Source organism: Streptomyces sp. NPDC056527, assembly GCF_042794475.1.
Lineage (GTDB): Bacteria > Actinomycetota > Actinomycetes > Streptomycetales > Streptomycetaceae > Streptomyces.
Genome location: NZ_JBHTTQ010000014.1, coordinates 67,631 through 116,182 on the forward strand (window position 1 = coordinate 67,631; position 48,552 = coordinate 116,182).

Here is a 48,552-nt window from a genome sequence, read left to right on the forward strand (position 1 = left end):
CGGCCCCCCGGCCCCGGCCCACCGCCTTACGACACAGGCATCCTGTAGCGCATCCGATAGCGGTGCGCTGCTTTCGTCATCAACGTGACTTCGATCGGGCGGCGGCCGTCCGAGTACACGACTCGGAAGGCCACCAGGACAGGCATGTCCTTGGGGAGCTCGAGAGCGACGACTTCTTCCTCCGTCGGAATCTCCGACGACAATTCGTCGACGAACTCCCGGGGCGGGAACCCGAGCGAGTTGAGAAGGGCGGGTGTTCCGCCGCGGATCCGCTTCTTGTCGAGCATCACCGTGCCTTCGGTCAGACCGAGCGGGTAGTACGACCTCGTCAACTCGGTCGGCTCCTCGTCCAGGAACAGGATCTGTTTGCGTAGGACCGCCTGTTCCCCTTCCTGGAGTTCAAGTGCCGCAGCAACCTCGGTGGGCGGGTGGACCACCTCGACATCGAGGAGCTGCGAGCGGCCTACCTGCTGGCGCTTCGTCGCTTCCGACATCCACGAGTACGGCTCACCCGGGGCCGCTGGCTTCATGAAGGTGACGGGCTCGAAGGAGTGCTGCGCGTGCTGGCGAACGTAGACGCCCTTGCCGGGCAAGCCCTCGAGCAAGCCCTCCGCCTTCAGCATCTGCAGGGCCTTCTGGATGGTCGTGTTCGCAACGCCGCCGTACCGGTCCATCAGCTCGGCTGTCGACCTCAGCTTGCTTCCGGGGGGAAGGTCCCCTCGCGTGATCAGGCGCCTGATCTCTGCGGCGATCTTCTGGTGTGGGGATCGGAGGTCCTTGAATTCCCTTGCCATCAGCAGGCTTTCCTCTCGAGTCGGTAGGTGAGGTGCCGCTGATTCGGCATGGTCATCACGGAGACTTCCATCGGCTCGCCCGACTTGGTCAGCGTGGTGCGCATCAGGTGTAGAACCGGACTTCCCTCTGGAAGGGCCAAGTGGTCGAGCTCATCCTGAGTTGCTAGATCCGCGCTCACGTCCTCCACCACCGTGGAACCGGTGTAGCCAAGGTCGGCTAGCAGGGTGACGGCACCGCCTGGAACCTTGCGGGGATCGGCCAAGCGGGTTCCCCGGGCGATCCCCGCCGGGTAGTACGAGTCAGCCAACTCCACCGGCTCCTCGTCGAGCAGGATCAGTCGCCTGCGAACCACTGCACGCTCGCCATCGGCAAGCTGGAGCGCCAGCCGCACCCCTTCGGGAGGGTCCACCTCCGCGACTTCCAGGAGCCGCTGGTTGCCGCGCCGGCCGCGGCGGCTCGCCTGATCGCTCCAAGCGTCAGACTGCCCGCGCTCGCGTGGGGCCAGGTAGGGGGTTGTTTCACTGATCCACGCGTCGCTCGACATGCTCATACCTCCAGCTCACTCGTTGCGACGACCCTACTTCCTTGATGCGCCTCCCAGTATGGACTACCTAGGGCGCTTGCCACTTAAAGTCGCTTGCGCTTATGGTGTGCTCATGGAAGCCACGGACACCACGGAAGCGACGGGACTAGCCGCCGTTGAAGTGCTCCCGGGATCACTGACCCACTACGTCCGGGTCAGATGGATTGCCGACTACTTCGATGTAGGCCTTTCGACCATCTACGAGGCCATCGAGGCAGGCGAGTTGCCCGCGATCGGCGTCGGGCGCGGGGCTAAGAAGGCAATCCGGGTTCGACTCGCAGATGTCCAGGCCTACGAGCAGAGCCGCCAGATCCAGCCCAAGGCTGCCGCTGCCTCGACCTGAAAAGGCCTCAGCCGGTGTGGTGTTGCCCTACCAGACCGCCGCGGAAGCGCCTGAGCGAGATGTTCGTACCACTGCAGGTAGCCGCCGTCCCTCATAGGGGTGGCCGGGGTTGATAGCACCACCAAATCCCCCGGGTCCCCGGCTCCTGCACTGCACGTCGCAGCGCAGATGCGTTGTCCGTCCATCAGGACGTCGGGACCTCCTGTGCGACCTGGCGGGCGGAGACAGCACCGCGACGCGACCCTCCTCCTCGAACCATAGGAGTCACCCATGACTACGACGCCAGCAGTGTCGACGGCCCAGAAGCGTCGCCGGAAGACCCGCACCTCTCGGGTCAGTAGCCGCCCGCCGATCGTCACTTCCAACCTCAAGGCGAACGAGATCGAGCTCTTCCCCGGTAAGGAGCACCTGATCTGCCCCGACTGCGGGTCCTGGTGCCCGATCACCGGCATGCAGGGCGCCCCGAAGCTTGTCCCGCACCACAGCGAGCGCGCCAGTACCCCGAACCCGCGCCGCTGCCCCGGCAGTGACCGCCGGGTCGTCGTCGACGTTGCGGTCGGCGCGTGGCGCACGGAGCTGGCCGAAGCGGTCCCCAGCACCAGGTCCCGTCGCGCCACCAGGGTGCTGCCCAAGCCGAAGACGCCACAGGCCCCGGCTGCCAGCCAGATCAAACCCGCTCCGTTCAGCGCAGAGAAGGTCCGGCAGGCGTTCCGGCACCACCAGACCCACTGCCTGGCGTGCAAGGGTGAAGTCGCGGGCCTCGACGCCCAACTGCTGCCCTGCAGCGATGGCGAGCGCCTAGCCGCCACCTTCCTCCGGCTGCTCCGCCAGGAGCCGAAGCGTCGGACCGTCCGCGACTTCTTTGCCCGGGAACGGGCGCGACTGGACCGCCGGTACGCCGCTGCGGCCCCGGCGAGGCGCATGTCTGAGTGGGCTCAGGTCCTCCCGGCCGTGGAGGCCGCAGACACCCGACGCCGTCAGATCCCCGTCGGCACGTCCCCGACCGAAAGCCTCAGCGTTCCGCTGGAGCCGATCCGCATTTCCGGATGGGCACCAAAGCCCCTGTGATCCGCGCAGGCGTCATCAGCAGGCGCGCGACCGTCTGGCCGCCGTGTGTCAGACGCCTCTTGGTCCCGACCTGTCCCGCGCCGAGCGGGCCCGGATTGCCGACCGGATCTGGTAGCTCACCGAGACGGAGGGCCGCCTCACCCAGCAACTTGGCATCCCGACGAACCCCCACGGCCGCCCCCACCTGTCCTTCACCGGGTGGGGGCGGCTGTGGGCGGCTCGTACGGTACAAACGACGAGCCCCCAGGGTCTGAGCAGGCGGGGGCGTCTTCGCAGGGAAGGCTCAGGCGCCGAGCGGCCCCGGATCACCAACCGGACCTGTGAGCTCACCGAGACCGAGCGCCGCCTCTAGGGGTAGCCCAGTTCAGCGACGAACGACCACGGCCCCGGCCGCCCCTGAACCGAATGGGGCGGCTGGGGCCGTGGCTGCTCGTACAGCGGCCGACTCCCCGCTGGGGGGTTATGCGACAGCCCCAGGGATTAGGACCTGTCTGGAGGACCTGATGAAGAAAAGCATGGCACGCGTCGCGATGCGGCCGGTGGCCGGGATCACCGACGACATTGAGCGCGAGGACGACTCCAAGGGCTATGAGGCTGAGGGCGCTGCCCGGGTCGATGTCGCCCTGCGAGTGGTGCTTCTGCCCCCGCGGCGGGCGACACCCCTGTGGGGTGCTCTTCGAGGCATGCTCGCGCCTGCGGGTATCGGCGGTCTGCAGTGTGACCGGTGCAGCGGTTGGTTCGGTGTGACGTGCTGGACTTGCGACGCGTGCCGAGCTCTTGGCGCGCTGGCCGGCCGCGACCGTGTGGCGGCGTCGGCGAGGCACGCACATGGCGTCTGACGATCTGTACGTCCGCTATCTGAAAGCGCACCGGGCCTCCGTTGAGCACACGAGCAGCTGTGGGGCCTGTCGGGCCGACCGTGCCTGCACGGTCGGAGCGCCGATCCATGAGCGGTTCTCCCAGCTTCAGGACGCTTACCTCGAACGTCAGTCGAAGCGGCGCTGATCCCCTGGCATTGCCCGTCCTCGCTTGCCCCGTGTGGGAGGGCGGCGTGCGTCGGGGCCCGTCTTCGGCGTTCGGTCGCTGACACGCACGGCCCTGGGGCTCGTATCCCTGGGGCCACTTCGTTTACGGACCTTCTGGGAGGACCTGATGAACCGCTCCGTCGTAAGCACTCACTCCTACGCGCCTGTTGCCGCTGCCGCGCCCGCCCGGCCCCGCCCGGCCTGCGTGGACGAAGATCCCAACCTCTTCTTCCCGGTCGGCAATAGCAGCCCTGCGGTGCTGCAGATTGCGGAGGCCAAGGCGGTGTGCCGCCGCTGCCCTGTGATGGAGAGCTGCCTCCAGGGTGCCTTGGAGCGCGGCGAGGCTGCCGGCGTGTGGGGTGGCACGGATGAGGACGACCGTCGTCGCATGAAGCGGCGGGCCGCCCGTCAGCGTTCCCGCAAGGTTGCCTGATCCGTCCTGGTGGCTGCCTGATCTGCCCGCACCGACCGTGAATGCTGGCGGTCGGGACGGGCGGTGAAGGGGAGCCGGACAGTCCGGACCGCTAGTCGAGGGAGGCCTGCATGGCCACGATGATGACCCCGCTCCAGCCCGGCACGGATGCCGCCGCCCAGGCGTGCGCCTTTGCGATCTTCGGCAGCGACATCCCGCCGATTGGGCCCGAGGACTGCAACGGCAGCTGGCGCTCCACCCTCCACGCCATTGCGGAGGGGTGGGAGGGCGCGCCGGTTCCCGAGAGCTGACTTCGCGCCCGCTGGGCGGGAGCCGCCCATGGTTTCTCGCCTGCCCCGTGACGCTTTGCGAGACCGGCTGCCCACTCCGTGGGCCGCCGGTCTCTTCGTGCGGGCGGAGCGGGTAGAGCCGGTGTCCGGTTCGCGATCGGCCTGACCGTGCAGCGCCTCACGAACCCCGACTCCAACCCGTCCCTCAACACGCTCGACGAGCAGACCGCGAAGGACGTCCGGCAGCTCGGGGAGCAGTTCGCGTACGACCTGACCGACCTCGACCTCGGCGACCGGCTGAACGAGGCCGCCGCCCTCATCTACGGCATCTGACCACCCCTCCCCGCGGGGTCCGGCCCGGGAGCCGACAACGGGCCGGACCCCCACCCCTCGAACCCGAAGGAGCCCCGCCATGGGCCTGTTCACTCCGAAGTACCCGCAGCCCGACACCCCCGGCGCCACCACCCCCGGCACCCCCGCCCCCGCGCCCGCCGCGAGACCCGAGCCGAGCGCCGCGCCAACGCCGACCGCCGGGACTCCGCCCGCCGCAAGGCCGGCACGGAACGCATGATCCAGGACGCCGAACGAGCCGGCAAAGAGCGCACCGCGCGCTTCTGGAACCGCTACGAGAACGACAACGGCAAGGGCTCCGTCGACCGGAGCTGACGCCCACAACCCACCCCCCTCTCGCCTGAAGGAGCACGCCATGGCCATCCCGACCCCGACCGAGTACCGCGCCGCTCACGGCGACCCCACCAACTGGTGCGGAGCGCAGATCGACGAGTGCCTCGACGACTGCCTCGCCCAGCTCCCCACCCCCACGCCCACGGTCGGCCAGCTGATCGCTGGCACGACCGGCTCCGGCAAGAACTCGCCCATCCCGCTGACCGGCACCGCCGCCTGACTCCGAAAGGACCCCGCCATAGGCCTGTTCAGCCCCAAGACCTTCGAGACCGCCGAACAGCAGTACGTCTGCCAGGCCGCCGCCCGCCAAGCCGACATCGCCCGCAAGCAGGCACACGCCGCCGACCAGCAGGCACAGATGCACCAGATGGACGCCGACGTCTACGGCCGGCCCGACCGGGACTACACCGACACGGCCAAGGCCGACCGAGCCGCCAAGGACCGAGACCGCGCCCTGTCCCGTCGCGACCGCTACCGCGCGGCCGCCGAGCGGCAGCAGCAGATCGCCGACCCCACCCCCTCGAAGCCCAAGCGCCGCTGGTTCGCCTGACCCCCTGAGGAGTTCCCCATGCCCAAGCAGGACGTCACCGCGGCCGCCGCCGTAGCCGTAGCCGCCGGCCAGTACCTCGTCACCGTCGCCCAGCAGCACGGCCCCAACGCCCCCGAGACCCAGCAGGCCGCCGCCACCGTCAGCCAGGTCCTCGACCTCGCCGAGGCCGCCGGCTGCACCCGCACCGACTACGACAACGCCCGCAACACCCGTTGACCACCAGCCACGTCACCAGGAAGGACCACCCGCGCGTGACCAGGACCCCACTGCCCACCACCGCCCGCAACAGGACCGAGGTCGTTCTCGAACGGTTCATCATCACCCTGGCCTGGGTCATGCAGGCGATCGCAGCGGCCACCTACGTAACCGTGATGGTGACCTCCCCGATGTGGCGCGAGCTCCCCACCCTCCCCGTCCTCACGCTCGGGCTGTTCACCATCAGCATGATCATCCTGTGGCCGCTGTGCCTCATCGAGGAGCAGCGCACGTTCTACGACCGCAGCAAGGCCAGCCTGTTCCGTAAGGCCACGCTCGTCTGCCACGCCAGCGTCCTCCTGATCGCTGCCCTCGCCGTGGCCGACATGCCCATCGAGGAGCAGGGCGTCACCTGGGGCGTCCTCGGCGCCTGCGGCCTCTGCGCCCTGGGGGTGTGGGCCGCACGGATGCACATGCTGTTCCTGCCGGCCGAGGACCAGGCCGTCATCGACGCCCTTGCCCAGCGTGAAGCCCACGACCGCGCGGCCGCGTTCGACGCCAGCGAGAAGGAGCGTCGCCACGCCCGACTCAGCGCCATCGTTGGCGCCCTCGGCTACGACCTCAGCGACCGCACCCCCACGGACACCGACCGCGAGCCCGAGGCGCCCCAGTACGCGTGGGACATCCCGGCACGCAAGCACGACCCGCTCGTCTACTTCATCCGCAACGGCAACCGAATCAAGATCGGCACTACGACCGAGCTGAAGCGCCGGATCCGAACCCTCGCCCTGCGCCCCGAGAACGTCGTCCTCCTCGTCTCCGGCGGCCAGCCCCTCGAGCGCGCCTTCCACAAGCAGTTCGCGGACCTTCGCATCGGTACCACCGAATGGTTCGCCCACGACGGAGCCCTCGCCGACTTCATCACCGACCAGAACCGACTTGCCCGAAAGGAAGAAGCCAAGTGACCACCGCCGCCCGCACCAAGCTGTCACCTCTCATCAAGCTCGCCGCCTTCCTGTCCCTCGGCTCCCTCATCTGGACGACCTGGAGCCTGTTCGACCTCCTCGGCGCCGGACCCGCCGGCATCACCGTCGCCGCCTGCGCCGACGCCGTATGGGGCTCCGTCATCTACGCCGAGTACCGCGGCGTCCGCCTCGCGGGCAAGCGGTGGCCGGTCGCCCTCTTCGGCTGGGCTGCCCTGATCGCCGTCGCCGTGTTCCTCGTCTGGCACGGCATCGCCGACGACAACCTCGCCATGGCGTTTGCCGGGCCGTTCCTGCCCCTCGGAGCGAAGGTCGTCTGGGCCCTCGCCCTCGCCGACATGCGCGACCCCGCCGCACTTACTGATGCGGAGAAGGCCACCCTCGCCGAGATGGAGCGCGGCCTCGTCTTCGAAGAGGCGCAGCACGCCAACGAGATGAGGCGCCGCACGATGCGCGCCGAGCTCCTCATGGCCGAGGTGTCCACGGACTTCGACATCGAGCTGATGCGCCAGGACCGCGCCAAGGAGCTTCACCGGATGCGCCCGCTGGAGCTGACAGCCGGCCCGCAGACTTCGCCGGACAGTGATGCGCTGGGTGAAGTCGCAGATCAGGCCGGTGATACGCCTCTGCCGCGCGCGGCACTCACCCAGGCCCCGGCGCCGCGTCGCAGCACTGATGCGGCCGCGCCCCACGCCGGTGGTGCCCTGATGCTCGAGGGCCTCTCCAAGGCTGATGCGGTGCGTACCATCCGCGATGCGGACCCGACCGCATCAGCGCCGCAGATCGTGGAGCGCCTCGCGCATCACGGCATCGAGACCGATGCGCCGTACGTACGCACCGTTCTGTCCCGCACCCGTCAGCAGCGCATCAAGGGCAACGGGGGGTACCTGTAATGGCCGCCCTCAGCACCGCGGCGCCGCGGACGGTCCCCTCGTCCGCGGCGCCGGCCCGCGCCACACAGGACACGGCGCGGCTCGTCGCCGAGGCCCTGCGAAGTCTTCGCCCCGACCATTCCGGTGCACCGCCCCCACCGCCCGACCTGCCGACGTGGGGACAGCGGATCGTGCCCCGCATCGCCCAGAACCTCCTGGCTGGCCTCGGCATGTGGCAGGCGCCCGCACCGCAGCCGCCGTCCCTGCACCTCCTGCACACCCTTGGCGTCCTCGAGCGGTACGGCTGGTGCAAGTTCGCTGGCACCGACCGCTCCGGCCGCATGTGTATCGGCGGGGCGCAGCGCCTGCTGATGGACGCCGGCCACGTCACCCCCGCCGCCCGGAACCGAGCGGTCGAGCACATGCACACGGTCCTCGCCCAGGCCGGAGTGCACATGCAGTTCTTCGCCTGGCAAGACCTCCCCGGGCGGACGTTTCCCCACGTCAGAGCCCTTCTCACCCGGACCGCCGACCACGCACGACAGATCGGAGAGTGACCCCGTGAACACCCCCTCGCCCGAGGACTTCGAGCGGATGATGCAGGAAAAGGGCTTCGGCCAGGAGCCCGCCCCGAGCCACCACAACGGCTACAACACCCCCACCACCGCCGGCATGTACGACCCGAACCCGTACGGCGCCCCCACCCACGCCCCGAAGCCGGGCCTCACCGTCCGCGGGAAGGCCGCCCTCGGAATCGGCGTCGCCGTCCTCGCCGGCACCGGCCTCCTCGGCTACCTGGCCTACTCCGCCGACGTCGCCAAAAAGGAAGCGATCGCCAAGGAACTGGACCTGAAAGCACAGGCCCTGCGCATCGAGGAAATGAAGGAATTCAATCGGGCGCAGGAAGTCGGTCGGAAGTCCCAGAATTCCGCCGATGCGACCCGTCAGGCGTCCATCGATTCCTGCGTGAACGGCAACAAGGGCCTCGTTGGAAAGGGCTACGGCTCCCCGACATACCGGCAGGTCATCGACGACTGCCAGGCCCAGTACGGCGGCACGAACGGCAGCGTCAACATGCAGACCGCCGGCTCCGCCACGACCACCACCACGGCCAGCGACAGCGGCGACGGAACCATCGGCGGCGGCGCCTTCCTCGGCCTCGGCGCGCTGGCCGTGATCGCCCTGTGGGGCGCCAGGAAGGGCACCAAGCCCACCCCCGCCTGATCACTTCCTACTCACTGCCCACCACACCGAGAATCCCCCTCCCACCCGCCCGTGAGGAGCCCTGAACAGGGTTCTTCCGGGCGGGGAGGAAGTGGGAAGTAACCAGAGAGCGAGGATCCCGATGGAGGCCGACACCGCCCCCGCAGCGGTACCCGACCCGAACGACCGGACCCAGCCGGCCCCTCAGCCCGGCCTGTTCGCCTCCGTGCTCGCCCCGGTCGAGCCCGCCCGCCCGGCCGCCTTCAGCATCGACCCCGCCCCCACCGGCACCCTCGCCGCGGACGACGTCGCGGGGGCCTCGTCCGCCGCCTTCCACGGCGACGAGAACGGCGACCCGAATTACCCCGGGAAGGGCGGTAATTCGACTGGCCAGACCCGGGGGAAGGAAAGCGTTGTTCGTGCCTGGCTTTTGGCCGGTGCGGAACGCTGGAAGAAGGGCGCGGGCGCCAACATCAAGCGTCTCGAGGTCCAGAAGGCCCGGGCAATGGCGCAGCAGGTCAAGGAATCCCGCACGGTCAACCGGTCGGAAAAGCACGAGGCCAAGGCTGGCCCCGCATCCGGCCCCGCGTCGACGAGCGGCAGCAAGTCCGCGGCAGGCGGGGGCGCGTCGAAGGGACCGGCGAAGAAGCAGGACTCCAGCGCCGGCCGCGCCCCGAAGAACACCCAGAACGGTCGCGGCACCAACGGCGCGGGAGACACCCGCGCAAAGGCGCCCGCACCGGCACCCGCCGGACCGAAGACCGCCCCCGCGTCGAAGCCTGCTCCCGCGCCGAAGACCCCGAAGAGGGCCAAGGACCCGGCGCCGAGCAAGACCGACGCGTCCGGCGGGTCGAAGCGCGACAGCTCCGGTACGGACGCGAAGCCGGCCGGCGGACGCACCAGCAAGGACGGCCGCACGGAAGGCGGCAGCTCGTCCGGGAAGGGCGGCGCCTCGAGCCCGCGCAAGGACTACGCGAAGGACTGGAAGACCCCCGCCGACGAGGACGACGACAAGACCCCGAAGCGCACCCAGGGCAAGACGTCCGGCCGCGGCAAGGTCAGCCTCCTCAAGAAGCGCCCCACGACCAGCACCGACCGGGACGCCTCGCAGAAGAAGGCCGACACCCCGGCCACCCCCGACGCCCCGGAAACGAGGCGGCCCGCCGAACCGGCCGCTAAGAAGCCCGAGAGCACCAAGCCAGCGGACGACCCGAAGAAGCCCGTCGACAAGAAGGGCACCAGCAAGGACACCCCCAAGGCGCCGACCGACGCCGAGAAGTACGCGTTCGTCATCCGCCAGCGCGAACCGCTCCACACCCGCTCAGCTCGCGAGACCGGCTACCGCGACGGCAACAGGGCCGGCCGCACCGCCGCCCAAGTCCGCGCCTACCGCGATGGCGTCAAGGACGGCTGGCACCAGGCCATCGACGCAGGCGAGCAGGAGAAGCAGGTCCTCGACCAGGCCCACGCCCAGCGCAAGCACCAGCAGCAGCGAGACAAGGACAAGGACTCCGCCGTGCCCCCCACCCCGGCCGCCCCGCCGAAGCCGACCCGCGCCCCGGCCATCCCCATTCCCGTCACCGGCATCGACGCCAGCAGCGTGCACCTCGGCGACGGCGCCAACCGCACCGCCCTCGCGCGCAGCGAGGTGCGCACCCTCAAGGGATTCGAGCGCCGCCTCAAGGCCAAGACGACCGTCATGCAGGACGTGGCCGAACGCAGCCGCGGCCTTGAGACCCACGCCATCCAGCAGGCCGCCGCCGTCACCCGGCTCATGGAGGACGCGAAGAGCGTCAAGGGAGGCGAGAAGCTCGTCGGCACCCTGGCCCGGCTCGAGGACGCAGCCAAAGCCCAAGCAGCCCAGGCCGCCGACGTCCACAAGCGGGCTGCCCGCGGCGCCGACGCCGCTGACACCGTCCACACCAACGCCCAGACCCGGTACGCAGCCATCTACCAGGCCGTCGTCGACTCGCCCGAGACCAAGGGCGCCGAGGGCCGCTTCTACAAGGAGGACGCAGCATCATGGCCGAACTGACCTACCGGCAGCTGTGCAAGGCGGTCGCCGAGCTCGAGCAGCGGGTCTCCCGCAGCGCCGAGGCGATCCACGCGAACGCGGCATGGATCGACAAGGAAGCCCAGGACACCGGCCGGGTCGCCGAGATGATCGCCACCATGAACGTCGACCGGCACACCGTCGGCGAGACCCACGCCCTCGCACGCATCATGCGCGGCGTGTCCGAGGCGGCCATCGCCTACGCCACGGCCGGTGACACCACCGCCAAGGCTGCCGCCGCCGTCGGCGCCCAGGCCCGCACCAGCCACGACGGGATCCAGGAAAGCTACTCCCGCTCCAACGTCGACGGCATCCACAACGTCCACCGCGACTGGTTCGAGCAGGAATAGCCCGCCGCCGCCCTGGCCCCGGGGGCACCCCCCGCCCCGGGCGGCACCCCCGCCCTGGCCCCGGGGGCACCCCCCGCCCCGGGCGGCACCACCCCATCCGCGCCCCGCACCGCAGCCTTCAGGAGCCCTCCATGTCCACGAACACCACCACCCCCGCCGCCACTGCATCCGGCACCGAGCGCGCCATCGCCGCGGTCACCACCGCTGCGCCGATCGCCACCGGCCTCCTGGCGCCGTTCCTCGACGGCGGAGCCGCGTTCACCGCCGCCATCGCATACGGCGGCGTCGGCGGATTCCTCGCCGCGAACTACATGCGCCGCCTGCCGCCCGGCGTCCTCGGAAACCTGCCAGCCGGCGACATCATCGCCGCGCACCGCTCCACCCTGCTCGCCTCCACCCTCACTAGCGGGATCGCCCTCAGCCTCGGGACACTCGCCGGCCCGGCAGGCGCCGACACCCTCATGGGAGGCATCCTCACCCTGCCGTCCATCCCCGGGATCGTGTCGCTCGGCTGGTGGGCCGCCGTCGCCCTCGTCCCGCTCAAGCTCCGCGGCATCCTGCGCCGCCCCCGCCACGCCCCCCAGCCGTCAGCAGGCCCCGCCGCCCGTGCAGTCCCCGCCATGCTGCAGAACCTCCCCGAAGGCCCCGCCGACATCCTCCAGCGCTGGGCCATCCACATCTCCCACCCGGTCAACGGCGCCAACCGGGGCCAGGAACTCACCCTGAACAGCTACGCCACCGACCGCTGGACCGGCACCATCACCGCCCCCATCGGCGCGTCCGTCACCGTCACCCCCGACACCATCTCCAGCGTCTTCCAGGTCGACAGCGCCTGGATCCACACGACCCCCGGCAACCACGCCGGAGAACGCCACCTCACCGTCCACCGCACCGCACCCGCCGAACTCGACCCCAGCACCCTCGCCGGCGCATGGAAGAAGTTCGTCGCCCGCAAGGGCGGCCTCATGGCCGGCACCCACCTCAAGGACATCCAGGAAGACCCCAACACCGGCGGCCAAGTCGCCATCGTCGAAGCCGGCGACACCCTCGACCGCCTCCAGCACCCCGACCGCGCCGACCTCGCCGGAGCCCTGCGGACCAAGCCCCACCTCATCTCCTACGAACCGCGCACCGACCCCCGCGAAGCCGTCATCCGCGTCATGGAACGCAACCCCCTCGAGGCCGGCGCCGAATTCCCCGGCGTCCACGTGCTGAAGGCCAACGACAGCGGCTACATCCAGCTCGGCGTCGGCGTCTCCGGGTTCCCCGCCCGCATCCAGCTCTACGACCCCAAGCTCGGCGCCCAGCACATCCTCGTCGCCGGCGTCACCGGATCCGGCAAGGGCGGCACGCTCCAGCTCATCGCCCTCGCCCACCACGTCAACGGCTCCGCGATCATCTACGCCGACCCCAAGGGCTCCTCGAACCCGGCCATCGAGAAGATGGCCGCCTACTCAGGCCTCGGCCCCGACGGCGCCATGGGCGCACTGCGCGGCTGGTTCAACCTGCTCATGTACCGAGTCGAGGAATCCGCCCGACTCGGCATGAAGAACTTCCAGCCCAGCCCCGAGCGTCCCTGGGTCCCCCTCATGCTCGACGAGGCCAGCAAGCTCCTCGGCGAAAATGCGGAGCACAAGAAGGAAGCCACGTTCATCATCAACGCCGGCGCCACCCTCGGCCGCTCCCTCGGAATGCCCGTCGTCCTCGCCAACCAGCTCATGCAGCTCGCCCAGTTCGGCGGCGACGCAGCCATCCGCGACAACATCTTCTACGGCGGCAGCCTGGTCCTGCTCCGCTCCGACTCCAGCCAGAAGCACCTGGTCGACCTGCCGGAGAACTTCGCCGGCTGCAACCCTGCCGACATCCCCGCGGCCTGGTCCGGCGAACGGGCCCTCATCTACGACCCCAACGTGCCCCTCGACGACCCGGTCCGCACCTTCGGTCTCGCGTTCGCCGCGAGTGCAGGCGCATACGCCGAGATGATGCGGAACTGGATCCTCGAGGACGCCACCCCGTACATCGACACCAGCAACATCGCCCACCCCGTCGACTGGCCCTCCTGGGATGCCCGCCACGACCTGGCCCGCATCTGCGTCCTGCCCGACGCCCAGGGCGACGAAGACGACGACGCCATCTTCGACATCAGCACCCTGCCCCCGGCTCCGAAGAAGCCCGCCAGCGCCGACGAGAAGATCCTCGCCGCGCTCGAGGCCCTCGCCGACCCCCTCGGCCTCGACATCAACTACGCCCACAAGGACCAGATCGCCGGCCTGACCGGCATCGAGGGCTCCACCCTCGACAACGCCCTCTCCCGCCTGTCCCGCACCGACAAGATCCACCGGCAGGTCGACAACGGCAAAGTCATCCGCGGCATGTACGGCTTCGGACCCACCCCCACCCCCGACCCCGCATCCGACGACCAGGCTGCCGAGTAGGAACCACCCCATGCCGCGCCCCGCACTCCCGGACCCGGACCCCGACACGCTCGTGGTCCGGCTCCCCGACGGGACCCTCGTCCTCGTCGCCCGCCTCGACCCCGACACTGCCGACCACAGCCCACTCCAACGCGCCCTGAAGGCCCTCAACGACCCGTCGGGCAGGGACTGAAGTTGACCCAACTCCCGAAGTCGGCCCGCGCCGGGGGATAGCCGCTCAGACAACCCGCCATTCGTACATCAGCATGATTCTTGTACGGCCGGTCCGGGAGCCCCGGTGTCCCCGCGCCCCTCCCGGACCCGGCCGTGCCACCCTCGAACTGCGAGGCCCTGCACTCCCCGTTGCACAGCCTCGCCCGGCCCCACCCAGCCACCCGGCCCGGTGGGGCCCTTCCACGCCCGGGCTACTTCACGATCCGCCACGACCCGCAGCCCCGCGTCGTGAACTGCCCGTCCGACGGCCGGATTGTCACCGTGATCTCCTGCGCCGACGTCGCGAACTTGTTGGCCAGCACCGTCCCGTCCCGGGCGGTCCGCTCCCAGTAGCAGTCCTCGAGATCGCCCTTCGTCCGGTACGTACCCGGCGCGATCTCCCCCTCGTCCGCACCCACCTCCGGCTTCACCGGCTTCGCCTTCACCGTCCACGTCCCGTCGTCGTACGATCACACGTGATCCCCGCCCAGCGCCTTCAGCGTTTTGCCCGACCAGCGCGGGCACAACGACGGCATCCCCGCCTTCAACACCGCGGCCTCATCGCCCTCGGTCCGCTCCGCGATCCACTCACCCGGATCCGTGCCGTAGCTGTTCTGGTCGTCCATCGACTCGCAGATCATCACCACATACGCCGAAGCGGCCGTCTCGCTGCCGTCCCCGACCAGCCAGCCTTTCTCCGCAGCCTGCTTGTCCAGCTGGCCCTCCGCCGTGTCCGGGAACGTAGGCGGCGTCTCCACCACCACCGGCGGACTCGTCACTGCCGACGGCGACGTGCTCGGCGCATCCCCGGCCTTCGCATCACCGTCACCGCCCCCGCACCCCGCGAGCAGCAGCACCCCGCGAGCAGCAGCACCGCGGCCACACCCGCCCCAACCGTCCCCAACCCGCGCACGCTTCTCATGACGCGCAGGATGCCACCCCATCCCGGGCAGAGGGACCGAAACCGGAACGCCGGGGGATCATCTACTCAGGCGCGGGGCCTGACATCGACACATGCGGGAGCCCCACCGCCATGCCAGAAGAGACCACCGCGAGGTACCTGCGGACCGCCGACATCCCCCTCGACGAGCTCACCCCGTTCCCCGGCAACGCCAAGCGTGGCGACGTCGAGCAGATCCGCGCCAGCCTCCGCCGAAACGGCCAGTACCGCAGCCTCATGGCCCCAGCCGACTGGCGATCAACCTACCTTCACCTGGATGGGTGGCGTCATGCGGCTCTGGGCAGGCCTGGTTGTGGTGGCTGAGGTGTGTATGGCGGGTGCCTGACCGCGCGGTCCGTCAGGTTGGATGGCACCGTGGCGAGACGACCCAAAACGAAGAAGAAGCGGCCCCCCTTCGGCATACCGAAGGAGATCATCCTGCTGACTGGGCAAGACGTGTGGCCTTACACGTTCATCGCCGACGACTCGGGCGGCGGATGCGGCAAGGTCCCGATGCCCGCCGACGCGGCCCCTGAGGAGGTACAGACGGCGATTTTCACACAGCTTGCGGACCTCACCCGCATACTCCACGGCGTTGAGATCGACGTTGGGTGGTCCTCCCTGACGCCGGACGCGTGGGTAGGCCACATCCGGCGTGTCACCGCGGAGGAGTCTGCTCTGCCTGGCGCGGTACCTGAAGTCGGCTGACCACGGATCGGCTCACCGGGCACCGGAAACGTCATGCACTTCGACACCGAATCAGTCGGTACCGAGCAGTACACAGCCGAGGATCCCGGCCGCCAGAGCCAAGTTCGTGGTGGAAGCGCCTCAGTGATCGCGAATTCAGGCGCTTTCACCAGCGGCTACATCGGCGACTCCACCCGCGCCGAGATCGCCTACGCCCACCAGCTTGGCCGGCCCGTCCGCTACACCGACCCTGGTCGGCCACGCCGTCATCCTCCACCGGCCCGGGCTGAACCCGGTACGGATCGGCTCGTACGAAAACGACAGCCGCGCCGAGGGGATCGCCGCCGGCCTGCGCAGGCAGCTGCACGTGGAGGGCAACGTCATCGTCACCGGCGATTTCCGCCCCGACCTCGACCACCTCGACCCGCGGGTGCCGACCGACCTGTACGCCCTGGCCGAAGCCATGGACAACGGCCCCGACGGCGACGGCACCGGCCGCAACTTCCCCGACCTCTCCGCCCGCTTGTGCGCCCAGGAGCCCGCCGAGTACGCGAGCGAGCAGAACCGCGGAGAACACTCTTGAACCACCGCGCCGCCACCTTCGCTGCCGCCTACGCCTTACTGCGCGCCGCGGCCGATCACGCGGACCATTGGGGCCAGTCGGACTTCGATTCCCAGGCCAAGGGCGCCACCGACGCCGCCCCGGTGACGTACAAGCACGAGGACGGCACGGTCACCACCGTCGGCACCGACGGCGGCCGCCGCGCCTGCCTCCACCACGTCTTCCAGTACACCGCGACCCAAGGACTGGTCCTGTTCGCGGGCACCCGCGCTCTTGGCATCCGCCTGCACCCGGCAGCCCTTGCCGCCGCCCTCGCGGTCTCGGGGGCCACCCACTTCGCCGCCGATCGTAGGGTTCCCCAGGGCCTCCTCCAGCGGCTCGCCGAGGCCACCGGCAAGAAGAGCTTCTTCAACCTGACCGACTTCGGAATGAACGGCCGGTACTGCCTCGACCAGAGCTGGCACCACTCCTGGGAGACGCTGGCGGCTCTACTTGCCACGGTGAAGGCGTCCCACCGATGAGCGCCGACGTTCTGGGCACACAGCGCCGTAGGGAGAACCCATGAAAGAGCAGCCCGCCATCCCCGCTGACATCAGCGCCGCCCTCGAAGCCCTCGCCAGCCGATACGAGGAGATCGCCGATCGCGCAACCACCACCCAGGGCCGGGAGCGAGCCCTCCAGATCCGGCGAGTGGCGAGCGACATACGGACGGTCGTCGCTACGGCCCAGCTCCCCAGCTACCTGAGGCCCTCCACCGAGCCCGAAGCCCCCGCAGGCTGACCAGAAGGCTCCCACGAGCCTTCAGCTCCGCACGCTCCTCAAGCGCATGGGCTTCGGGCGAGCCAGCCTCGCCTTGCTCCGCCGACGCGCCCTTCTCAGGACGTGATCGCCACGCCACGCCATATGCTGCTGGCCATCTGCGTGCTGATGGAGGGGCCGGGCACGGTGAGCGAATCGTTCTTGCTGGTCTGCGACGAGGTGCCGCAGACCGCAGTTCTTACTGACTCCGGCCCTCGGGCCATCGAGATCGTGAAGCTACTTCACAGGCGAACCGGGCTGAGTCTGTGGCACTGCAAGTCCCTCATCAGCCAGGCGAGTTCGTCGCGGATCGGGTCCGAAGTCGGGTCCGACCACACCTTCGGGGCCGTGGGCGTGTTCTCGGCCGGGACGCCGAAGTCGACCTCGGTGATGTAGTTGTTCTCGTTGACGGTCAGCTTTCCGTCGAGGAGGACGTCGGCGGCCGCCAGCTCGATGCGGCCCTTGGCCGCCTCGGCGTGCCGCTCGCTGTCGGAGTAGAGGTTGTTCACCAGCCGCTCGGCGTCCGCGCCGCGCTGCATCTCGTCGAGGATGATCTCCTGCTCGCTGACGGTGAGCTTCTGCGAGATGACCGGCAGGCCGCCCTTGCGGGTGGTCTCCCACGCCTCGCGGGTCGCGAGCGGCGCCGAGGCGTCGTACGCCCGGAACTTCGCAGCGTTGACGTAGCGCCCGCTGTCCTTGATCTCCCACATGGTGCTCTGGAGCTTGAGGGCCGGGAACACGGGCTGTCGCCCGTGGTCAGCGTCCACTCGTCCGGCGTCGGCACAGCTTGGGCGAAGACGGTCAGGTCGCGGGTGGTGACGTCCTTGATCAGGTCCTGGAGGGTCATGGCTCAGTGGCTCCTTACACGTACCGGATCAGGGCGTTGGTCGTGACGACCTCGGCGGGGGTGAAGCCGCCGGGGACCTTCGCGGCGCGCACGGTGCCGTGCCACAGCAGCGCGACGGGCACCTTGGTGGCGGCGGGCGCGAAGAGGGTCTCGGCGACAACGAGGCCGGCCAGGCCTGCGCGACCGTCGGCGGCGGCCTTGTCGAAGGGGCCGTAGAGACCCGAGGCGGTGATCTTGCCGACCGGCACACCGGACTTGAAGAGGTTGTACGGCTGGCTTGTGTCAGTCGACGGCACGTAGTGCGCGCCGCTGGTGAACTTCGTGATGTCGAGGGTGATCGTGTCGGTGTCGTCGGTGCCGTGTCGGCCGCCGAGCCACTCCGAATTCGCCGTGACGCTGCGCTGCGTCGTAATCGGCTGAAGCATGACGGTGCCCCTCCCAGGGACGACGCGATGGTCCCCTGGTCCGGCATTGTCCCGCCGGTGGGAGTGGGTCGGTCAGCTGGTGATGTATCCGCGTCGGCGGGCCATGTCGAGGCCCGCAGCGCCCGGCTTCGGCGGTGTGGCGTTGCGCGAGGGCGGGCCGCCGGCGGGCGAGCCACCCGGCGCGGGCGGGGCAGCCACCCGCCCAGCACCGAACAGCTCCGGACGCCGCTCCGCCAGCTGCTCGGCTGCCGCGGCGACTGTCTCCTCGTCGGCGTCATCCTGACCGTTCAAAGCGCGCGGTCGATCAGCAGGACGGCGTCGTCCAGATCCTCACTGGCGGCTCCAAGACCGGCGAGGGCGGCGCGGCGGATCGCGGCGCGCTCCCGAGCGACAGCCTGGGCCTCACGGGCTTCGGCCTCGCGCAGCTTGTCCTCGGCCGCCTGCTCACGGCGCTCGACCTCGGAGAGCGCGGCCCGCTCGGCGTCTCGCGTCGCGGTGACGAACTCCATCAGCTTCTCGGAGTCGCTGAAACCAGGCCGTCGAGGAGCTTCTTCACCGCGGCGCGACCGCCCTGGGTCTTCTCACGGGCCAGCAGCCGGGACAGGTTGTCCTGCGTGACGCCACCGGTTCCCGGGCCGTCGTCGGGCTTGTTCGGGTCGTGCTCGGGCGAGGCGTCCAGGATCGGGTAGATGGGCCGCCCGTCACGGCGGTACCCGACCGGGGCGAGCGGGTTGGGGAGCGAAGGGCGCGTCATGCGTGAACCATCCAGGTCTCCAGCGCCCCCACGCCGATGATCAGTCTAGCGACAACCTCCCCAACGACGGTCCGGCCCGGACCTAGCTCCCCTCCAGCGGCCCTCCCTCTGTCACCCACCTGCTGGCATCCTCCATTGCACGCTTAAGGGAGGCGTCGTGCCTACCATCTGCGCTCCACGGCGTTACCAAGACGTGTGAGGCAGTAGGAGTCGGCGGGAGAGAGGACTCGCGATCGTCCACGACTACGATCACGATGGGGACGTAGCGTGGCCCCGCCTCGTTCCTGGCTATCAGCAGCACCCCTTCGCGTATCGACGCCACGATCACGACTTCCACGACTATGCGAGGAAGTCGCTTGGAGTGCCCCCATAGAGAAACATGCAGGGTAATACCGTCGCGATCCCATTCGCGGCGAGATACCGCACACCCGGGGAACATCTGCAGCAATCTAGCGGAGAGCAGGAATTCGTGAAATTCCTCCCGCTGCCGTCGGTCGATGTCCGCCGTGATCCATTGACCGACCTCCGGCACGTCAGCCTGAGAACGAGCAAGCGGCCTTAGCAAGTGAGCTGACGCGCTGGTCAGATCCTGAGCCTTGGGCACATGGATTTTGGCGCCCTTACCTGTCGACACCACTGTGCGATCGCTGACGTGTTGCCAGTAAACACGCTTGTCCACAGGCTCGTACAGCATCACCAAGACAGGCAACGAATGGCCGAGCCAGTACGACACATGCCCTGCGTCGCAAAGAAACCACCAGCCATCTACAGATGGCACTCTGAAATGACTGGCTCCCGATTTAATCTGCACGCCCAGCAGCCTCCCGGTTGCCTCTGCCGGGTCCCCATCAACGACTTCCAGTTGTGCATCAATACCGAAGTCAGCGATGTCCTGAGGTCGGAACAACCAACCAAGATCGCTCGTCACCAGGTGCTCGATCCACGAAACGCCGGCTCGCTCAATGCCGTGGGTTCCCGGAACTCTCACGTCGCCCCCCCCATGCGCCGCCTTCGTGATCTGCGGCCATCCTAGGAGGTCGAACATGAAGCTCACAGTCACTCAGCCGGGCCTGCAAGCAGGGGAACCGCCGGGATCTCCGTCTCTGCCCGAGGAAGCCGGAGGTACTGACGTACTGCCGCATTGTCGCCGGTGGCGTCGGCAAGCAAGCCTCGCTGCGGCCTCGAAGGCCCGGGACTGGATGCGCTCGATCTCTGCCTGTGCGTTGTCGATGGGGTACCCGGCGTCGACGAGCATCTTCACGCCGGTCTCCACCGACAGCACGCCGGCGCCGACTCCCTTGACCACCTCGTCCAGCACGGCGGCGCGGTCGGCGGGGGTGCGGGGACCCCACATGAGGCGGGCGGGCAGCGACTCTCCGGCGGGCCAGCCCTCTGCTTGCCCGGCCTGGTGGAGCCTCTGCACCATTCGCAGCAGGACGGCGTACTTGTGGTTGCGGGCCAGGCGCATGGCCGCGATCAGCGAGTCCAGCGGGCCCAGGGCGAGCTGGAGGTCGTAGCCGGAGGGCAGGGCGGTGGGGTCGACGGTACCGAGGCCGGCCGCAGTGAGGCGGGAGTTCGCGGCGACGCGGTCGATGAGGTGGTCGACGCGGGCCCGGAGTTCTGCGAGCTGTGCGGAGGTGTCGAGGACGTCCATGCGGCCGCCCTCGTTGAGCTGCCACACGGTCCTGGCCCGGACCTTCACCGGCAGCGGCTGTCCGGTGGTCCGGTCGATGGGCAGGCGCGCCCCGGACAGGCCGACGATCGGGGAGCCGGTCGTCGCGGAGGCGCCGGAGCTGTCGGTGTCGGTGGCCGACAGCTCGTCGAGGCCCTGGAGGACGGTGGCGATGGTGGGCTTGCCCCAGTGCTCGCCGCTGGTGGGGATCGAGTTGGTGATGTGGACCAGGGGTATGAAGTCGCAGCGCAGGTCGAGGCGGCCGACGACTTCGCCGAGCGGACGCGGTAGGTGGAGCGGCGGGTCGTAGAGCAGGTCGGCGTGATGGAGGTCGTCCAGGTCCCATTCGGCGTCCGTGAGGTGGCACGTCCACGGGCTTTGCCTGTTCGGCGTCCACGGGTACGTGCGGGTGATGACCCCGCTGTCCGCGTTGAACTTGTCGCCCCGGCCGAGGACCGGCGTCCCGTCCTCGCCGTACAGGACCTCGCGGACCGCGCCTCCGCCCCTATCCGTCGTGGGTTGGCTGGCCGGACCGATCGGTGTGAGCTCGTAGGTGATGCGCCGCACCCGGGTCTTCAGGCCCCGCCGTTTGTCCTCGGGCAGCTCCCACGCCAGGTGGACGCGCTTCGGGAACTCGGCGCCGTCCTGCTCGCCGCCCTCCGGCCACTCCGGGAAGTACAGGCCCGGATCCCAGGTGCGCAGCAGTACGCGGCCCTTCCCCGGCTCCCACGCCAGGGTGAAGACGCCGTCGCCCAAGAGGATCGCGTTGCGCTCCGCCTGCTGAACACGCAGCGGCAGCAGCTCCTTCTCCGCCCACGAGCGAAGCAGCTCCTGCACGATGCGCGCGGCGTCGGCCTCCCGAGACGGCTCGTCGTCGGCGTGCTCGGCCCCGGCCACGCTGATGGTCTGCTCGGAGCCGAGGAGGTTAGCCGAGCGTCGTGTCCACGATCTTCGACGGGTCACCCAGCTCCCGGCGCTCGGGTCTGGTGTCGTCGTCGCCGCTCAGCGCGGCAAGCTGCCCGGCCTGGTTCGAGTCGTAGGCGGCCAGCAGCCGGTAGGCCGCGAGACGGCGCAGATCCTCATCGGGAATCCACGACGACGTCAGGTCCGCCCAGGCGTTCCGCCCCGGTCGGCGCGGGTCGGCCATGACCGGCTTGTAGTCCAGCCAGCTCCAGGCGTCGGTGATGAGATCGCGCAGGCCCAAAGTGCCCCTCCAGGCAGTCGGCCCCGCGCCGATGATCAGCGCACGCGGAAGCTCCTACACCTTGCCCCACCCTTCGCCCCACGCTTCGTCCAACCGGGCTTCGAACAGCAGGAGGGCATCCATTAGCTCGGCGATGAGCTCTCTGGCTTCATCCTTCTGGCCTGCGGCAATCATCTCGTTCAGCAAGTCTGTTGCCTCCCCGACGTCGCGGAAGAACCGATAGATCGGGCAAGCCGCCTTGCGCACGATGCGACCCGCCGCGCGCGCGATCACAATTAAGAGATCTCGGTCGAGATCCACGAGGGCAGCCCGGGCCACGGTCTCCGTGTATCCGCCCTGCGGCATCTTGTTCTGAGGCAGCAGGTCCGTCGCCCCGCACTCTCGCAGGAATCGGACAACGGCCCACTCGGCCTGCAGCGCCTGATGTCCAGATGTGAAGCCAAGCGTTAGCTCAGCAGTCCAGCCGCGCCGCTTATGAGCGCCCAGGCGCGCAGCGCAAGACCCCTGGGTGACGACCCCGACCTTAAGCGCATCTAGCTCCTCATTCCGCACCACGTACAGCAATGCAGGGTCATCAGCCCGGTCGTAGAAGTTGCCGCCGGCCACCGCAGTCCTCCTCCTATGTGGTGAGGGACTGTACTGAGGACCTATGACATCGCCCGATCCACGCTCGCTTCGCGTCAGCCAGCAGTGGCTTCGACTACCGCCTCGGCGTAGCCGGGCAGTCCCGGCGCCGGGAAGGAGGAGCAGGCGGCGAGGAAGCCCGCCAGGTCGCCCGGGGTCTGTTCCCGTTCCCCGAGCTGCGCCCACCGTGCCGCGCACTCCTCCTCGCTCGGGCTGGAGGTGGCAGGGGGCGCGCCGTCGGCGATCTTCTGCTGCTGCATCTCCAGACCTGCGCTGCGCCCGAGGCGGTAGGCGTCCCGTACGCGGTCCAGGTGCGCGGACCGCTGCTCCCGGTCGGTCGGCGGACGGGTGTCGGTCGCGCAGCCGGTGAGACACAGTGCAGCCAGCAGTACGCCGAACGCTGTGATGGACCAACTCCCCCCGGTTGTCATGATCGCGAGGCTACCAAGGCCTTTGCCATGCCGATGGTCCGTTTCCTCTGGAGCTGTTTTTCACTTTTGGCTCTAGCTCGCAGCGAAGCCGTCCTCCGACTTCAGCATCGTGCGCGCTGTTGTCACGAGTGCAGCCATGGAGGCCTCATAGAGGCCTTCCAGCTCCTGGTAGTCCAAAGGCAGCTCTCGATTCCCCGCATGTTCTAGCACCGCGTCTACGTGATGACGACGAATGCCGGGGACAGCGCCCAGAGCGGCGGACGCATCACGCTGTGCCCTGAGCACACTGTTCAGGGCATCTCTGTCGAGACCTTGTAGGCCCTCCTCGCTGATCTCTTGCACTCCGTAATTGCGATAGACGCCCTTGAGCTCAGTCAGCAAGCGTGCGGCTTCCACAACCTCCACAGTGCAAGATCCACTCGTCATGATCCTTTGAAGGACGAACTCTGCGTATGCAGCTGGCCCTCGTTTGAGAGCCAGCCTCGCGAAGTCCTCAACGCTCCGTACGACGTTGGCGGCGCCATCGATGACACAGCGGGATGCAATGAGTTCGACCTGAGCTTGCTTCTGCGTCAGCACCTGGAGAGCCTCGCGCACACTGCCCTCATCGTCTGTGGTGTAGGCACGATCAGCCGCCCGAACCACTTGGCGGGCCTGTTGGATGAACTCGGCCGTTTGCACGTGTCGTACCGTCCACAAGGCGGCTACGCGCTGGGCCTCGCTGCTGATCTGAGCGGCTTCTCGGGCCGCAGTTGCCTGGGCCCGGCCTCCGTTCGCTTGGATCTTCGCGCCGATCACGCTGCCCGCCAACCCCCCGACGACAGCGACGAGGGCCACCAGAGCGGCGAAAAGGTCAGGGTTTTCCTCAAAGTAGCTCCGGATCACGTCCACCGGCACATACTGCCTCGGCTGCGATCATGCCGCTGCGGAAGGCCGAGATCGAGGCCATCCTCATCTACGCTGGCGGACCCTGCCCCGAACAAGTCCTCCACTTCGTCGTCGCCCCGTAGCGCGGCACGGCGAAGAACTGAATGTGAGCGCGTGCGGCTCGATACCTCGGATGGCGTCACCTTCGACCGTTGAAGCGGTCGTCATCCGAGCCAGGCGGGAGAGTGTCGAGCTGGTCGGGGTCGGCCAGTTCGGTGAGGCCGTGGACGGCGGCGTCCATGCGGTCGGGGCTGTCCATGCCTTCGACCCAGGTGACCATCTGCTCCTCAAGCTCGGTGTACTCGCCAACATGGTGTACGAGTTGCTGTTCGTAGAGCTGGGCGACCGGGGCTGCGCGAAGGCGTTTGCCGACCTTGGCGGTGACCTCCAGGATCATCGGCATGAGCAGGCCCTTGGTGACGCCGTCGCGGCGTAGCTGCTCCCACGCCTGGGTGACCACTTGCTTCGCCATGTCGCCGCCGTAGTTCTTCTCCACCACGATGGCGTCGGCCTTGAGTTCGAGGGCGAGGCGGCAGGCGGCGAGGCCCCAGTCGTTGGCGCCCATCGAGCCGGACCGGTTGGCCAGGACGTAGAGCTGCCGGTCGAAGTCGCGGGCCACGCCGACGATTCTGGTCTCGTCTCCGACGGTGCTCTCTCCGCCGGCAGGGTCGACAGCGACGATGATGCGCGCCATGTCGAGGCCGGAGAACTGCACGGCGTTGATGCGGGCGTTGTCGATCCACTCGCGTTGCCATACGCCTCCCGCGGGCGGTCGAGGCTTCTGCATGTAAAGGGCGCCCCACACTCGTTCACCGACGCGCTTGCGGGTCTTGGCGTGGTGGGCGGCGCTGAACCGCTCGGGCCACAGGGCCTCTCCTGGCGCACGGCCCAGGAGATCGTCCGGGCTGTCGGCGAGGGCAGGGAGGTCGATGACTCGTCCGGCGAGGTCGTCTCCGTGCCAGCGGGTCTGGATGAGGCAGATCGCGCCGACGGGTTAGAGGCGGGTCTGCACCACGGAGGTCCACCAGTCCCAAGCGCGCTTCCGCATGGTCGGTGAGTCGGCGTCGGCCATGTCCTTGATCGGGTCGTCCACGATGGCGATGTGTGCGCCGCGTCCGGTCAGACCTCCGCCGATGACGGCTGCTAGGAGTCCGCCTTCGCCACCGACGATGTCGAAGCGGTTGGCGGCTTGGGAGCCGGGCTTGAGCTGGAGGCCGAGGTCGTCTCCCCAGGTGTGGATAGCGTCTCGGATCCACCGGCCGTGGTCGGCTGAGTAACTCGCAATCATCAGGCGGTGGCCGGGGTTGCGCCGCAGGTACCACAACGGGGCCCAGCGGGAGGCGCGTCGGCTCTTGCCGTGCCGCGGGGGCATGGTGAGCAATGACGCGCTCACACCGGCCCTCGGCCATGTCGATGAACGCCTGGTCGATCAGGTCGAGATGGGGCGCCTGCATCTCTCGGCCGCCGGTGAGCACCGCGGCGAGCGCCCCTGGGGAGCAGTCCATCGCGAGCTTCCGTTCGGTGCGTACGAGCTCGGCCCGCAGCTCCGGGGAGGCGGACCGCGCTACGGAGCGGCGCTGCGCCGGCGGCAGCTTCTACAGCGGGCGACGACGCTCGCGTTGTCCCGGGCCCTCACTCGGCGTCCGGGTCGGTGAGCGCGATCAGCTTCTCCAGCTCGTCCACCGTGGCGTTCTCGACCTGGACCGGTCCGCCGTCCGGGCCGGACAGCTCGGTGCGGACGGGCATGTCGAGGTCGAGGAGCCGTGCGCGGCGCGCTCCATGATCCGCAGCATGCGGTCGACGGCCGCGAGGTCATGGTCGCGGACGGCCTTCTTGTAGGCGACAAAGAACAGCCGGTCGAGGCGGTCGGCTTCCAGGGCACGCAGCTCGTCCACGTCGTCGTTCAGCTCCGCGCGTCTGTCTGCGAGCGCGGTGCGGACGTCGCGGCAGGCGGCGTGGATCAGGGCCTCGTCGCTCGGCGGGTCCTGCTTCTTCCGGTACCGCTCGATGACGTATCCCTGCGGGTAGGCGATGCCGTCGCTGTTGACGGCGGGATCGGCGGCGAGCTTGCGGGCGATCGTCAGCCAGTCCACGCCGGCGAGGCGGAGATCGATGGCGTCCGAACGGCGGCGCGCGATGGCCGCACGCGCGGCCTTGTCGGGGCGTCCCACGTCGGGGTCCTTCACGGCTCGGGTGCGCCCCCGCGCCCACTTCCATGATCGAACCACCATTCGACTCGGCCGATTCCAACCGAAGGCCGTTGCCAGCGACGCGAGTTGAGTAGCATGGATGCGTGATCAGGGGGCACCGCCCCCAATCTGACTCGCTTGGGGTCTGGGCCCGACGTCCCAGACAGAGGGAGAACTTTGTTCCCGCCCCTGTTGAGCTTTGACGAAGAAAGAGGGCCCGTCTCAGATTGCGTTAGCAGCGCACACCTGAGTTCTGGACGTCGGCAGGACCTCAGCCGACCTCACGTATTTACGTGGTGGTCGAGCTGGGGCCTGCTCTTCACCCCGGTTCGACCACCCTTCACAGAAGGACTTGAATCCGGTGGATGCCGCCATTCTTTCGATTCTTGGCGTAGCGACTGTGGCAGCGATCGCCTTGTTCTCCCTCAAAGGCCTGCTCGACCAGGTCCCTGACCTCGTGAAGTCGTGGCGGCGCGCCAAGCGCGCATTCAGCGACGACGTCGAGCAGGAGTCGACTGAGGACGAGGCGTGACACGTGCGCGGGCCACGACGTTCGGATCGGTGGCCCGCGATGTTAGATCAGCGACATCTGCTCGCCTTCACCCCGCTTCCTCGGCGGTACATACTCCGGCGGCGCGTCCCGCGCGTTGCGGTGGGTGCGCAGCCACCAGGCGAACTGGTAGTTGCGGCAGGTCCTGAACCGCTGAGAGTTCCGGCGCGGCTCGTTGGCAGGGATGTCGCGCTCGCCCCATCCGATGATGGGGCGAGCGTTCTCCAGCTGTACGTGCAGGCCGGGCACGAGGGCGGGGCCCTCCCAGTTCTCCCCCGGCGCTGCCTCGAAGGCGAGGTGCGCGTTGTCGCTCCACCGCCAGGGGTTCGGCAGTGCACACAGGCACCAGGCCAGCGGCTGGTTGGCCGCCGGCAGTTCAACGGCCTGGTGCTGGCGCTTCGGGTCGACCTGCGGGCGGTCCGGTTGCTCGAAGGCCCGCAGGCAGTGGCGATCGAGGGCCACGTGACGCACTCCGGCGAGCCACATGATGTGGTACCGAGAACGCGACTCGAACTCCCTGCGACCATCCTCAAGAACGTGCCGGAAGAAGTAGCCACCCCCGTGGTGGCCGAACTCCGCGCAGCCGGTGCCGTCGCTCACACCGCAGCGAATCAGTAGGCCTTCGGCACCCTCATCGTCAACAAGATCCTCGACAGAGCCGAATGCGTGATGGTCGCCAGCAGGCCGATCACGGCGCTGTGGGCAACCAGGCTTCGGTCTGGAACGTCTCAGCGGACATGACGACCGCTGGCGCACCGCCGTCCTTGCCTGCGCCGAGTTGGCCGCATTGCGCGCGCGATGCGGACCCGACAAGCGACCCGGTTGGCTGCCGGGGCCGTCAGGTAGAGCCGTACGGCTCGTGCCTGGCTCACCTGACGAGCGCCGACCGGTCTACCTACCTCAGCTCGCTGTCCTCCGGCGGGGCCCTCGACCATCGCGGCACCCTCATCTCGGAGGATCTGTTGCACCAGCTCCTAAACGCGCTCCGTGATCCTGCCACTGGCCGGCGATACATTGACGCCGCCTGGTTCGACGGGGCGACGTTTCACGGCGAAGCGAGGTTCCGTGGGGTGACCTTCTCCAGCTACGCCTCGTTCGTGGGGGCGACGTTCTCCGGCGAGGCCACCTTCGAAGAGGCGACCTTCTCCAACCAAGCGTGGTTCCAACAAGCCACGTTCTCCGGCCATGCCAGCTTCGACGAGGCGACATTCGCCGACTACGTCTCGTTCGATAGGGCAACGTTCTCCCAATACGCCATCTTCTCCAGGGTGACGTTCTCCGGCGACGCCGTGTTCGGCGAGGCCACGTTCTCTGACCACGCTTCCTTTACCCGGACGGACTTCTCCGGCCTCGCATGGTTCGACGATGTGACGTTCAGCGGCGAGGTTCAATCTCGGGGGGTGACGTTCTCCGGCGACGCCTGGTTCGACGGGGTGACGTTCGAGAACGCTTCGCAGTTGGGTCCGCTGATCTGCCAGGGAGCCCTCGTCCTGTCCGGAGCCCGGTTCGTGAACTCCGTCATCATCGCGGCAGCAGCAACCCGGCTCGAGTGCCAGCAAACGCGATGGAACTCTACGGCCGCCCTTTGGCTGAGGCGTGCCACTGTCAACTTGAGGGACGCGGTATTCGAGTATCCGGTGAGCATCACTGCTCGCACTGCTCCCTTCGAGGTGACTGGAGCAGCCTCGGCTGAGCGAGACGTGGTGGGCAGTGATCCAGCGGTATGCATTGAGTCTGTGAGGGGAGCAGACGCGGCCCACCTGGTGCTTCACAACGTGGACCTCCGCGGCTGCCTGCTTTCCGGCGCGGTGCACCTTGACCAGCTTCGTCTGGAAGGGGAGTTCCCGCTGGCGCCCACCCCGTCGGGGCTGCGTCTGCGTGGCCTGCTTCCTATGCGATGGACCGTGCGGCGGACGGTGGCCGAGGAGCAGCACTGGCGGGCGGCACAGGGATGGACCGGGTGGACCGCTGCGCCTGCCGGGGTGGAGGTGGTGGGGCCGGCACAGCTGGCGCCGGTGTACCGGCAGCTGCGGAAGTCCTTCGAGGACAGCAAGAACGAGCCGGACAGCGCCGACTTCTACTACGGCGAGATGGAAATGCGCCGACACGACCACAAGCGGCCCCGCGCCGAACGCACCCTCCTGGCTGTGTACTGGGCGGTGTCCGGGTACGGGCTGCGAGCATCCCGCGCACTGGGCTGGCTGCTTAGTGCCATGGCTGCCACGGTGCTGATCATGATGCTGTGGGGGCTGCCGCAGGCCGATCCGAAGCCCACCACCAGCGGACGGCTGAACGGGCAGGACATCTCACTGACCACCGACAAGCCGGCCCCGGGCAACCCCACCGGCTCACTTCACTCCCGGCTCACCTCTGAACGGTGGGAGAAGTCCCTGCGGATCGTGGTGAACTCGGTCGTCTTCCGCTCCTCAGGCCAGGACCTCACCACCACCGGCACCTACACCGAGATGGCATCCCGACTGGCCGAGCCGGTGCTGCTCGGCCTGGCCGCCCTCGCCATCCGCGGCCGGGTCAAGCGGTAGACCTCATCCCGGCATTTCGGCACCTTGAGCGTGAGAGACCGTTCGTCCGGGATTGGGCCGAACAGCAAAGCCCCGGACCTCTTGATCCGGGGCTTTGCGGTGGCCGACTGCGGGACGCGGCACTGGTGGGGGAGCGCGCGGGTCATTCCGCCTCGACGTAGGCGACCAGGACCAGGGTGCCCAGGGCCGTCGGCACGTACAGGATCCGGATGCCGTCCTCACGATGCTCCCGGATCGCACCGTGCTTCGACAGCACGCCGATCTCGGGATTCCTGGAGATGGCGACCAGCGCAGGGTCCAGCCGAAGGCGCTCGGCCTCCGTCATCTTCTCGATCTGCTCCTGCGCCACGTCGTAGAAGACGATGCGGGCGCGCTTCGGGGCGTGCCGCCCCATCAGGCGACGTTCGAGGTGGGAGCGGCGTCGTCGAGCGGGGGCTGTCCGAGGTTCTCGCGCAGGTCCTCCCAGGAGGTGACCCGGTCCAGATCCACGCCCTCGCCGGCCAGCCGCTCGAGGACGTAGGCGATCTGCGGGTCGCCGTCAGCCATCTCCCGCGCGTCGGCCCGCAGGGCCTCCTGCTCGGCCGGGTCGAAGACGATCCGCATCGCGGCCTCCAAGTCGTAGATGCTGCAACGAGGCTAGCGCAGGAGCGGTTCACCGGGACCCGGAAGGTGAAGAGAGTGCCCAGAGCACCTGGCATGCAGGCTCACCCAGTGGCCCGGCGGAGACGAAAGCGGCCGGCGCCCACTTCCGCCGAGGCGGGTGGCAAGGGCGCCGGCCAACCGAAAACACACACTCCGGGAGACCCGAGGGGCGTATCTCGTCTCCGAGTCTATCTTTGCGACGCGATAGTGCGGATCCGATCCACTTGCACGTGGTGATGTAAGGTGGGTAAGGTTTTTTTGTTGACGGGTGGTGGCAGCCCGTCGAACCCGAAAACACCAACCCCTTGAAGCCTCCATGCCTTTCGCCAACTCTCCGGCCAGCAGACCGCCCCAGGCCCCGGCCGCCGCATCGTCCTCGCGATGCCCGATCTCGCCTACGGCACGGGCGACACCACCAGCATCCGGGTGCGCACCACCAGCCACCCCCCCCCGCACGCCCTGTACGTCATCACCGCCGGCGAACTCACCCCGTACACCAGCGCGGACAACGCCTTCGCCCGCCTCCGCCCGATCCTCGAGGCCGCTGCCCGTTCCCGCGAAGGATGCGGCGCCGAGGCCGGCGTGCCGTGCAACCCGAACCGTCTGTCCGACCCCTCGAGCACCTGACACACCCCCCGGCGGGGCGCCGCAAGCGCCCCGCCACCCAGTAATGGAGAAGAAGATGATCCGCGCCGGACGCCTCAAGCACGTCCAGACCATGGCCGACCTGGCCGACATCCTCGGCAAGAAGCTCACCACCGTCCGCAATCAAAAGCCGTACGCCGCAGAAGGCCACCCGGCGTCGATCAGCTCGCCCACATCCCGGGCCCAGCTCTGGGACGCAGAGCAGACCAAGGCCTACTACGCCGGCCAGCCGATCCCCGAGCTGCCCCAGACAGACGACGACGAGGACCTCCTCGACCGCCACGAGGCCGCCGAGCTGCTCGGCATCGCCGCCGTGACCTGGAATGGGTACAAGAACGACCCGGACCTGGTTAATGGCGTGGTCCTCGTACCCGAAGGCCCCAAGGGCACCGAGCACTGGCCCCGCCGCCTGGTCCTCGCGTACAAGAACAAGCGCCCCGGCCGCGGCGCCGGCGGCGGCCGCCGCGAAGGCAGCGGCGACATGATCCCCCGCGACCAGATCCTGCCGCGGATCGCCGAGCTCCTGGACGCCGACCCTGCCATCACCGTGGACGCCGTCGCCGACACCCTGGGCATCACCAAGTTCCCCACCGCCCAGTCCGGCCTGGCCACCCTGCGCGGCCGGCGGATCGCCGACCTCGTCGAGGCCCAGCCCGACCTGGACCCGAAGGCCGCCGCCCTCCAGCTGGGCTACCCCACCAGCACCCACCGTGGCGCCATCGCGATCGCCCAGCGGGAGCTGCACGCCCGCAGCGCCAAGCCGTACCTGCAGCAGACCGCGGACTTCCTGGCCGCGGCCGGCATTGCCCAGCAGGCCCAGGTGGAGATGCGCCAGCCCGACGGAGAACACCTCGCCGCCGCCGTGCTCCTCGCCGCCGACCAGCCGGCGCCGGCCCTGGTGTGGGACGAGCGCTTCGGGTGGCGGACCGCGACCAGCCGCCGGCACCCGATCGGCAAGCCCACCGAGACCGCGCCCGAGGGTGAAGGGATCCGCTACCTGGGCAGCGGGCTCCGGCCCGAGCCCGAAGAGCTGCTCGCTGCCCTGCGCGACAGGCGCAAGGGCACCAAGCGCCCCCACAACGCGCCCTGAGCCCTGCCGGCCCTACCCGACCGCACGCCGCACCTCGTCATCCGTACCACCGAGCCAGCCAGAAGGAGACGCGGGCATGGACACGCTGTCGAGTTTCATCGCGGGGCGCCCGTCCACGGGCAGGACTTCGCTCCCGGCCGAGGCCACCACCGCTGAGTGGATGGAGCAGCTGCGCCGCACCAGGTGGGAGATCGAGAAGCGCGAACAGGACCCCGAGCTGGTCGCCCGCGCGCGGTACGCGTTCTACGCCGATCCGCAGACGCTTCGTCGCCGACACGCCGACAGCCCGGGCCTCCACCAGCTCCTCGAGATCGTGGAGAGCCGGGGGCCCGCGGTCGACGTGGTGCTGAGTCAGCCGCTCGGCGCCCGTTGAACACCGCTGTAACCCAGGCCAGAGGCGCCCGCCCGGTTCTGCGACATCGCGGCAAACGGCGTCCATGCCTTGATGCCGCGCTCCTCCGCACCCGGAAGGCTGTGCCATCGGGGGGCGGACGACCTCACGACGAAACGGATGCGGACCTGGAGGGGGATGGCAATGAGCAGGAGCTGGCAACGACCAATCGCCGAGTTGCGCGCACAGTGCCTCGGGGCTCGGACCTCAGCTCACCGAGTCAATGAGGGCGGGGCCGACCGCAGCGGCGGACCACCGCGGCCCCGCCCGGAGTGAGCTGGCCGTCACCCCGCTGATGGGGCTATTTGAATCTCCCCACCTGCTACTCAGCCATGGGGCAAACCTGCTCTGTTGATCTCCCCACCCTTCGTATGACCTTGTTTGGCTTTCCGCGCGATGTCCACCGGCGTGTCGGCCCTGCGTCAACCATGAGTTTCGGCCTGGTCGGGGAGCCTGAGGCTCACACGGGAGGAAGGCGCCGCGGGTGCCAGGCCCTTCATCTCCGGCATGGCGCGTTTTCAGGCAGCACCCGAACGGTGATCATCAAGGCATGGCGAGAGTCAGAGGGCGCAAATATCGGAGTCGACGGGTCTGGCTGCCGGTAGTGGGCGGGCTCTTTGTGGCAGCAAGCGTGCTGTATGCGGTGGTACAGCTGGCTCACGGAGGCCTGGGCCCGTCGGATACCGCAGGCCTGCTCGGGCTCCCGATCGGGGTAGCGTTCGGGCTGGCAGGCCTGTGGAAGTCTCCGGACCTGGCCGAGCTGACGCGCGACCTGGCCGACTTGGTGAAGGAGGATGAGCAGCGGCAGTGGCGCCAGTTGATCGGGGACGATACCCAGAGAATCAATCTCACCTTCACGCTTCATCCCGAGCCGGGGCGAGAGGCGGAGGTTCCCGCCCCCATGGGGCATCTGTTTGGCGGGGATCCACCCCTTCCGGATGTGGCGGCGTACTACCAACAGACGCGCCCGCGCCGCCTGGTGGTCACCGGCGGGCCAGGAGCAGGCAAGACGGTGCTCGCCGTGGAGTTGACGTTGGCCCTCCTGGAGGGGCGGCGTGAGGATGATCCGGTCCCGGTACGCCTGCCGCTGACCGAATGGGACACCACCACCCCCCTACCCGAGTGGATCGTCTCCTATTTGGTGAACGTCTACGACTGGCCAGCCAAGATGGCCCACAAGCTTGTCCGTCAGCGCCGCCTGCTGCCAGTACTGGACGGCCTGGACGAGATGGATCCCACCGCCCCCGATGGCACCCCTTCCCCCGATGCCCCACGCGCCCAGACGGCCTTGGAGGCGCTCAATGCTTACCAGGACGGGCGTGCAGCGGGCCCAGTGATCTTGACCTGCCGCACGCATCACTATGAGGCCCTCGGCAAGCAGGCACGACTGCTCGACTCGGCACGGGTCGACATCGACCCTGTTACTCCCTCCACCGCCCACACCTACCTGCGACTGCGTGCTCACGATCCCAGGCGCTGGCAGCCCGTGCTCGAAGCGCTGGAGCAGAACTCATCTGGCACGTTGAGCGCCACTTTGTCCACGCCATGGCGGCTGTCCCTGGCTGCCACCGTCTACGCCCATGACGGCGACCCCACCGATCTGCTCCAACACGCCACCCCGGCCGACCTCGACGAACACTTGCTTGCCCGCTTCGTCCCCGCGGCCACCACGCTCCACCCGCATCCGCAGCACCCGTACGCTGCAGGCGAGGTTCACCGCTGGCTCGCTCGCCTCGCCGCCTATTTGGACTTTCCCGCAGAGATAGGTGCTAGCCCCCGCACCGACCTGCTCCTGCACCAGCTGTGGCCAATGGCCGGACCCCGCAGAGTGCGCGCCACCGACGCGGTGCTCACCACGCTCGTTATCCTGCTGCCGCTTCTCGGCACATGGCTGGGTGGCTACCCACCTAGCATTGTCTTTCTTTCCGCCCTTGCGGCAGGCTCTTTTGCAGCACGGGCTTCCGTGGCTCCCCCTGCGCGCACACGGTGGAGAACCTTGCCGGCCAAAGCCAGACGCCTAGTCCTCACGTCCGCCAGCACAAGCGGGCTCGTCCTCGGGTTAGCGTTCGGGCTCGCGGCCGGGCTCAACTTTGGGCCCGCGATGGGGCTCACAATGGGGCTCGGGCTCGGTCTCGGGGGCTTCGTCACGACCGGGATCATGGCCCTCAGCACGGTTGGGCCGCCAACGAGTGCACAGCCTCGTGACCCCATCCGAAATGACCTTTCGCGGGCACTCAGGATCGGGCTTGCATCAGGGCTGGCACTCGGATTCACGGCCGGGCTTGCGGCCGGACTCAGGGCCAAAGACGGGTTTGGGTCCGGCCTCTTCGTCGGGACTGCTGCCGCGCTCACGTTCGGGGTCGGGTTCGGTGGCCCATCCGCGCGCCGGTACCTGGTCTTCTTGCTGTGCTCCCGAAGAAAGCTGCCGCTGAGGCTCGGGGTCTTCCTGGATTGGGCCTGTGCCGCCGGGCTGCTGCGCTATGCGGGCGCGGCCTACCAGTTCCGACACCGCGAACTGCAGCAATGGCTGGCACGTCATCCTGCTCCTCCGCCGGTGTAGGAACCGGCCACGAGGGCGCTGGTCCACTGCGAGCGAGCTGCCCGGCCGACAACGGACGTGGCGCTCACTGAAGCGCCCTTTCGTTGGACTCTGGACCAAGTGGGGCGACGAGCGGACATGGTGATTTTCAAGAATCGCCATCACCGCTAACCGAATGGCAACTGACCTCATCGGCAGAGGGTCGCGCATGCCCGTCCACACCGCAGACTGCCGCCTCGCCTCAGGACGTACGCGGCCCACAACCCGCGAGCGGGCACCCTCCGCCAGCCCCAGGTCGAAGTCTGCTCGATCTGCCCCGCCGCCCGAGAGCTCGGCATCACCGAGCCCTGAGCCCCGAAAATCCCGGCATCGGAAGTTTCGCCGACGACTGAGGGACGCGGGACTACGATCGCTGCGTCGAGGAGCGGAACGTGCGCGTCGGCATCCGGCGCCGAGGGGGTCAGCGTGGACGACAAGCAGCCAGTCCGGTTCCGGCAGCGCGTGAAGCAGGTGACAGCGCCGCCGACACCGGAGGCACTGTTCGGCGTACTTCCGCGCACAACCACCAGCCACGGCGCGCTGTGGTCCCACCAGGCCGACATGTTGCGCGCCTACGTCTCGGCCGAGGTCCTGAACAAGCCAGACGTCGCCCTGGAGCTCCCGACTGGCTCGGGCAAGACGCTGGTCGGGCTGCTCCTCGCGGACTGGAGGCGGCGCTACTTCAAGCACCGTTCGGTGTACGCCTGCCCGACCAAGCAGCTCGCCCACCAGGTCTGGACAGCCGCCCGGGCCCAGGGTGTACCCGCCGCCCTGTTCATCGGCAAGCGCTCCGACTTCTCCGACCAGGACCTCGCCCGCTACGAGGGCGCCGACGCCGTGGCGATCACGGTCTACAGCCACGTGTTCAACACCAACTCCGCCTTCCCGGATGCGCAGAGCCTGCTGTTCGACGACGCGCACGCCGCCGAGAGCTACGTCGCGGACGCCTGGGCGGTGGAGATCAAGGCCGCGGCCAGCCAGTTCACCTCACTACTGGACGTCTTCGGCGACGACCTCGACCCCCACCTGGTGACCCGGCTAACCGACCGGCACAGCGGCACGGAAGTCCGGCTGGTGCCAGCGTCCGCTGTGGCCAAGCACGCCCCCGACTTGGACAAGGTGCTGTCGACCCTGTCCGGCAACGCCTCGTTCCGGTTCACGATGATCCGCCCGCACCTGCGTGCCTGCCTGTTCTACGTCAGCCCGCAAGGCTGGTACATCCGGCCGATGATCCCCCCGACGTTCACCCACGACCCGTTCACCGGCCCCCAGCAGCGGATCTACCTCTCCGCGACCCTCGGCGAAGGCGGCGAACTGGAGCGGGCCTTCGGCCGACTGAAGATCAGCCGGATTCCGGCGCCGCCGGAGTGGGAGAACATCGGCAGCGGCCGGCGCTTCTTCGTCTTTCCCGACCTGGCCGAGTCGCCCCAGGACCCGTTCGGCCCCGCCGGGCTGCATGCCGCAGACCCCAACGAGCCAACCCCGCCCGACACGGCCGAGGCGCCTCCCGGTCCCGAGACCAAGGGCGGCTTGGTGGGCCGGCTGATCGCCCTGCGTGGCAAGAGCGTCGTGCTGACTCCCGACACAAGGTCGGCCACCAAAATCGCCGACACCCTGGACGTTCCTCATATTGAGCGATTCCAGCCCGGCGACACCCTAGACGGACTCCAGCCGTTCAAGGACGCCGAACGAGGAATGCTGCTCGCCCCGAGCCGATTCGACGGCATGGACCTGCCAGACGAGTCCTGCAGCGTCATCCTCATGCACGACCTCCCCAACACCCTCCACCTCCAAGACCAGTTCCTCCAGACCCGGCTGCGCGCTGGCCGCGTCGCGCTGGAGCGGGTCCGCACCCGCGTCATCCAGGGCGCCGGCCGCTGCACCCGCGGCCCCCGCGACTTCGCCCTGGTCATCGTGACCGGGCGCGAACTCCAGCGATTCCTCTCCCGCCTCGACGTTCGGGAAGGCCTGCCCCCCGAGCTCCAGGCCGAGATCGCATTCGGCCGCGACAACAGCCAGGTCCTCCCGTCGGACCTCGTCGCCCTGGCGCGAAGCGCCCTGAACCGCGACGAGATCTGGCAAGAGGACGCCGAGCCCGACATCGTCGAGCGCCGCTCCGAGTGCACCAAACAGGAACCCGTCTACGTGGCCAAGCTGGCCGACAGCGCCGAGCACGAGGTCATGGCATGGCAAGCCGCCTGGCTGGAGGACTGGGATGCCGCCTCCCAGCGCGCGGTACAAGCCCTTAATCTCCTGACCGGCGAAGAACTGCGCCCGTACCAAGCGATGTGGGCCTACCTCGGCTCCGCGTGGGCCCGGCTGGCCACCGGGGCGCCTGCGGCTCCGGCGCGCGCCGAGCAACTGCTGGAACGAGCCCGGAAGGCAGCTATCGGCACCACGTGGCTGCGGGAGATCGAAGGTCAGGCGGACGCCGAGCCCGAGCTCGGGCTCGTGGACTGCGAGGCCGTGGCCGCTGTCGCCGAGGCCTACCGGTCGTCCAAGAAGCTCAAGACCGCCGCCAAGTACGAAGCCTTCGCCACCGAGATGCTGGCCAACCTCGGAAACCAGAACTCCACCAAGTACGAACAGGGCCTCGCCTCCCTCGGCGAACTGCTGGGAGCCAGCTCGTCCAAGCCGTCGGCACAGGGCCGCGAGGACGCGGCCTGGCTGTGGCCCTCCTGGTGGCTGACCGTCGAGGCCAAGAGCGAGCAGAAGTCCGAGGGCGGAATCAGCCTGAACGACATCCGACAGACCAACACACACCTCCAGCAGCTCGCTGGGGACCAGCAAGTCGACGAGCCGCCAGCCGGCAGCATCAGCGTCCTTGCCTCACCCAAGGGCATCGTCTCCGACACGGGGGTAACCGCCGCGGTGCCGCATCTCTACCTCGTCTCTCCGGAAACGATTCTTGCGCTTGCCGTACGGGCGACACAGGCCTGGACTCGGATCCGCGGTGCCGCACCGGCCGGGGTCGAGGGGGACGACCTACGCGCTGTGGTCGCGCAGGCCCTGCGCAGCAGCCGGGTGCTGCCCTCCTACGTGAAGGAGACGATGACCGCCGACCCCGTCCGCTCCTAGCTCCCGGACTCGCTCGCTCCGGTGCGCTTGCTGCGCCATGACGGAACGCCCGGCCCTTCACAGGGTCAGGCGTTCTCGTTCTCCACCGGAGAGAGCCTGCTGCGCCCCGCACCGACCAGATTGCCAAGCCCGCAGAAACGGCGTGCCGACGGTGCACCCAGGCTTGCCAGGTTGGTGCGCCCAGGGCTTGCCCATGGGATGGCGAGGCTTGCCCGGGTCGCAACGCCGCGAAGGCGGTCGCCGCGACCGGTGGGGGTCGACGCTCGGTGTCGACTCCGTCGTGGACGTGCAGACCCCGTACGACAAGGGCGTACGGCTTTGTCCACGAGATGGCCAAGTCGATGTTCACGAGTTCGAGTTCGGGAGGCGCCCGCGGTGCCGCCCTGTTGGGCACGGGACGGCCAGGGCACGTGACAGCGCTAGTGGAGGGTGCCGGCAGCACCCTCCACCGGTTTCGCTATGCCATGAGCTTGTGCAGGGCGAGCACTGTCGCGCCTGCGGCACCGAGCCCGAGCAGCGGGCCTTCCAGGCTCAGGACGAGGGCGCCCGCCAGGACGCCGGCGAGCAGGATGATCGCCCAGCGCTGAGGCAGGGGCTGAGGGTTATTGGCATCTGCCACGTACTGTTCTCCTTGAAGAGATCCTCGAGCAGGCGGCCCCGGATGGACCCCGGGGCCGTTCGCGTCTGTGCGAACGACGTGGCCGCCGAGCCCACGTTGAGCGGGCCTGTAGTCCATGGTGAGGGGCCTGGAAGAGCCTTCGTCAGGACGTGATCAACGTTTTGATCCGGGTTAAGGCCTTCTAGCAAGGCCTTAACCCGGATCAAAACTGCGGGATCAAAACGCTAACCTTCCTTCGTGGCTGATGCACAGGAGACGAACGAGCGCAGACTGCGCCGACTGCAGCAAATGCGCAGGACCGGCTCAGTCACGAAAGCGTCTGAGGCCCTGGGCGGAATCTGGAAGGCCGGCAAAAGCCGCACTCGATCGTCCTGCGCAGCGCTCTGCTGCGGGCCGACGGGCAACGATCGAGACTCACCAAGCTGGTCCTTCCACGGGGCATAGCGCTGCGCTTCTACCTGCTGGCCCTCTTTGAGGCGCAGTGCAGGCTGCACACAGGACACCTCCGGCGCAACGTTCGCCCGCTGAAGGGCGTCGAATCGTGGTCCACCCTCGTTGCCATCGACGGTGCGTACGACACCGCATCGGGCGCGTACGACGCCGCGTTGAAGAACATGCCTCCCGAGCTCCGCGGTAGTGCGCGCGCGGAGGAACGGTGGCGCACGAGGAAGCTGGAGGACCTGCGGCTTCGGCAAGTCAAGGGAGCCCTGACAACTCTGGAAGAACTCGGCCATGAAGACGCCTTGGTCTCCATGCCCAGGGGCGTGCGCGGACAGCGGTTGTACGAGGACTTCTCGCTCATGAAGGAAGGCGGGCGGGGCGACATGCCGACCCCGGACCTCTATACCGTCCCCGTCCGTAGCTGGACAGCCGCCAGGACGATCACGCTCCCCAAGGACTTCTTCCTGAAGGGCTGGATCCAGGTGCTCAATCCTTCCGAGGTCGCCACCTGGCTCATCCTGAGAAGGATGAGCCAGTGGGCGCCCAGGAAGCACCGCACGTCGGGTGTCTTCCTCACCACGCGGCCCCGCATGCAGGCCTTCGGCCTGCGTCACGATGCCTGGGAGGACGGCTGTCGGCGCCTTCTCGAATTCGGACTCATCCGCCACGCCGAACCGCCCGAAGGGCTAAAAGCTGCCGCGGACGCGATCGCCGACCCCTTGATAAAGGCGCTCTTCTCCCAGCCGACTCGCGTCCGCCAGGCTTACGAGCCGCACTATTGGCAGATGACCGACGATGGGCTCGCCGAGAACGCCGTGCAGACGCTCGACCGGGAACTCACCCATCGGCGAGAAGCACTCGCCGATGCCGCCCTCAAGCGCGTGCAGCACGATCCCGAGCGCCTCGCCGGCCATGCGCCGACCGACGAGTAAGGCGCGCGCCGCACGCTCTTGCCTTGGGCTCGACCCGCCTTGCCGCGGGGACCTTGGCGGGCGGGTCCGGTTCCACGTGCTCACGGAACAGGGGAACGCTCTTGGTGCACGCGTAGAACGTCCAGTCCGGCGCGGACCTCATGATGCGAAGCCAGGCCTGCACGTACTCCGGGCCTTTTCCGAACGCTGGAGTCCGCGATGGGGCTGGCCTGCCTAGATATGTTGCAGGACCTTCGACCCGCGGTCATGTCAGATACGCGGCCCGTGCGAATGATGAGGTTTCGCCGACGTGCGGATGCCCCTGGACAGGTGTTGTGGTTGCGGCCGGCCGGGAGGGCTCTGGCCGGGAGAGTCCACTTCAAGGTGTGGGCGTAGCCGCCGTTCTTGCAGGTGGTCAGGAGCCACCGTCTGGTTGAGGTTATGCCCGCAACCGCGAAGGTCTGAGTGCTCTTGAGTCGCGTCGCTCCGCGGCGACCTACGAGCCGTACGCGACCTCGCAGTCCTGGCGCACGTACTCGGCTACGGCCGCTGTCTGCGCGAGGATCGCATCATCCTTCGACTTCCCCACAAGAGCGATCTCGCGTGCCACCACAGGCATACCCTCATGGAGACGCTGCAGGTAGCTGTTGTACTCAGGGGAGCCGAGCCGGTACCTCTCGTCAAACTCACGTGCGGCTGCGCGGCCGTCGGGTGCCAGCTCGGAGCCCACGCTCTCCCGCCACATCTGGGCGATTCGTGCGGTGACCAGAGTCGTGCACACCTGGGCCCGGCTCGTGTCCCTCGTCTCGCTCGGACTGGTGGAAGCCGCGTCGCCCTCACACCCGCTCGTAAGGATGCAGCTGAGCATCACCCCAGCGGCAAGAAATGTCCTGCGCATCTCGGCTTGCCCCCCTGGTTCTCCCCTGAAGGGTCATCATCTCCAGACTGCGGCCTCCGGGTAAGGGCTTTAGAGGCCATCTCAATTGGTCCGGCCGCGCGCTTGAATGCGGGTGGCATCGAGGGAGGTCTCTGCCGCATGATCACGCCATGACGAGTCCTGCCGCCTTCCGGGACCAGACCAACTGGTCCAACGGCTACTACGAGCTGGCCATAGAGGTTGGATCGACTGATGATGCGCAGATTCAAGCCGTACTGAGTGCTCTGTGGTCCGCCGCAGACGTTCAAGGGTGCTTCGGGCGGAGAGATCGTGAGCCTGAGGAGCAGGATCCCGTGCCGTGCACCGTTGGATCACTGACCGAGTTCGGCCACCTCCACGGCCAGGTCCGCCTGCCGACGGGCCAACTGGCCGTCTGCGGTTGTGTGGCGATCCGGGGCGGTGATGAAAGCAGCGACTGGCTGGACTTTTACGTCCCCGTCGGTGCGCTGGATCAGGCGGGACTCGCCTATTGGGACGGTCGACCGTTCTTCAGGTCAGACGTGCTAGACGGTTGGCTGGCTGCCATCGGGACCGAAACCTTCAAGATCGCCTCCTTCCGGCTGGGGGTCATCGGTTTCGAGGTCTCCGGCTGCACCGACGCATCGACGCTGGCCGGAAGGCTGCCGCAGACACGTGACATCGGATACCTGCTTCCACAAGGCAACGTCCTGCACTACGGCGCCGCCAACACCTGAGCCTTGTCGCCCCGGGTGGGCATGAGCCTGCGGTAGCAGATGAGGGTGCAGGCGATGGCGGTGAAGGCGAGGAAGTGGTCGGCTTTGCGTTCGTAGCGTCGGTGGAGCCGGCGGCAGCCGGCGAGCCAGGCCATGGTGCGTTCGATAGTCCAGCGATGACGGCCCAGCCGCTGCGAGGACTCGACCCCCTTGCGAGCGATGCGGTGGGTGATGCCGCGCTCGCGTAATCATCTCCGCAAGTGAGAGTAGTCATAGCCCTTGTCGCCGTGGAGCTTGCCCGGCTTGCGCCGCCGGGGCCCGCGGCGGGACCGGATCGGCGGTATGCCCTTCACCAGCGGGATCAGGGCCTGGCTGTCGTGCAAGTTCGCCGCCGAGATCCCGACAGAGATGGGCAGACCGGTCCGCTCAGTGATCAAGTGAATCTTCGAGCCGTACTTGCCCCGGTCCACAGGATTCGGACCTGTCAGGTCCCCCTTTTCAAGGCCCGCATGTTCACCGAGTCGATCGCGCAGCGGGACCACTCCAGCTCGCCTCGGGCCCCGAGCTCGTCGAGGACCAGGCGGTAGAGCTTGGCCCACACTCTGGCCTTCGTCCACTCAGAGAAGCGCCGGTGGGCTGTCGCTCCCGACGGCCCGAACGACGCGGATGGCAGCTGCTGCCACGTGCAGCCCGATGTGGCCACGAACACGATCGCAGCCAGCACCTCTCGGTCACCATGCCGGCGCCGGCCACCACCCTGGGGCCGCGAAGGAGCGTCCGGCACCACTCGCTGGAACAGCTCCCACAGCTCGTTCGGCACCAGCCGCTCGACAATCCTCACCACGGCCCGCAGCCTACCGAACCGACCAAATGAGATGACGTCTTAGAGAATCCGCAGGTCATCCCACCCTTGGGGGTTCGACGCTGAAGACGAGTAGGCCAGATGTCGAGACCTCGCCGGAGCGGAGGATGAGTCTGGGTGGAGGATCCATCGCCGCGGCACGGTTTGGACTGCCTTTCAGGCATGCTGAAATCCTTCAGGACAGATCGTCGATGAGCCCGAAGCCCTCCGGGAACTCCTCCAGGAACTCACGGCGAGCGGGGTTGGTCTCGGCGGCTGCCATCTCCCCGAGCAGGGCGGTCAGCTCCTGCTGCTGATCATTCGACAGCGTGCTGACCACGTGGGCGACGCCCTCCATCACCTTGACCGCGTCGTCCTGATCCATCTGCTCGTCTTCGCTGCCGTCGATGAACCACAGGACATCGACCAAAGCGTCGGCCAAGGCACGAGTCAGGGACGGATACGAAGACGTCACGACGGTCTCCCAACAGATCAGTCAGAACCTGGCCATCCCACCACACACCACTGACATCATGATCCGTGAGCCTCCACGGACGGTGGACCAGAGCCGGTTTCGGCTCTGTTCACTTTCCGTGAAGCGTGCACCGCGGGTGACGGTCGGAGGCAATCCCGGCTGTCGGGCCACGGGTGTCGAAGGACGAGCCTCAGGTCGCCACGTACCGGGTGAGCTCGCGTGACTTCTGCTGTAGTGCGGCTGTCCACTCCTTCGCATGGGGATCCGAAGCTGTCTGGAGATAGTCGCTCTCGGCGCGCTCGGCAGCCTGCCAGTTCACCTCGATGCTCGCTTTCTCAGCCAAGGCCAGCACCGTGGCAACGAACCCTTCGGACAGAGCGGCCATGACGGCATGCCTGGTTTCGCTATGCCAGGCGAGCAGCGCGTCGACGAACACTGCGAATGCGATGGGGTCGATCTGACACTCGTCCGCCTCCATGGGGCCGATGCCGGACGGCAGACCCACTTCGGCTTGATAGACGGTGACCTGGTTCATGAACAGCCGGGACGCCCCGTTGGACGGGTTCCACAGAGCTTGGTCGCCCACTTTGTAGTACTGGCTCACGTCAGCCTCTCACCGCTGGTTATAGGGCTCGACATTACGGTCAGTCAGTCCTCAACGGAAAGTGAGCCAGACCTCGTTCTCGTGTACAGAGCCAGGCGTACGCGGTTCCGGGCCGGCCGCCACCGCAAGCGGACCGTGGATCGGGCTCCAACCCTCGGCGACGGGCAGGCGACCACCGCATGGGACATCGAGGTGCACGGCCCACAGGCCGACGCGATCCCGGACGCCCCCGGCCACTTCTGCCTCCTGGAGGACGCCCACGCCGAGTACCAGCGGCACAGCTGGACCGCGGCCCGCCCGGCCTTCCCCAGCACCAGGACCACCGCGCCGCTCCCGGCAACCTGTCCCACCCCCGACGTCGACCACTACGGGAAGTGCGGGACGACCGTCGCGACCGGAGGCTGGATGATCGCCTCGCTCGGACTGTCCTGCCCCGACTGCTACGACGTGATGTCCGGCGAGCCCGGCCGCCACGACTTTCGGTACTACCGGCAGGGTAGCCAGGAGCCGGCCATCCGGTGCGCTTCGGAGGTGGGCAAGCCCATATGGACGGGGCGCCGCGACAGTTGCACCGGAAGGGGGCTGGAGGGTTGCACGTAGAGGTGCACTAGGAGTTGCACCGGAAGTGTGACCGGGAGGGGGACCCCCACTTTTGCGATCTTGAGCATCGTGCCTGGTCAGCCCCCGTGGGCAAGCCCCCTCGCCACGACGACACCTCTTTCTCCGCGATAGCCGGAGGAAGAGGCCTGCTTCCTGTCGGGGCCGGGCCGGCCTTCACCACCACGGTCCAGCCCCGCTCAGCTCAGGCCAGCACGGACCGGCCCCGACAGCCTGGTCCGCAGCCCGGCCCGCTCCCCGTCACCGCCCCGAGCCCGGAGCCGCCCTGCCATGCGGCCTGACCGGACACACCGCGTGCGCCCGCGCGTGAAGACGTCCCCGGACATGCCGAAGCGGCCCCACCGAAAGGCGAGGCCGCTTCGGGTGAAGCTGACTCAGTGCATGTCCCAGTCGACGCGACGGCGCTGGGGGAGCGGCGGCTCGACGCCGAGTCGCAGTGCCAGCCGGACCGCCACGTGGTCCCGCTGGGGTCACGGCACAGGGCCTGGCCCCGGGGTCCGGCCCCGCCCTAGTCCACTCGACCCGCATGGTCTGCGGGGCCGGCTGGGCGGCTGCCTTCCTCGGCTTGGAAGGAGGCGAGTTGGCGATACAGGCTGAACCATGGGGTGTGGGGCGGAAGTAGACGTGAGTGATAAATGCAATGTATAGTTGTCTTGTCGTTCGGGGTGGCAACCAGCCGACCGCGGTGTGCGTGGACTTGATCCACAAGATCGAGGTCCAGAAGGAAGAAGGCGAGGTAGACGTCCGAGCCCTGTTGCAGGACACCCCGCGTGCGGTCGTCCGTCCTCGGGGATCGACCCGAACTTCTGCCGCGATCGAGGGGGCCTGTGCTGTGTTCGCACCTCCGAGACCTCGGGCGCTGTGGGATGTCGGGTGTCTTGGAGGGGTTGGCCGGGGGCGGGGCCTGAACGGGGTCTGTTGCTGGGCGGGTGCCGCTAACTCCGCATTGTCGGTAGGCGTTGACCAGTGATCGTCAGCGAGATGTCGTGGGCGAGTCCGAACCACTCGGTCACGCGATTTACGTCTCGATGGAGTTCAGCGTTGGCCCGATTCCATGTGCTGGGGCGCTCGCCCTGCAAGCCGGCGGTGTACATGGACGTGATCGCCCTGAAGCGACTTGCGTCCGGTGGTCCTTGTGGAGCGGTAGATACGAGATCGTCAATGATCTTGTTGAGGGCCAGAGCGTCTCGCGAATCAATCCAGGGCAGCCCAGCAGCCTCGGCGAGCGGTCGGCATTCTTGGTCGATCACCTGCCATTGCCTTGCAAGGTGTTCAGCCCACTGGCTGAGTAGAGGAGTCAATCGGTTCCGGAGGGCCATCAGATTGGCGGCCGCGGTCTCCACCTCGGCAGGATCCGCTGCCATGCCCTGCATCAGGAGGTCACCCAGCCGGGCGTTTTGCCATATCAGCCTCTCCAGCCACAGATGTGTATGCCTCCGTTCTGTGGAAGTGAAGAGGTCCTGAAACGCGTCGACGAACGCCTTCACAGACGCTGCCGTGCGTCGGTGTGCGGCCCGACGCTCCGCGACCTCTGCCTGCATGCCGCTTAGGTGGGTGAGGACGACGAGAGCGAGCGGAACGCCGAACAGCAGGCTAGCGAAGCTTGAGGCAAGGTTCGTCAGGAAGCTGCGATCATCCCACCAGCCGTGTCCGTCGCCGTAGACGCCCAGTCCGATGGCGAGAGAACCGAGTGGGATGCTGACGTAAACGACACATCTGATCGCGCGCGGGGTGTCTAGCCACCATATCCGTGCCGACCTCAACCGTCCCGACAAGGTCCCCCCTTGATCGTGCCTCCTGGGCGCGACACTAGCGGTTGAGACGGTTCAGGGTGTCGGCCATGGCTACGCCCGCCTCCGTGCCCTTGGCGCTCTGCGCTGCCGGGGCGCGGTCTGGTCCGTGCCGAGCTCCGGCGCAGTACCGGAAAGCCGTTGTAGGGCGCACCTTTTCACACCCTGACTGACTGACTGACTGGTTGCGGCAGTCGGCCGACACCGAGAGCACACCTCTGTGAGAGATGGAGTCACCATGGTCCGCATGCCCGACGCCCTGCTGATCACCGCCGAGGCGGACATCGTCCCGGTCGACCTGCCCGCGGACTCCCAGTCCCGACTGACCGTCATGGCGCCCGGGCGCATCGGCCCGTGGTCGCCTCACTGGTCGTCGCTCTGCTCGTCCTCCGGCTGCTCTACTTCGGGCAGGCCGGTACCCAGCGGCGGGTAGTGCTTGACCTGGAGAGGCTGGTACGGGGGGTACTGCGACAGGTCCACATCTGAGCTCTGTTGCATCAGATTCGGGAACGAGATCAGCGCCCCTAGAAGTACCTCGACCCAGGTGGGCTTGCGGCCTTCCTCCGCAGCGATTTGGATGGCGCGCTGGACGTACTCTGCGCTCGTCATCATGGGTGGCCAGTTGATGACCGAGGCATCCTCGACGGGTACTGCCCTGGACGACTTGATGATCCGCGGCTTGTGGTCGTCCCCGGTGCGGGCGGGGAACAGGATTCGGGTCTCCCAATTGCACGCAGCTTGCACCGGCGTCTTGCTGATGGCTAGGCCGACGAACTGCCAGCGGGCGGTGGCCACGATCCAGCTTTTTGAGCCGAGTTGGTAGGCCTCAACGTCGCTGACGTCGACGAGTTGCACGCGGACTTCCGTTGGGAAGGCCCACGTCTGGGCCGTGATGGCCTCCCCCTCGCGAGTTCGGACGTGGATGGGCGAGGTGCCGCGGCTCCAGAGCTTTTGTGCACGGAGGGCGACATACTCCGTGTGGAACTCAAGGAGGCCACGCGCGTCGGCCTCGTCGACCGGGGCCTTCGGAGCGATTGTCTCCAGAAGCTCGTCAAGGTTCGTGAGGTGAACGAAGCGGGCGCCCAGGTCGGCTACGTCGTCGTCCATGGGCGGGGGGTAGCTGCTGCCCTTGGTGAAGTCCTTGTGGTTGTTGCTGACGAAGTAGACCTTCTGGTCGGGGTGGTCCCGTGCATACTCCACGGCCGTCAGCCAGATCGCGACGTCCCGTGCGCCGACCTTCACCTTCTTGTCACCTTCGCCCTTCGTGGTGGCGGGCGGCAGCACGTTGGCCTCCCGGTACAGGCCCTCCAGGGCCGCGTCACCGCTCGTCGTAAGTACGTCCAGGAAGCTGTACTTCTTCCGCCACATCTGCCGCACACCCTCGGCGTCGGGCTCCTCGAGCTTCGGCTCCGTGCGGTGGCTCCGGTGTGTGAGCTTTCGGAGTGAGCTGGCCGCGGCCCGGTGCGCCTCGACGTACTCCAGGGCCTTCTGGGCCGCGAGTTCCTCTACCGCCACTGAGGGTGCTCCGACGCGCTCTGTCCCGGTTGCCACGATGGCGCGGAGAACTTCCACTTCGCTGCCGTCGAGGCGCATACCCCGTATGACGCACGTGTCCAGAATAATCATGCCGTTGCCCTAGCTCTAATGATGTGTCCGGCAACGACTAGCACCTGGAGAGGGTCGCTCGCAGTTGAGTTGACAGATCAGCCACGCCCCCGGGTGCGGCCCCAGGCTCGCCCCGGCCCCCAGACCGTCCAGACAGCCGAAGGGCCACACCTGTCCAGTCGAGTGGTGCGTTGCTTCCGTGGTGGGCCTCTAGGGCGTGTATCGGAAGCGGATCATGCGCATAGGGTGTCGGCATGTCGCTGAGCCACATATCCCTCTCGTCCGGTCGTTCGATCGAGCTCACCGAGCTGCGGATGTCTACGACCTATGGGGGGATGCTGGAGGGCTATCCGTGCCAGCGCATCAACGACATGAAGGTCAGCGGCCTCCTGCGACAGGCCGAGTATGCGTTCTCCTTCGCGCCAGTTCATCTCGTTCCGCCCTCCCGCGAGTACCCGGACCAGACCGCCGGCGCCTTCGGCCCCGTTGAGGTGCTGCCTTCAGTGGCTTGCATCGGTGTTTTCGGCTCTACAGCGGTCGATCCTGAAATCGACGCAGTGCTGCACCGCTCCGCTCTCATCGTGGCCTGGTTCCAGGCCACCCCGGATGTCCCGTCGGGCGAAAATGCTGATCTTGCTCTTCGCGGCATTCGCTGGGAAGAGCTGGCCCAGGACTACGAGCTCTAGGGACACGTGCTGATCACAGCCACTCGTTGATGGCCGCTACGAGGACAGCGGCTGGCTTTGTTCACGTTCAGCAGCAGCGTTTGTCTGCCGGTTTGGGCGTCAGTTGGTGATCACTGGGCCATGGAATGTTCACGAGAGATAGCGTCAGCGCATGGACCAGCGCGGCCTGGACCGCCGGCTCGGGTGTCAGGGGACATGCTGGCGCCCCGGAAGGACGTTCGCCGCCTGCCGTCTAACCTCTCCTCTTGAGGGGTGGGATTATGGAAAAGTCGATCTTGGTTGAGTCCATCAGGTACTCCGCTGTGTGCCAGGGATGCGGTGCCGAGGCGGAGTGGTGCGGTGTTCAGGCACTGGTGGGCGAGGCACTGCGGTGGGATGTTGAGACGACGTGTCCGGCCTGCGGGTTTGCCCTGGCTGTGTGTGGCGGTGACCTGCCGGAGGAACTGCGGGGCCAACTGCTCTCCGAGCACGGGCGGGCAAGGTTGCGGGTAGCCCCGTCGACGAGGAACGCCGCCATCATGCGGGTGCTGCGGGCGGAACTCGGCATCGGCCTGGACGGCGTCCGAGCCGTGCTGGAGCAGGTCTTGACCGGGCAGTACTCAGGGACCCTGCCCGAGATGGAGCTCCTGGCGCGGAAGCTGCGGGCATCAGGCATCGAAGCGGCCGCTTCGCGGACGGTGGATTGAGTGAGCCTGCCAGGCGGAACGGCTGGGTTCGGCGAGGACGGCCCGCCGCCCGGAGGGC

60 protein-coding genes and 1 pseudogene are annotated in these 48,552 nt (G+C 68.1%); 32 read left to right on the forward strand and 29 right to left on the reverse strand.

Annotation, left to right across the window (positions count from 1 at the left end; translation table 11 throughout):
• Positions 1–26: 26 nt before the first annotated feature.
• Both ACFQ7Q_RS10760 and ACFQ7Q_RS10765 read right to left on the reverse strand, forming a co-directional pair.
• The gene (locus ACFQ7Q_RS10760) at positions 27–794 is read right to left on the reverse strand and encodes a GntR family transcriptional regulator (RefSeq protein WP_383552186.1); all 768 of its coding nucleotides are present in this window, start codon (positions 792–794) and stop codon (positions 27–29) included.
• On the reverse strand, positions 794–1,339 hold the full coding sequence (locus tag ACFQ7Q_RS10765) for a GntR family transcriptional regulator (protein WP_383552188.1): 546 nt from the start codon (positions 1,337–1,339) through the stop codon (positions 794–796). The genes ACFQ7Q_RS10760 and ACFQ7Q_RS10765 overlap by 1 nt, the downstream gene beginning before the upstream one ends.
• A 112-nt stretch (positions 1,340–1,451) precedes the next feature.
• Here ACFQ7Q_RS10765 and ACFQ7Q_RS10770 point away from each other — a divergent pair, with 112 nt between their 5' ends.
• From ACFQ7Q_RS10770 to ACFQ7Q_RS10845, 16 genes are all read left to right on the forward strand, one after another.
• Entirely contained in the window at positions 1,452–1,721 is a 270-nt protein-coding gene (locus ACFQ7Q_RS10770; RefSeq protein WP_383552190.1) for a helix-turn-helix domain-containing protein, read from the forward strand.
• A 288-nt stretch (positions 1,722–2,009) separates the two neighbouring features.
• Entirely contained in the window at positions 2,010–2,789 is a 780-nt protein-coding gene (locus ACFQ7Q_RS10775; protein WP_383552192.1) for a hypothetical protein, read from the forward strand.
• A gap of 1,152 nt (positions 2,790–3,941) precedes the next feature.
• Entirely contained in the window at positions 3,942–4,247 is a 306-nt protein-coding gene (locus ACFQ7Q_RS10780) for a WhiB family transcriptional regulator (RefSeq protein WP_383552195.1), read from the forward strand.
• A gap of 110 nt (positions 4,248–4,357) precedes the next feature.
• Complete coding sequence (locus ACFQ7Q_RS10785) at positions 4,358–4,537, forward strand: hypothetical protein (RefSeq protein ID WP_383552198.1); 180 nt, start codon at positions 4,358–4,360, stop codon at positions 4,535–4,537.
• 147 nt (positions 4,538–4,684) lie between these two features.
• Positions 4,685–4,849, forward strand: a complete 165-nt coding sequence (locus tag ACFQ7Q_RS10790; protein WP_383552201.1) for a hypothetical protein — start codon at positions 4,685–4,687, stop codon at positions 4,847–4,849.
• Positions 4,850–5,222: 373 nt separating this feature from the next.
• Entirely contained in the window at positions 5,223–5,420 is a 198-nt protein-coding gene (locus ACFQ7Q_RS10795) for a hypothetical protein (protein WP_383552204.1), read from the forward strand.
• A gap of 138 nt (positions 5,421–5,558) precedes the next feature.
• Positions 5,559–5,750 (forward strand): hypothetical protein, encoded by a 192-nt coding sequence (locus ACFQ7Q_RS10800; RefSeq protein WP_383552207.1) that lies wholly within the window; start codon positions 5,559–5,561, stop codon positions 5,748–5,750.
• 18 nt (positions 5,751–5,768) lie between these two features.
• A complete protein-coding gene (locus ACFQ7Q_RS10805) occupies positions 5,769–5,966 on the forward strand; it encodes a hypothetical protein (RefSeq protein WP_383552210.1) in 198 nt (65 codons plus the stop codon).
• Between the two features lie 35 nt (positions 5,967–6,001).
• Entirely contained in the window at positions 6,002–6,910 is a 909-nt protein-coding gene (locus ACFQ7Q_RS10810; RefSeq protein WP_383552213.1) for a GIY-YIG nuclease family protein, read from the forward strand.
• Positions 6,907–7,821 carry a hypothetical protein gene (locus tag ACFQ7Q_RS10815; RefSeq protein ID WP_383552216.1) on the forward strand — a complete coding sequence of 305 codons (915 nt, stop codon included), beginning with the start codon at positions 6,907–6,909 and terminating at the stop codon, positions 7,819–7,821. The genes ACFQ7Q_RS10810 and ACFQ7Q_RS10815 overlap by 4 nt, the downstream gene beginning before the upstream one ends.
• Positions 7,821–8,357: a hypothetical protein gene (locus ACFQ7Q_RS10820; RefSeq protein WP_383552219.1), complete on the forward strand. Its 537-nt coding sequence runs from the start codon at positions 7,821–7,823 to the stop codon at positions 8,355–8,357. Before ACFQ7Q_RS10815 ends, ACFQ7Q_RS10820 begins: the two co-directional genes overlap by 1 nt.
• Before the next feature lie 4 nt (positions 8,358–8,361).
• A complete protein-coding gene (locus ACFQ7Q_RS10825; RefSeq protein WP_383552222.1) occupies positions 8,362–9,024 on the forward strand; it encodes a hypothetical protein in 663 nt (220 codons plus the stop codon).
• A gap of 121 nt (positions 9,025–9,145) precedes the next feature.
• The gene (locus ACFQ7Q_RS10830; protein WP_383552224.1) at positions 9,146–11,038 is read left to right on the forward strand and encodes a hypothetical protein; all 1,893 of its coding nucleotides are present in this window, start codon (positions 9,146–9,148) and stop codon (positions 11,036–11,038) included.
• Complete coding sequence (locus tag ACFQ7Q_RS10835) at positions 11,026–11,406, forward strand: hypothetical protein (RefSeq protein WP_383552226.1); 381 nt, start codon at positions 11,026–11,028, stop codon at positions 11,404–11,406. Before ACFQ7Q_RS10830 ends, ACFQ7Q_RS10835 begins: the two co-directional genes overlap by 13 nt.
• 131 nt (positions 11,407–11,537) lie before the next feature.
• Positions 11,538–13,841 carry a type IV secretory system conjugative DNA transfer family protein gene (locus tag ACFQ7Q_RS10840; protein ID WP_383552228.1) on the forward strand — a complete coding sequence of 768 codons (2,304 nt, stop codon included), beginning with the start codon at positions 11,538–11,540 and terminating at the stop codon, positions 13,839–13,841.
• 10 nt (positions 13,842–13,851) lie between these two features.
• Entirely contained in the window at positions 13,852–14,013 is a 162-nt protein-coding gene (locus tag ACFQ7Q_RS10845; RefSeq protein WP_383552231.1) for a hypothetical protein, read from the forward strand.
• 232 nt (positions 14,014–14,245) lie between these two features.
• Here ACFQ7Q_RS10845 and ACFQ7Q_RS10850 read toward each other — a convergent pair whose 3' ends face one another.
• A complete protein-coding gene (locus tag ACFQ7Q_RS10850) occupies positions 14,246–14,479 on the reverse strand; it encodes a hypothetical protein (RefSeq protein ID WP_383552233.1) in 234 nt (77 codons plus the stop codon).
• A 24-nt stretch (positions 14,480–14,503) separates the two neighbouring features.
• Positions 14,504–14,890, reverse strand: a complete 387-nt coding sequence (locus tag ACFQ7Q_RS10855) for a hypothetical protein (RefSeq protein WP_383552235.1) — start codon at positions 14,888–14,890, stop codon at positions 14,504–14,506.
• A 458-nt stretch (positions 14,891–15,348) separates the two neighbouring features.
• On the opposite strand from ACFQ7Q_RS10855, the gene ACFQ7Q_RS10860 reads away from it, so the two are divergent.
• From ACFQ7Q_RS10860 to ACFQ7Q_RS10875, 4 genes are all read left to right on the forward strand, one after another.
• Positions 15,349–15,681 carry a hypothetical protein gene (locus ACFQ7Q_RS10860; RefSeq protein ID WP_383552238.1) on the forward strand — a complete coding sequence of 111 codons (333 nt, stop codon included), beginning with the start codon at positions 15,349–15,351 and terminating at the stop codon, positions 15,679–15,681.
• Between the two features lie 202 nt (positions 15,682–15,883).
• On the forward strand, positions 15,884–16,243 hold the full coding sequence (locus ACFQ7Q_RS10865; protein WP_383552241.1) for a hypothetical protein: 360 nt from the start codon (positions 15,884–15,886) through the stop codon (positions 16,241–16,243).
• Positions 16,240–16,743 carry a hypothetical protein gene (locus ACFQ7Q_RS10870; RefSeq protein WP_383552244.1) on the forward strand — a complete coding sequence of 168 codons (504 nt, stop codon included), beginning with the start codon at positions 16,240–16,242 and terminating at the stop codon, positions 16,741–16,743. The genes ACFQ7Q_RS10865 and ACFQ7Q_RS10870 overlap by 4 nt, the downstream gene beginning before the upstream one ends.
• 40 nt (positions 16,744–16,783) lie before the next feature.
• Entirely contained in the window at positions 16,784–17,002 is a 219-nt protein-coding gene (locus tag ACFQ7Q_RS10875) for a hypothetical protein (RefSeq protein WP_383552246.1), read from the forward strand.
• Positions 17,003–17,262: 260 nt separating this feature from the next.
• Here the strand turns inward: ACFQ7Q_RS10875 and ACFQ7Q_RS10880 are convergent, their stop codons facing one another.
• From ACFQ7Q_RS10880 to ACFQ7Q_RS10945, 14 genes are all read right to left on the reverse strand, one after another.
• Entirely contained in the window at positions 17,263–17,787 is a 525-nt protein-coding gene (locus tag ACFQ7Q_RS10880; protein ID WP_383552248.1) for a major capsid protein, read from the reverse strand.
• A 94-nt stretch (positions 17,788–17,881) separates the two neighbouring features.
• Positions 17,882–18,292, reverse strand: a complete 411-nt coding sequence (locus ACFQ7Q_RS10885) for a head decoration protein (RefSeq protein ID WP_383552250.1) — start codon at positions 18,290–18,292, stop codon at positions 17,882–17,884.
• A 72-nt stretch (positions 18,293–18,364) separates the two neighbouring features.
• Positions 18,365–18,583 (reverse strand): hypothetical protein, encoded by a 219-nt coding sequence (locus ACFQ7Q_RS10890; RefSeq protein WP_383552253.1) that lies wholly within the window; start codon positions 18,581–18,583, stop codon positions 18,365–18,367.
• Positions 18,580–18,801, reverse strand: a complete 222-nt coding sequence (locus ACFQ7Q_RS10895; RefSeq protein ID WP_383552256.1) for a hypothetical protein — start codon at positions 18,799–18,801, stop codon at positions 18,580–18,582. The genes ACFQ7Q_RS10890 and ACFQ7Q_RS10895 overlap by 4 nt, the downstream gene beginning before the upstream one ends.
• Positions 18,801–19,046 (reverse strand): hypothetical protein, encoded by a 246-nt coding sequence (locus tag ACFQ7Q_RS10900; protein WP_383552259.1) that lies wholly within the window; start codon positions 19,044–19,046, stop codon positions 18,801–18,803. The genes ACFQ7Q_RS10895 and ACFQ7Q_RS10900 overlap by 1 nt, the downstream gene beginning before the upstream one ends.
• A gap of 82 nt (positions 19,047–19,128) precedes the next feature.
• Positions 19,129–20,091, reverse strand: coding sequence for a DUF4365 domain-containing protein (locus ACFQ7Q_RS10905; protein ID WP_383552262.1), 963 nt, complete (start codon positions 20,089–20,091; stop codon positions 19,129–19,131).
• 15 nt (positions 20,092–20,106) lie between these two features.
• The gene (locus ACFQ7Q_RS10910; RefSeq protein WP_383552264.1) at positions 20,107–21,615 is read right to left on the reverse strand and encodes a hypothetical protein; all 1,509 of its coding nucleotides are present in this window, start codon (positions 21,613–21,615) and stop codon (positions 20,107–20,109) included.
• Between the two features lie 28 nt (positions 21,616–21,643).
• Positions 21,644–21,922: a hypothetical protein gene (locus tag ACFQ7Q_RS10915; protein WP_383552267.1), complete on the reverse strand. Its 279-nt coding sequence runs from the start codon at positions 21,920–21,922 to the stop codon at positions 21,644–21,646.
• A 54-nt stretch (positions 21,923–21,976) separates the two neighbouring features.
• Positions 21,977–22,528: a hypothetical protein gene (locus tag ACFQ7Q_RS10920; RefSeq protein WP_383552270.1), complete on the reverse strand. Its 552-nt coding sequence runs from the start codon at positions 22,526–22,528 to the stop codon at positions 21,977–21,979.
• 74 nt (positions 22,529–22,602) lie between these two features.
• Positions 22,603–22,977 carry a hypothetical protein gene (locus ACFQ7Q_RS10925; protein WP_383552272.1) on the reverse strand — a complete coding sequence of 125 codons (375 nt, stop codon included), beginning with the start codon at positions 22,975–22,977 and terminating at the stop codon, positions 22,603–22,605.
• A gap of 72 nt (positions 22,978–23,049) precedes the next feature.
• Positions 23,050–23,868: a hypothetical protein gene (locus ACFQ7Q_RS10930; protein ID WP_383552275.1), complete on the reverse strand. Its 819-nt coding sequence runs from the start codon at positions 23,866–23,868 to the stop codon at positions 23,050–23,052.
• A 175-nt stretch (positions 23,869–24,043) separates the two neighbouring features.
• Positions 24,044–24,691 carry a hypothetical protein gene (locus ACFQ7Q_RS10935; RefSeq protein ID WP_383552278.1) on the reverse strand — a complete coding sequence of 216 codons (648 nt, stop codon included), beginning with the start codon at positions 24,689–24,691 and terminating at the stop codon, positions 24,044–24,046.
• Between the two features lie 207 nt (positions 24,692–24,898).
• On the reverse strand, positions 24,899–25,297 hold the full coding sequence (locus ACFQ7Q_RS10940) for a terminase large subunit domain-containing protein (protein WP_383552281.1): 399 nt from the start codon (positions 25,295–25,297) through the stop codon (positions 24,899–24,901).
• A gap of 268 nt (positions 25,298–25,565) precedes the next feature.
• On the reverse strand, positions 25,566–26,075 hold the full coding sequence (locus ACFQ7Q_RS10945) for a hypothetical protein (protein ID WP_383552284.1): 510 nt from the start codon (positions 26,073–26,075) through the stop codon (positions 25,566–25,568).
• Positions 26,076–26,454: 379 nt separating this feature from the next.
• On the opposite strand from ACFQ7Q_RS10945, the gene ACFQ7Q_RS10950 reads away from it, so the two are divergent.
• A complete protein-coding gene (locus ACFQ7Q_RS10950) occupies positions 26,455–26,625 on the forward strand; it encodes a hypothetical protein (protein WP_383552287.1) in 171 nt (56 codons plus the stop codon).
• Between the two features lie 42 nt (positions 26,626–26,667).
• On the opposite strand, the gene ACFQ7Q_RS10955 is transcribed toward ACFQ7Q_RS10950, so the two are convergent.
• Positions 26,668–27,243 (reverse strand): hypothetical protein, encoded by a 576-nt coding sequence (locus tag ACFQ7Q_RS10955; RefSeq protein WP_383552290.1) that lies wholly within the window; start codon positions 27,241–27,243, stop codon positions 26,668–26,670.
• A gap of 137 nt (positions 27,244–27,380) precedes the next feature.
• On the opposite strand from ACFQ7Q_RS10955, the gene ACFQ7Q_RS10960 reads away from it, so the two are divergent.
• Positions 27,381–29,183: a pentapeptide repeat-containing protein gene (locus ACFQ7Q_RS10960; protein ID WP_383552355.1), complete on the forward strand. Its 1,803-nt coding sequence runs from the start codon at positions 27,381–27,383 to the stop codon at positions 29,181–29,183.
• A gap of 142 nt (positions 29,184–29,325) precedes the next feature.
• Here the strand turns inward: ACFQ7Q_RS10960 and ACFQ7Q_RS10965 are convergent, their stop codons facing one another.
• Together ACFQ7Q_RS10965 and ACFQ7Q_RS10970 are read right to left on the reverse strand one after the other, a co-directional pair.
• Complete coding sequence (locus tag ACFQ7Q_RS10965) at positions 29,326–29,577, reverse strand: hypothetical protein (protein WP_383552293.1); 252 nt, start codon at positions 29,575–29,577, stop codon at positions 29,326–29,328.
• Entirely contained in the window at positions 29,577–29,798 is a 222-nt protein-coding gene (locus ACFQ7Q_RS10970; protein ID WP_383552295.1) for a hypothetical protein, read from the reverse strand. Before ACFQ7Q_RS10970 ends, ACFQ7Q_RS10965 begins: the two co-directional genes overlap by 1 nt.
• A gap of 408 nt (positions 29,799–30,206) precedes the next feature.
• Between ACFQ7Q_RS10970 and ACFQ7Q_RS10975 the strand changes: the two genes are divergently transcribed.
• From ACFQ7Q_RS10975 to ACFQ7Q_RS10995, 5 genes are all read left to right on the forward strand, one after another.
• Positions 30,207–30,452 (forward strand): hypothetical protein, encoded by a 246-nt coding sequence (locus ACFQ7Q_RS10975; protein ID WP_383552297.1) that lies wholly within the window; start codon positions 30,207–30,209, stop codon positions 30,450–30,452.
• A 55-nt stretch (positions 30,453–30,507) separates the two neighbouring features.
• Positions 30,508–31,560, forward strand: coding sequence for a DUF6292 family protein (locus ACFQ7Q_RS10980; protein ID WP_383552300.1), 1,053 nt, complete (start codon positions 30,508–30,510; stop codon positions 31,558–31,560).
• Between the two features lie 76 nt (positions 31,561–31,636).
• On the forward strand, positions 31,637–31,933 hold the full coding sequence (locus ACFQ7Q_RS10985) for a hypothetical protein (protein WP_383552303.1): 297 nt from the start codon (positions 31,637–31,639) through the stop codon (positions 31,931–31,933).
• Positions 31,934–32,501: 568 nt separating this feature from the next.
• Positions 32,502–34,511, forward strand: a complete 2,010-nt coding sequence (locus tag ACFQ7Q_RS10990; protein ID WP_383552306.1) for an NACHT domain-containing protein — start codon at positions 32,502–32,504, stop codon at positions 34,509–34,511.
• Between the two features lie 444 nt (positions 34,512–34,955).
• On the forward strand, positions 34,956–37,607 hold the full coding sequence (locus ACFQ7Q_RS10995) for a DEAD/DEAH box helicase (protein ID WP_383552310.1): 2,652 nt from the start codon (positions 34,956–34,958) through the stop codon (positions 37,605–37,607).
• Positions 37,608–38,064: 457 nt separating this feature from the next.
• On the opposite strand, the gene ACFQ7Q_RS11000 is transcribed toward ACFQ7Q_RS10995, so the two are convergent.
• Positions 38,065–38,226 carry a hypothetical protein gene (locus ACFQ7Q_RS11000; RefSeq protein ID WP_383552312.1) on the reverse strand — a complete coding sequence of 54 codons (162 nt, stop codon included), beginning with the start codon at positions 38,224–38,226 and terminating at the stop codon, positions 38,065–38,067.
• Between the two features lie 605 nt (positions 38,227–38,831).
• Here ACFQ7Q_RS11000 and ACFQ7Q_RS11005 point away from each other — a divergent pair.
• Positions 38,832–39,599, forward strand: a complete 768-nt coding sequence (locus ACFQ7Q_RS11005; RefSeq protein ID WP_383552314.1) for a hypothetical protein — start codon at positions 38,832–38,834, stop codon at positions 39,597–39,599.
• Here ACFQ7Q_RS11005 and ACFQ7Q_RS11010 read toward each other — a convergent pair.
• On the reverse strand, positions 39,541–39,762 hold the full coding sequence (locus tag ACFQ7Q_RS11010; protein ID WP_383552316.1) for a hypothetical protein: 222 nt from the start codon (positions 39,760–39,762) through the stop codon (positions 39,541–39,543). The two genes, ACFQ7Q_RS11005 and ACFQ7Q_RS11010, sit on opposite strands and share 59 nt — an antisense overlap.
• 312 nt (positions 39,763–40,074) lie before the next feature.
• Positions 40,075–40,308 carry a hypothetical protein gene (locus ACFQ7Q_RS11015; protein ID WP_383552318.1) on the reverse strand — a complete coding sequence of 78 codons (234 nt, stop codon included), beginning with the start codon at positions 40,306–40,308 and terminating at the stop codon, positions 40,075–40,077.
• A gap of 317 nt (positions 40,309–40,625) precedes the next feature.
• Between ACFQ7Q_RS11015 and ACFQ7Q_RS11020 the strand changes: the two genes are divergently transcribed.
• Positions 40,626–41,210 (forward strand): hypothetical protein, encoded by a 585-nt coding sequence (locus tag ACFQ7Q_RS11020; RefSeq protein ID WP_383552321.1) that lies wholly within the window; start codon positions 40,626–40,628, stop codon positions 41,208–41,210.
• On the opposite strand, the pseudogene ACFQ7Q_RS11025 reads toward ACFQ7Q_RS11020, so the two are convergent.
• The 3 genes and pseudogenes from ACFQ7Q_RS11025 to ACFQ7Q_RS11035 all read right to left on the reverse strand — a co-directional run bounded on the left by ACFQ7Q_RS11025 (position 41,189) and on the right by ACFQ7Q_RS11035 (position 43,109).
• Positions 41,189–42,024, reverse strand: a pseudogene (locus tag ACFQ7Q_RS11025) (IS5 family transposase). The gene ACFQ7Q_RS11020 and the pseudogene ACFQ7Q_RS11025 sit on opposite strands and share 22 nt — an antisense overlap.
• 202 nt (positions 42,025–42,226) lie before the next feature.
• The gene (locus ACFQ7Q_RS11030) at positions 42,227–42,472 is read right to left on the reverse strand and encodes a hypothetical protein (RefSeq protein ID WP_383552324.1); all 246 of its coding nucleotides are present in this window, start codon (positions 42,470–42,472) and stop codon (positions 42,227–42,229) included.
• 223 nt (positions 42,473–42,695) lie between these two features.
• Entirely contained in the window at positions 42,696–43,109 is a 414-nt protein-coding gene (locus ACFQ7Q_RS11035; protein ID WP_383552327.1) for a DUF6086 family protein, read from the reverse strand.
• A 135-nt stretch (positions 43,110–43,244) separates the two neighbouring features.
• Between ACFQ7Q_RS11035 and ACFQ7Q_RS11040 the strand changes: the two genes are divergently transcribed.
• Positions 43,245–43,709: a hypothetical protein gene (locus tag ACFQ7Q_RS11040; RefSeq protein ID WP_383552329.1), complete on the forward strand. Its 465-nt coding sequence runs from the start codon at positions 43,245–43,247 to the stop codon at positions 43,707–43,709.
• 953 nt (positions 43,710–44,662) lie between these two features.
• Here the strand turns inward: ACFQ7Q_RS11040 and ACFQ7Q_RS11045 are convergent.
• Both ACFQ7Q_RS11045 and ACFQ7Q_RS11050 read right to left on the reverse strand, forming a co-directional pair.
• Positions 44,663–45,502, reverse strand: coding sequence for a hypothetical protein (locus ACFQ7Q_RS11045; protein ID WP_383552332.1), 840 nt, complete (start codon positions 45,500–45,502; stop codon positions 44,663–44,665).
• A 378-nt stretch (positions 45,503–45,880) separates the two neighbouring features.
• Complete coding sequence (locus tag ACFQ7Q_RS11050) at positions 45,881–47,143, reverse strand: PIN domain-containing protein (protein WP_383552335.1); 1,263 nt, start codon at positions 47,141–47,143, stop codon at positions 45,881–45,883.
• Between the two features lie 233 nt (positions 47,144–47,376).
• Here ACFQ7Q_RS11050 and ACFQ7Q_RS11055 point away from each other — a divergent pair, with 233 nt between their 5' ends.
• Together ACFQ7Q_RS11055 and ACFQ7Q_RS11060 are read left to right on the forward strand one after the other, a co-directional pair.
• Positions 47,377–47,808 (forward strand): hypothetical protein, encoded by a 432-nt coding sequence (locus ACFQ7Q_RS11055; RefSeq protein WP_383552338.1) that lies wholly within the window; start codon positions 47,377–47,379, stop codon positions 47,806–47,808.
• Positions 47,809–48,068: 260 nt separating this feature from the next.
• The gene (locus tag ACFQ7Q_RS11060; protein ID WP_383552341.1) at positions 48,069–48,494 is read left to right on the forward strand and encodes a hypothetical protein; all 426 of its coding nucleotides are present in this window, start codon (positions 48,069–48,071) and stop codon (positions 48,492–48,494) included.
• Positions 48,495–48,552: the final 58 nt, after the last annotated feature.

Coding starts and splice junctions, on each gene's coding strand:
- ACFQ7Q_RS10760 (WP_383552186.1), bottom strand. CDS start 794: ATGGCAAGGGAATTCAAGGACCTCCGATCCCCACACCAGAAGATCGCC.
- ACFQ7Q_RS10765 (WP_383552188.1), bottom strand. CDS start 1,339: ATGTCGAGCGACGCGTGGATCAGTGAAACAACCCCCTACCTGGCCCCA.
- ACFQ7Q_RS10770 (WP_383552190.1), top strand. CDS start 1,452: ATGGAAGCCACGGACACCACGGAAGCGACGGGACTAGCCGCCGTTGAA.
- ACFQ7Q_RS10780 (WP_383552195.1), top strand. CDS start 3,942: ATGAACCGCTCCGTCGTAAGCACTCACTCCTACGCGCCTGTTGCCGCT.
- ACFQ7Q_RS10785 (WP_383552198.1), top strand. CDS start 4,358: ATGGCCACGATGATGACCCCGCTCCAGCCCGGCACGGATGCCGCCGCC.
- ACFQ7Q_RS10795 (WP_383552204.1), top strand. CDS start 5,223: ATGGCCATCCCGACCCCGACCGAGTACCGCGCCGCTCACGGCGACCCC.
- ACFQ7Q_RS10800 (WP_383552207.1), top strand. CDS start 5,559: ATGCACCAGATGGACGCCGACGTCTACGGCCGGCCCGACCGGGACTAC.
- ACFQ7Q_RS10805 (WP_383552210.1), top strand. CDS start 5,769: ATGCCCAAGCAGGACGTCACCGCGGCCGCCGCCGTAGCCGTAGCCGCC.
- ACFQ7Q_RS10820 (WP_383552219.1), top strand. CDS start 7,821: ATGGCCGCCCTCAGCACCGCGGCGCCGCGGACGGTCCCCTCGTCCGCG.
- ACFQ7Q_RS10830 (WP_383552224.1), top strand. CDS start 9,146: ATGGAGGCCGACACCGCCCCCGCAGCGGTACCCGACCCGAACGACCGG.
- ACFQ7Q_RS10835 (WP_383552226.1), top strand. CDS start 11,026: ATGGCCGAACTGACCTACCGGCAGCTGTGCAAGGCGGTCGCCGAGCTC.
- ACFQ7Q_RS10840 (WP_383552228.1), top strand. CDS start 11,538: ATGTCCACGAACACCACCACCCCCGCCGCCACTGCATCCGGCACCGAG.
- ACFQ7Q_RS10845 (WP_383552231.1), top strand. CDS start 13,852: ATGCCGCGCCCCGCACTCCCGGACCCGGACCCCGACACGCTCGTGGTC.
- ACFQ7Q_RS10875 (WP_383552246.1), top strand. CDS start 16,784: ATGAAAGAGCAGCCCGCCATCCCCGCTGACATCAGCGCCGCCCTCGAA.
- ACFQ7Q_RS10885 (WP_383552250.1), bottom strand. CDS start 18,292: ATGCTTCAGCCGATTACGACGCAGCGCAGCGTCACGGCGAATTCGGAG.
- ACFQ7Q_RS10895 (WP_383552256.1), bottom strand. CDS start 18,801: ATGGAGTTCGTCACCGCGACGCGAGACGCCGAGCGGGCCGCGCTCTCC.
- ACFQ7Q_RS10900 (WP_383552259.1), bottom strand. CDS start 19,046: ATGACGCGCCCTTCGCTCCCCAACCCGCTCGCCCCGGTCGGGTACCGC.
- ACFQ7Q_RS10905 (WP_383552262.1), bottom strand. CDS start 20,091: ATGTTCGACCTCCTAGGATGGCCGCAGATCACGAAGGCGGCGCATGGG.
- ACFQ7Q_RS10925 (WP_383552272.1), bottom strand. CDS start 22,977: ATGACAACCGGGGGGAGTTGGTCCATCACAGCGTTCGGCGTACTGCTG.
- ACFQ7Q_RS10935 (WP_383552278.1), bottom strand. CDS start 24,691: ATGCAGAAGCCTCGACCGCCCGCGGGAGGCGTATGGCAACGCGAGTGG.
- ACFQ7Q_RS10960 (WP_383552355.1), top strand. CDS start 27,381: ATGACGACCGCTGGCGCACCGCCGTCCTTGCCTGCGCCGAGTTGGCCG.
- ACFQ7Q_RS10965 (WP_383552293.1), bottom strand. CDS start 29,577: ATGGGGCGGCACGCCCCGAAGCGCGCCCGCATCGTCTTCTACGACGTG.
- ACFQ7Q_RS10975 (WP_383552297.1), top strand. CDS start 30,207: ATGCCCGATCTCGCCTACGGCACGGGCGACACCACCAGCATCCGGGTG.
- ACFQ7Q_RS10980 (WP_383552300.1), top strand. CDS start 30,508: ATGATCCGCGCCGGACGCCTCAAGCACGTCCAGACCATGGCCGACCTG.
- ACFQ7Q_RS10985 (WP_383552303.1), top strand. CDS start 31,637: ATGGACACGCTGTCGAGTTTCATCGCGGGGCGCCCGTCCACGGGCAGG.
- ACFQ7Q_RS10990 (WP_383552306.1), top strand. CDS start 32,502: ATGGCGAGAGTCAGAGGGCGCAAATATCGGAGTCGACGGGTCTGGCTG.
- ACFQ7Q_RS11020 (WP_383552321.1), top strand. CDS start 40,626: ATGACGAGTCCTGCCGCCTTCCGGGACCAGACCAACTGGTCCAACGGC.
- ACFQ7Q_RS11050 (WP_383552335.1), bottom strand. CDS start 47,143: ATGATTATTCTGGACACGTGCGTCATACGGGGTATGCGCCTCGACGGC.
- ACFQ7Q_RS11055 (WP_383552338.1), top strand. CDS start 47,377: ATGTCGCTGAGCCACATATCCCTCTCGTCCGGTCGTTCGATCGAGCTC.
- ACFQ7Q_RS11060 (WP_383552341.1), top strand. CDS start 48,069: ATGGAAAAGTCGATCTTGGTTGAGTCCATCAGGTACTCCGCTGTGTGC.